At 71.9% G+C, this 57,671-nt stretch carries 47 protein-coding genes (2 of these 47 cut by a window edge); 26 read left to right on the top strand and 21 right to left on the bottom strand.

Features of this window, described 5'->3' with window-relative positions:
* Positions 1–1,280: the 3' portion of a MocR-like pyridoxine biosynthesis transcription factor PdxR gene (pdxR, locus tag ACZ64A_RS01120; RefSeq protein WP_469807384.1), read on the top strand. 175 nt of this gene lie to the left of the window's left edge; 1,280 of the gene's 1,455 nt are visible here — the last part of the coding sequence; its start codon lies beyond the left edge, outside the window; the stop codon is at positions 1,278–1,280.
* Positions 1,281–1,390: 110 nt separating this feature from the next.
* Here the strand turns inward: pdxR and ACZ64A_RS01115 are convergent, their stop codons facing one another.
* From ACZ64A_RS01115 to ACZ64A_RS01095, 5 genes are all read right to left on the bottom strand, one after another.
* Positions 1,391–2,128: a PP2C family protein-serine/threonine phosphatase gene (locus ACZ64A_RS01115; RefSeq protein WP_469807383.1), complete on the bottom strand. Its 738-nt coding sequence runs from the start codon at positions 2,126–2,128 to the stop codon at positions 1,391–1,393.
* A gap of 179 nt (positions 2,129–2,307) precedes the next feature.
* The gene (msrB, locus tag ACZ64A_RS01110) at positions 2,308–2,715 is read right to left on the bottom strand and encodes a peptide-methionine (R)-S-oxide reductase MsrB (RefSeq protein ID WP_469807381.1); all 408 of its coding nucleotides are present in this window, start codon (positions 2,713–2,715) and stop codon (positions 2,308–2,310) included.
* A 17-nt stretch (positions 2,716–2,732) separates the two neighbouring features.
* On the bottom strand, positions 2,733–4,118 hold the full coding sequence (gene murC / locus ACZ64A_RS01105; RefSeq protein WP_469807379.1) for a UDP-N-acetylmuramate--L-alanine ligase: 1,386 nt from the start codon (positions 4,116–4,118) through the stop codon (positions 2,733–2,735).
* Between the two features lie 216 nt (positions 4,119–4,334).
* A complete protein-coding gene (locus ACZ64A_RS01100) occupies positions 4,335–4,808 on the bottom strand; it encodes an indole-3-glycerol phosphate synthase (RefSeq protein ID WP_469807378.1) in 474 nt (157 codons plus the stop codon).
* A 214-nt stretch (positions 4,809–5,022) separates the two neighbouring features.
* Positions 5,023–5,970 (bottom strand): pyrimidine reductase family protein, encoded by a 948-nt coding sequence (locus tag ACZ64A_RS01095; protein ID WP_469807376.1) that lies wholly within the window; start codon positions 5,968–5,970, stop codon positions 5,023–5,025.
* Between the two features lie 37 nt (positions 5,971–6,007).
* Here ACZ64A_RS01095 and zapE point away from each other — a divergent pair, with 37 nt between their 5' ends.
* The 14 genes from zapE (at position 6,008) to ACZ64A_RS01025 (ending at position 20,959) form a co-directional block, all read left to right on the top strand.
* The gene (zapE, locus tag ACZ64A_RS01090) at positions 6,008–7,120 is read left to right on the top strand and encodes a cell division protein ZapE (RefSeq protein ID WP_469807374.1); all 1,113 of its coding nucleotides are present in this window, start codon (positions 6,008–6,010) and stop codon (positions 7,118–7,120) included.
* A 49-nt stretch (positions 7,121–7,169) separates the two neighbouring features.
* Positions 7,170–7,436 (top strand): hypothetical protein, encoded by a 267-nt coding sequence (locus ACZ64A_RS01085; RefSeq protein WP_469807372.1) that lies wholly within the window; start codon positions 7,170–7,172, stop codon positions 7,434–7,436.
* 172 nt (positions 7,437–7,608) lie between these two features.
* A complete protein-coding gene (locus ACZ64A_RS01080) occupies positions 7,609–8,004 on the top strand; it encodes a hypothetical protein (RefSeq protein ID WP_469807370.1) in 396 nt (131 codons plus the stop codon).
* 108 nt (positions 8,005–8,112) lie between these two features.
* A complete protein-coding gene (locus tag ACZ64A_RS01075; RefSeq protein ID WP_469807369.1) occupies positions 8,113–8,694 on the top strand; it encodes a carbonic anhydrase in 582 nt (193 codons plus the stop codon).
* 8 nt (positions 8,695–8,702) lie between these two features.
* The gene (locus ACZ64A_RS01070) at positions 8,703–10,169 is read left to right on the top strand and encodes a SulP family inorganic anion transporter (protein ID WP_469807367.1); all 1,467 of its coding nucleotides are present in this window, start codon (positions 8,703–8,705) and stop codon (positions 10,167–10,169) included.
* A 105-nt stretch (positions 10,170–10,274) separates the two neighbouring features.
* Complete coding sequence (locus tag ACZ64A_RS01065) at positions 10,275–11,237, top strand: slipin family protein (protein ID WP_469807365.1); 963 nt, start codon at positions 10,275–10,277, stop codon at positions 11,235–11,237.
* 131 nt (positions 11,238–11,368) lie between these two features.
* Positions 11,369–12,760 (top strand): PhoX family protein, encoded by a 1,392-nt coding sequence (locus ACZ64A_RS01060; protein WP_469807364.1) that lies wholly within the window; start codon positions 11,369–11,371, stop codon positions 12,758–12,760.
* A gap of 50 nt (positions 12,761–12,810) precedes the next feature.
* On the top strand, positions 12,811–14,331 hold the full coding sequence (locus ACZ64A_RS01055) for an FAD-dependent oxidoreductase (protein ID WP_469807363.1): 1,521 nt from the start codon (positions 12,811–12,813) through the stop codon (positions 14,329–14,331).
* 224 nt (positions 14,332–14,555) lie between these two features.
* A complete protein-coding gene (locus ACZ64A_RS01050; RefSeq protein ID WP_469807361.1) occupies positions 14,556–15,428 on the top strand; it encodes a polysaccharide deacetylase family protein in 873 nt (290 codons plus the stop codon).
* Positions 15,429–15,535: 107 nt separating this feature from the next.
* A complete protein-coding gene (locus tag ACZ64A_RS01045) occupies positions 15,536–15,727 on the top strand; it encodes a hypothetical protein (protein ID WP_469807360.1) in 192 nt (63 codons plus the stop codon).
* 45 nt (positions 15,728–15,772) lie between these two features.
* On the top strand, positions 15,773–16,489 hold the full coding sequence (locus ACZ64A_RS01040; RefSeq protein WP_469807358.1) for an aminoacyl-tRNA hydrolase: 717 nt from the start codon (positions 15,773–15,775) through the stop codon (positions 16,487–16,489).
* Between the two features lie 229 nt (positions 16,490–16,718).
* Complete coding sequence (locus tag ACZ64A_RS01035; RefSeq protein WP_469807357.1) at positions 16,719–18,065, top strand: MbnB/TglH/ChrH family RiPP precursor modification enzyme; 1,347 nt, start codon at positions 16,719–16,721, stop codon at positions 18,063–18,065.
* Between the two features lie 152 nt (positions 18,066–18,217).
* A complete protein-coding gene (locus tag ACZ64A_RS01030; RefSeq protein WP_469807356.1) occupies positions 18,218–19,009 on the top strand; it encodes a TIGR04222 domain-containing membrane protein in 792 nt (263 codons plus the stop codon).
* A gap of 297 nt (positions 19,010–19,306) precedes the next feature.
* Positions 19,307–20,959 (top strand): alpha/beta hydrolase, encoded by a 1,653-nt coding sequence (locus tag ACZ64A_RS01025; protein WP_469807355.1) that lies wholly within the window; start codon positions 19,307–19,309, stop codon positions 20,957–20,959.
* A gap of 7 nt (positions 20,960–20,966) precedes the next feature.
* Here the strand turns inward: ACZ64A_RS01025 and hemQ are convergent, their stop codons facing one another.
* Together hemQ and hemG are read right to left on the bottom strand one after the other, a co-directional pair.
* Positions 20,967–21,698, bottom strand: coding sequence for a hydrogen peroxide-dependent heme synthase (hemQ, locus tag ACZ64A_RS01020; RefSeq protein ID WP_469807354.1), 732 nt, complete (start codon positions 21,696–21,698; stop codon positions 20,967–20,969).
* A 4-nt stretch (positions 21,699–21,702) separates the two neighbouring features.
* Positions 21,703–23,151: a protoporphyrinogen oxidase gene (hemG, locus tag ACZ64A_RS01015; protein WP_469807353.1), complete on the bottom strand. Its 1,449-nt coding sequence runs from the start codon at positions 23,149–23,151 to the stop codon at positions 21,703–21,705.
* A gap of 147 nt (positions 23,152–23,298) precedes the next feature.
* Here hemG and ACZ64A_RS01010 point away from each other — a divergent pair, with 147 nt between their 5' ends.
* Complete coding sequence (locus tag ACZ64A_RS01010; RefSeq protein WP_469807352.1) at positions 23,299–24,228, top strand: DUF4349 domain-containing protein; 930 nt, start codon at positions 23,299–23,301, stop codon at positions 24,226–24,228.
* Between the two features lie 33 nt (positions 24,229–24,261).
* Positions 24,262–25,665, top strand: a complete 1,404-nt coding sequence (locus tag ACZ64A_RS01005) for an FAD-dependent oxidoreductase (RefSeq protein ID WP_469809018.1) — start codon at positions 24,262–24,264, stop codon at positions 25,663–25,665.
* Positions 25,666–25,756: 91 nt separating this feature from the next.
* Here ACZ64A_RS01005 and ACZ64A_RS01000 read toward each other — a convergent pair whose 3' ends face one another.
* Entirely contained in the window at positions 25,757–26,023 is a 267-nt protein-coding gene (locus ACZ64A_RS01000) for a hypothetical protein (protein WP_469807351.1), read from the bottom strand.
* Between the two features lie 125 nt (positions 26,024–26,148).
* On the opposite strand from ACZ64A_RS01000, the gene ACZ64A_RS00995 reads away from it, so the two are divergent.
* Positions 26,149–26,973, top strand: coding sequence for a rhomboid family intramembrane serine protease (locus tag ACZ64A_RS00995; protein ID WP_469807350.1), 825 nt, complete (start codon positions 26,149–26,151; stop codon positions 26,971–26,973).
* Positions 26,974–26,980: 7 nt separating this feature from the next.
* On the opposite strand, the gene hemE is transcribed toward ACZ64A_RS00995, so the two are convergent.
* Positions 26,981–28,048, bottom strand: a complete 1,068-nt coding sequence (hemE, locus tag ACZ64A_RS00990) for a uroporphyrinogen decarboxylase (protein ID WP_469807349.1) — start codon at positions 28,046–28,048, stop codon at positions 26,981–26,983.
* 118 nt (positions 28,049–28,166) lie between these two features.
* Here hemE and ACZ64A_RS00985 point away from each other — a divergent pair, with 118 nt between their 5' ends.
* From ACZ64A_RS00985 to ACZ64A_RS00965, 5 genes are all read left to right on the top strand, one after another.
* Complete coding sequence (locus ACZ64A_RS00985; RefSeq protein WP_469807348.1) at positions 28,167–28,838, top strand: DUF3000 domain-containing protein; 672 nt, start codon at positions 28,167–28,169, stop codon at positions 28,836–28,838.
* Between the two features lie 311 nt (positions 28,839–29,149).
* Positions 29,150–29,812: a helix-turn-helix transcriptional regulator gene (locus tag ACZ64A_RS00980; RefSeq protein ID WP_361624703.1), complete on the top strand. Its 663-nt coding sequence runs from the start codon at positions 29,150–29,152 to the stop codon at positions 29,810–29,812.
* 222 nt (positions 29,813–30,034) lie between these two features.
* Entirely contained in the window at positions 30,035–31,315 is a 1,281-nt protein-coding gene (locus ACZ64A_RS00975; protein WP_469807345.1) for a ribonuclease D, read from the top strand.
* 346 nt (positions 31,316–31,661) lie between these two features.
* A complete protein-coding gene (locus tag ACZ64A_RS00970; protein ID WP_469807343.1) occupies positions 31,662–32,882 on the top strand; it encodes a thiolase family protein in 1,221 nt (406 codons plus the stop codon).
* On the top strand, positions 32,879–35,008 hold the full coding sequence (locus tag ACZ64A_RS00965) for a 3-hydroxyacyl-CoA dehydrogenase NAD-binding domain-containing protein (RefSeq protein ID WP_469807342.1): 2,130 nt from the start codon (positions 32,879–32,881) through the stop codon (positions 35,006–35,008). Before ACZ64A_RS00970 ends, ACZ64A_RS00965 begins: the two co-directional genes overlap by 4 nt.
* A 70-nt stretch (positions 35,009–35,078) precedes the next feature.
* Here the strand turns inward: ACZ64A_RS00965 and ACZ64A_RS00960 are convergent, their stop codons facing one another.
* The 3 genes from ACZ64A_RS00960 to ACZ64A_RS00950 all read right to left on the bottom strand — a co-directional run bounded on the left by ACZ64A_RS00960 (position 35,079) and on the right by ACZ64A_RS00950 (position 39,859).
* A complete protein-coding gene (locus ACZ64A_RS00960) occupies positions 35,079–36,740 on the bottom strand; it encodes a phosphodiester glycosidase family protein (protein WP_469807340.1) in 1,662 nt (553 codons plus the stop codon).
* A 115-nt stretch (positions 36,741–36,855) separates the two neighbouring features.
* The gene (locus ACZ64A_RS00955; protein ID WP_469807338.1) at positions 36,856–38,373 is read right to left on the bottom strand and encodes a hypothetical protein; all 1,518 of its coding nucleotides are present in this window, start codon (positions 38,371–38,373) and stop codon (positions 36,856–36,858) included.
* Between the two features lie 55 nt (positions 38,374–38,428).
* Positions 38,429–39,859, bottom strand: a complete 1,431-nt coding sequence (locus ACZ64A_RS00950; RefSeq protein ID WP_469807337.1) for a hypothetical protein — start codon at positions 39,857–39,859, stop codon at positions 38,429–38,431.
* Positions 39,860–39,958: 99 nt separating this feature from the next.
* Here ACZ64A_RS00950 and ACZ64A_RS00945 point away from each other — a divergent pair, with 99 nt between their 5' ends.
* A complete protein-coding gene (locus ACZ64A_RS00945) occupies positions 39,959–40,867 on the top strand; it encodes an endonuclease/exonuclease/phosphatase family protein (RefSeq protein ID WP_469807335.1) in 909 nt (302 codons plus the stop codon).
* Positions 40,868–40,923: 56 nt separating this feature from the next.
* Here the strand turns inward: ACZ64A_RS00945 and ACZ64A_RS00940 are convergent, their stop codons facing one another.
* Positions 40,924–44,895 carry a bifunctional glycosyltransferase/CDP-glycerol:glycerophosphate glycerophosphotransferase gene (locus ACZ64A_RS00940; RefSeq protein ID WP_469807333.1) on the bottom strand — a complete coding sequence of 1,324 codons (3,972 nt, stop codon included), beginning with the start codon at positions 44,893–44,895 and terminating at the stop codon, positions 40,924–40,926.
* A 369-nt stretch (positions 44,896–45,264) separates the two neighbouring features.
* Here ACZ64A_RS00940 and ACZ64A_RS00935 point away from each other — a divergent pair, with 369 nt between their 5' ends.
* Positions 45,265–46,356, top strand: a complete 1,092-nt coding sequence (locus ACZ64A_RS00935) for an LCP family protein (protein ID WP_469807331.1) — start codon at positions 45,265–45,267, stop codon at positions 46,354–46,356.
* 49 nt (positions 46,357–46,405) lie between these two features.
* On the opposite strand, the gene ACZ64A_RS00930 is transcribed toward ACZ64A_RS00935, so the two are convergent.
* Positions 46,406–47,509 (bottom strand): DUF8189 domain-containing protein, encoded by a 1,104-nt coding sequence (locus ACZ64A_RS00930; protein WP_469807330.1) that lies wholly within the window; start codon positions 47,507–47,509, stop codon positions 46,406–46,408.
* Between the two features lie 207 nt (positions 47,510–47,716).
* Between ACZ64A_RS00930 and ACZ64A_RS00925 the strand changes: the two genes are divergently transcribed.
* A complete protein-coding gene (locus tag ACZ64A_RS00925) occupies positions 47,717–48,097 on the top strand; it encodes a PIN domain-containing protein (RefSeq protein WP_469807329.1) in 381 nt (126 codons plus the stop codon).
* Between the two features lie 7 nt (positions 48,098–48,104).
* Here ACZ64A_RS00925 and ACZ64A_RS00920 read toward each other — a convergent pair whose 3' ends face one another.
* The 7 genes from ACZ64A_RS00920 to ACZ64A_RS00890 form a co-directional block, all read right to left on the bottom strand.
* Entirely contained in the window at positions 48,105–49,628 is a 1,524-nt protein-coding gene (locus tag ACZ64A_RS00920) for an amino acid permease (RefSeq protein ID WP_469807327.1), read from the bottom strand.
* Positions 49,629–49,771: 143 nt separating this feature from the next.
* A complete protein-coding gene (dxs, locus tag ACZ64A_RS00915) occupies positions 49,772–51,691 on the bottom strand; it encodes a 1-deoxy-D-xylulose-5-phosphate synthase (RefSeq protein WP_469807326.1) in 1,920 nt (639 codons plus the stop codon).
* Positions 51,692–51,912: 221 nt separating this feature from the next.
* Positions 51,913–53,205 carry a sugar ABC transporter permease gene (locus ACZ64A_RS00910; protein WP_469807324.1) on the bottom strand — a complete coding sequence of 431 codons (1,293 nt, stop codon included), beginning with the start codon at positions 53,203–53,205 and terminating at the stop codon, positions 51,913–51,915.
* Positions 53,202–54,002, bottom strand: a complete 801-nt coding sequence (locus tag ACZ64A_RS00905; protein WP_469807322.1) for an ATP-binding cassette domain-containing protein — start codon at positions 54,000–54,002, stop codon at positions 53,202–53,204. The genes ACZ64A_RS00910 and ACZ64A_RS00905 overlap by 4 nt, the downstream gene beginning before the upstream one ends.
* A gap of 204 nt (positions 54,003–54,206) precedes the next feature.
* Entirely contained in the window at positions 54,207–55,313 is a 1,107-nt protein-coding gene (locus ACZ64A_RS00900; RefSeq protein WP_469809017.1) for a sugar ABC transporter substrate-binding protein, read from the bottom strand.
* Between the two features lie 133 nt (positions 55,314–55,446).
* Positions 55,447–56,646 (bottom strand): ROK family transcriptional regulator, encoded by a 1,200-nt coding sequence (locus ACZ64A_RS00895; protein WP_469807320.1) that lies wholly within the window; start codon positions 56,644–56,646, stop codon positions 55,447–55,449.
* Positions 56,647–56,978: 332 nt separating this feature from the next.
* Positions 56,979–57,671 carry the 3' portion of a carbohydrate ABC transporter permease gene (locus ACZ64A_RS00890; protein ID WP_469807318.1) on the bottom strand. The gene runs 231 nt beyond the window's last position, so the window shows 693 of its 924 coding nt (coding positions 232–924); its start codon lies beyond the right edge, outside the window — the gene reads right to left on this strand; its stop codon occupies positions 56,979–56,981.

The following is a 57,671-nucleotide window of genomic DNA, read 5'->3' as shown; positions in this document are numbered from 1 at the left end:
CCCGGGGCGTGGTGACGGAGGCGTACCGGCGGCTGGCCGAGGACGGCCATCTGGAGGGACGCCGGCGCGGGGGCACGGTGGTGGTCGCGGTCCCGCAGGAACGGGTACGCGGCGCCGCCCCCGGCACGGCCGGCCCGGGCACGGCCGCGTTCACCGGCGACCCGGGCCCGGAGGTCTTCGACGCGCTGCGCGCGGCCCCCGCCCGGTTCGACTTCACCCCGGGCCGCCCCGACCTGGCGGCGTTCCCGCGCGCCGCGTACCTGCGCGCCGAACGCGCGGTCCTCGCCGGGCTGTCGGCGGACGGCCTCGGCTACGGCGACCCGCGTGGCGCGCCGGTGCTGCGCCGGGCCGTGGCCGACTGGCTCGCCCGCAACAGGGGCGTGCGGGTGGCGCCCGACGACGTACTGATCGTGGCCGGCATCGCGCAGGCGCTCACCCTGCTGCACACCGTCCTGCTGGCCGACGGCATCGACGCCGTCGCGCTGGAGGACCCCGGTTCGCTGGGCTCTCGCCAGCATCTGCGCAACGGCGGGCTGGCCACCCCGCCCGTAGCGGTGGACGAGGCCGGGATCCGCGTCGACGCCCTGCGCGCCTCGGGCGCCCGCGCGGTCCTGCTCACGCCGGCCCACCAGTTCCCCACCGGGGTCGTCACGAGCGGCGAGCGCCGCCGTGAGCTGCTGCGCTGGGCGCGGGAGGGCGGGCTGATCCTGGAGGACGACTACGACGCCGAGCACCGCTACGACCGTCCGCCGGTACCGGCGCTGCGCGAGCTGCTGGCCGACCGCGTCTGCTACATGGGCAGCGTGTCGAAACTGCTCGCGCCGGCCCTGCGGATCGGCTGGCTGATCCCCCCGCCCGCCTACCGCGCCGCCCTCATCACCGCGAAACGCTTCGCCGATCTGGGCAACGCGGTGCTCCCGCAGCTCACGCTGGCCCGGCTCATGGACGGCGGCGACCTGGAACGCCACCTCCGGCTGCTGCGCGGCCGTCACCGCCGCCGCCGGGACGCCATGATCGAGGCTCTGGCCGCCCATCTGCCGGGCGCTGTGGTGCACGGCGCGGCAGCGGGCCTGCACCTGACGGTCACCTACGCCGCCGACGTCCCGGACACCGCCCTGGCCCGGGCCGCACTGGCCCACGGAGTCAAGTGCCATCCTCTCTCCTGGCACCGCCAGCGCCCCGGCCGGCCCGGCCTGGTCCTCGGCTACGCGGCGACACCGGCCGGAGTGATCACCGAGGGCGTGGCCCACCTGGGCAAGGCGCTACGGGAGAGCACCTGACCGGCCCCGGACGACGCGGCACCCGCGCACGGCGGCAACGGGACACGCCCCGCAGGTCGCCCCGACGACCCGCGGGCGCCTCAGCCGAAGCCGGACGTCGCCCGGACCCGTCAGAGGCCGACCCGCACCACCGCCAGCGTGATGTTGTCCGGCCCGCCGGCCTCGATGGCCGCGTGCCACAGCTCGTAGGCCGCGCGGCCGTCGTCGTTGTCGCGCAGCACCGCCTCGAGCACATCCTCGGTCACCGGGTCGGTCAGCCCGTCGGTGCACACGAGGTAGCGGTCGCCGGGGCGCAGGGGCACGGCCGTGACGTGCGGCCGGACGTCACGGTGGGCGACGGAGCCGCCCAGGCACTGCGTGACCAGGGAGGTGGTGCGCTGCCCGGGTTCGAGGGGCGGACTGTCGTCCACGCTCACCTGGCGCAGCCCGTCGGAGGAGGCGGCGAAGACCCGGCTGTCGCCGACGTTGAAGACGAGCACCGAGTCGTGCAGCAGCACCAGACCGGCGACGGTCGTGCCCATGGCGGTGAGGTCGCTGCCCTCGGCGGCCTCGTACACGGCGCGGTTGCAGTCGCCCAGCGCCTCCCGTACGGCGTCCTCGCCGTCCAGCACCGGTCCGGCCCGGGCGAGCAGGCGGGCGACGAGGGCGCTGGCCACGTCACCGCCGGGGTGACCGCCGAGCCCGTCGGCGACGGCGACCACGACGGGCGAGCGCAGCGGGAAGACCAGGGTCTGCGGGCTCTCGGTCACCGTGGCGCACAGCGTCCACGGTCCGGCGACGAGGCTGTCCTCGTTGCGTTCGCGCACCAGTCCCGGATGGCTCAGCGCACTCACGGCGACGTACGGCATGCAGGCCCACCGCCTTCCCGCTTCGGACCATGCCGGTCTGCGCCGGCCGCGGGCCGGGCCTCCCCTGTCAGTCTAGGTCGGCCCGGTGACCCGCTCAGCCTTCTCCGGACAGGCGCTCAGCGTTCCCCGGGGCGCGCTCAGCCCTCCTCGGGGCGCGCTCAGCCCTCCTCGGGGCGCGCTCAGCCCTCCTCGGGCTCCAGGCGCAGCGCGATGCTGTTGATGCAGTAGCGCTGGTCGGTCGGGGTCGGATAGCCCTCCCCCTCGAAGACGTGCCCGAGGTGGGAACCGCAGCGGGCGCAGCGCACCTCGGTGCGGACCATGCCGTGGGAGCGGTCCTGCACCAGCTCCACCGCGTCCGTGTCCTTCGGGTCGTAGAAGGACGGCCAGCCGCAGTGCGACTCGAACTTGGTCTGCGAGGTGAACAGTTCGGCACCGCAGGCCCGGCAGGAGTACACGCCCTTGGTCCTGGTGTCCGTGTACTCACCGACGAACGCGGGCTCGGTGCCGGCCTGGCGCAGCACCGCGTACTCCGCCGGGGTCAGCTCCGCGCGCCACTGCTCGTCCGGCTTCTCGACGTCGTACGACATGTCGGCCAACCCCTTCACTACTGCGCGAGACGGTCCAGGATGCGCGGTCCGAGGTCCGTGACGTCGCCCGCGCCCATGGTGAGAACGAGATCACCGGCCCGTGCCATTCCCGCGACCACGTCCGGCACCTCCGCCTTGTCGTGGACGGCCGTGACCTCGGCGCCCGCGGCGCGCGCGGCCTCGATGATCAGCTCGCTGGTGATGCCGGGGATCGGGTCCTCGCGGGCCGGGTAGATGTCGAGGACGACGGAGGCGTCGGCCAGGGCCAGCGACTGGCCCATCTCCTTGCCGAGCTCCTGCGTGCGGGAGAACAGGTGCGGCTGGAAGACGACGAGGATGCGCGCGTCGCCCGCGGCGGCCCGCATGGCCTCCAGGTCGGCGGTCATCTCGGTGGGGTGGTGGGCGTAGGAGTCGATGACCTGGACGCCGGCCGCCTCGCCCTTGAGCTGCAGGCGCCGCTTGACGCCCGTGTACGCGGCGATGGCCGGGGCCAGCTCGGCGGCCGGGATGCCGAGGGCGGCGCCCGCGGTGAGCGCGGCGACCGCGTTGAGGGCGTAGTGGCGGCCGGGGACGGAGACCTCGAAAGTCAGCTCCTGGCCGTCGAGGACGACGGTGACCTGGCTCTTGAGGCCCTGCGGCACGATCGACAGCACCCGCACGCCGGCGTCCTCGGCCTCGCCGTACGTCACCACGCGCACGTCCTTGACGCGCCGGGTCAGCTCGCGCGCACCCTCGTGGTCGGCGGAGATCACCAGCGTGCCGCCGGGGACGATCTTCCCGGCGAAGGTCTCGAAGGACTCGTAGATCTCGTCCATCGAGGCGTAGTTGGCGTGGTGGTCGAGCTCGACGTTGAGGACGATGGCGACCTCGGGGGCGTACTTGTGGAAGCTGCGGTCGCTTTCGTCGGCCTCGGCGACGAAGATCTCGCCGTCGCCGTGCAGGGCGTTGGAGCCGGGCGCGTCGAGGTCGCCGCCGATGGCGTACGACGGGTTCAGGCCCAGGGCGGTCAGGGAGACCGCGAGCATCGACGTGGTGGTGGTCTTGCCGTGGGTGCCGGCGACGGCGATCGGACGCAGGCCCTCCATCAGCGCGGCGAGCGCGTCGGAGCGGTGCACGACCGGGATGCCCAGCTCGGCGGCGCGCACCAGCTCCGGGTTGTCCTTGCGGATCGCGGAGGAGACGACCACACAGCTCGCGTCGTCGGCGAGGTGCTCGGCGGCGTGCCCGATGTGCACGGTCGCGCCCAGCGCGCGCAGCGCCTCGGCGGTGGCGGACTCCTTGGCGTCGCTGCCGGCCACCTTGGCGCCGCGCTGCGCGAGGATCTTGGCGATGCCCGACATCCCGGCGCCCCCGATGCCGATGAAGTGCGGTCGGTCCATGGCGGTAGGAAGGCCGGGTGCCATGCGTTCTTCTCCCATACGGTGCGGACGGAGCGTGCCTAGCCTATGCGGTCGAGCGCCGGGCTCCTTGCAACGCAGGGCACTGGTCCGACGCAAGGGGCGCGGGGAACTGCGCGACCTGCCACGACGGCGCCGCACCCGCCCACGCACCGCGCAGAACGCACCGCACCGCACCGAACGCCCCGCACCGAACGCACCGGACCGCACCGCCCCTGGCGATCAGGCTTTGCTGTGGGAGAACAGCTTCAGCACCGGCACCCCCACCTTGTGCCGCGCCCGCGAGGCCCAGTCACGGTGGAAGAACTCCTCCACGTAGTGCGGATCGGTCAGCACGATCACCTCGTCCGCGCCGACCTCGTCCACCAGGGTCCGCAGAGCATCCAGCGGATGGTCCTCGACGAGCCGGCCCTCGGCCGCGCTGCCGGACGAGCGCAGGGCGGTCAGGGAGACGTCCAGGGCCTGCCGGCCGACGCTCTTGGCCTCGTCGCCCTCGGGCGTCTCCCCCTCTCGCGCGGCCTCGTCGATCTCGCCGAGCGCGATGTCGTCGATGGCTCTCAGCAGCCGGTCGGCCTGGTCGCCGCGGGGCTGGAGCAGGACGTGGAAGGCGACCGGCTCGTCCCCGTGCAAGCTGGTGACGAACTCCACGTCGGCGGACGTCAGGGCCTTCTCGATCATCAAAACGCTTGTGAACACCAGGCGCCCCTTCTGCTGCGGGGGTCCGGGCCCCCTGTCCTGCGTGGGCCGTGCCAGGCCCTGCGGAAACCATCCTGCCCCGTGATCGCACGGGTACTGCCGGATTTAGTGTGCCCGCCCGAAGCGAAACGGAACGGCAGATTCCGCTGATGTCGGTGCTCCGGGCACCCGCCCGCCCGCCAGGGGGCCGACGAGCGGGTGCCGGGCACCGCACTCAGGGCTGCGACCTGCAATAACGGCTGTAGAGGAAGCCGTCCTCCTCCAGTAGGGACACCAGTGCGAAGCGGTGCGGAACGGTGACGGAGGGCCCTCCGGCGATGCGCTGGGCGTCCCCGGCGGTGAGCATCGGGGAGACCGTCAGACACAGCTCGTCGAGCACCTCGGAGGCCACCATCTGTCCGAGCAGCCGGGGGCCGCCCTCGGTCAGCAGACGGGTGTGGCCCAGCTCGGCGAGGGCCTGCACGACGCGGACCGGGTCCACGCCGACGCCGTCGCCGGCGATGACGACCTTCGCGCCCGCCTTCTCGGCCGCGGCCCGGCGCTCCGGGGAGGACGCGGCGCCGGTGAGCACGAGCGTCGGCACCACGGGCGAGGTGAACAGGGGCAGCGAGAAGTCGAGGTCCAGACTCGCGGTGACCACGGCGACCGCCGGCACCGGGTCCTGCCCGGCGGCCTCGCGCATCCCGGCGAACTCGGCACGCACGCGTGCCGGGCGGTAGCCCTCCTGGCGCACCGTCTCCGCCCCGACGACCACCACGTCGGCCAGGGCCCGCAGGGTGCCGAAGATCCGCATGTCGGTGGCGTTGGAGATGGGCTGGGAGCGGCCCTCGTGCTGGGCGGCGCCGTCGAGGCTGGAGACCATGTTGGCCCGCAGCCACGGCCGGCGCTGCCCGGCGGGCGGCTCGGGGTAGGCGTACGCGGCGGCCAGCTCGGCGAGGCCCCACTCACGGCCGTCGGCCCCGCGGGCGAACGTCGGCAGCCCGACGGGCCCCCCGCCGGACGCGGTGCCGTCACCGGACGCGGTGCCCCGACCCGCCACGGGACCCGCAGCGCCACCGCCAAGGGTCCCCTCGTCCGATCCGTCCGCCGCCGCGCCCTCCTCGGAAGCCCCCCGCAGGGTCTGGGCTGCTGTTTCTTCGGTCACAGGGAACAGGCGTCGCATGTCGTGCAGTCTGGCACGCCCCGTAAGCTGGGGAACCGTGTCGTCCTCCACCTCCGCCTCCAGCCTCGCCCCGATAGCCGACGCGGCCCCGCTGTCCCTGTGCGCCCGTGAGCCGCATGTCCCCGCGGACCGGCTGGTGGCCGAGATGGTGCCGCCGCCGCGGTTCGACTCGGTCCGTTTCAGCACGTACATCCCGGACCCGAACCAGCCCAGCCAGACCGAGGCCGTGCAGGTCCTGGAGAGCTTCGCGGCCGGACTCGACGGGGCGGGTGCGGGCGGCGGCGCCAAGCGCGGCCTCTTCGGCTTCGGCAAGGCGAAGGCCAAGGCGGCGAAGGCCCCGGCCGGCCCCCGCGGCGTCTACCTCGACGGCGGCTACGGCGTCGGCAAGACCCACCTGCTCGCCTCCCTGTGGCACGCCACCCCGGCCGAGCCGGCGAAGAAGGCGTTCGGCACCTTCGTGGAGCTGACCAACCTCGTCGGCGCCCTGGGCTTCCAGCAGACCGTGCAGACCCTCTCCGGCCACCGCCTGCTGTGCATCGACGAGTTCGAGCTGGACGACCCGGGCGACACCGTTCTCGTCTCCACGCTGCTCGGCAAACTGGTCGACGCCGGTGTCGCGCTCGCCGCCACCTCCAACACGCTGCCCGGCAAGCTCGGCGAGGGCCGTTTCGCCGCCGCCGACTTCCTGCGCGAGATCCAGGGGCTGTCGGCCCACTTCCGCACTCTGCGCATCGACGGCGAGGACTACCGCCACCGCGGTCTGCCTCAGGCGCCCGCGCCGTTCACCGCCGAGCAGGTCAGGCGCGCCGCGCACGCCACCGCGGGTGCCTCGCTGGACGCCTTCCCGCAGCTCCTGGAGCACCTGGCCAAGGTGCACCCCAGCCGCTACGGCGCGCTGACCGACGGGCTCGCGGCGGTGTGCCTGACGGACGTGCGTCCGGTGCCGGACCAGTCCACCGCGCTGCGGCTCGTCGTCCTCGCCGACCGGCTCTACGACCGCGAGGTGCCCGTCCTTGCCTCGGGGCTGCCGTTCGACCAGCTGTTCAGCGAGGAGATGCTGAACGGCGGCTACCGCAAGAAGTACTTCCGGGCCATCTCCCGCCTCACGGCCCTGGCCCGCGACGCCAAGGGCCTCGTCGAGAAGCCGTAGGGCCCGGCCGGCCTTGCCGCACCCCTGGCCGGGCGGCGATGCTGGGCCGATGCCAGGTCAGCGCAAGAGGAAGCGGCGGCAGCAGGCCGAGAGCCGGCGGGCCGCCGCGCGCTTCGCGCCCGAGGCGGGGCACTGGGAGGTGCTCCTGGAGACCCGGGACGAGTCCGAGCTGCACGCCCGCCTCGACCTCATCCGCGCGAGCGAGCCGCACCTCGACTGGTCGACGACGCGTGTCGACCTGCTGTGCGGGCGGCTGACGCAGCCGACGACGTACCGGCTGAGCCGCTTCGTGCCGCCCGCTCCCGCGACGCCCTGACCTCGGGTCAGGAGCCGGTTCGCGCCAAACCACCCTCTGTTTTCAGGCTCTCTTCAGCTTGTAACGCGTAGTTAACCTTGCAAACGCCCTTTCACCGCTACCGTGTTTCTTGACCATCTATTGACCAAGCATTGGTCTGCATATGACGCGCGAGTCGAGCGGGGGGAGGGACATGTTCCGTGGTACGACGGGCCGGACGGCCCTCACCATGCTCATCACGATCCTGCTCGCCCTCCCCTTCTTCACCGGTATCGATTCCTTCGCACTCGCGCACACGACCGGTCATGCAGAGGCCAAGGCTCGCCCCGGCGCGGCGCTCCCCGTCGCGGTTCTGCGCGAGGAGACCGTCTCCTCCCGGGACTGCGGACACCTCCCCGGGCCGGCCGACCCGCTGCGCCCCCGCGACCGTCAGCGCACGGCCGACTCGGCGCCCCAGGCATCCGAACGCCCGCTGTCGGCCCCGGACCCCGCCGCCCCGCGCACTTCCGCGGCCGGCAGAGCCCCGCGGCACTCCCCCAGACCCTCCCCGGCCCCCTCTCCGGCCGCACTCCAGGTCTTCCGCTGCTGAGAACAGAGCCGTACCCGGCACCTCCGCCGCGCGCGGAGGCAGTACACCCCACCTCTGTCCTTGAAGCCCGACGCGCCCCCCACGGCGCGCCAGGAGGAGTCACCACACATGCAACCCCTCATCGACCACGCCCGTGCCTTCGGCCAGCGCCCTGAGGAGTTCGCCCCGCTGGCCCAGGGCCAGTCGCCGCAGGTCCTGTTCATCACCTGCTCCGATTCCCGGGTCGTCCCGGCCCTGATCACGGGCGCCGGCCCCGGTCAGCTCTTCGAGCTGCGCACCGCCGGCAACATCGTCCCGCCGTACAGCCCCGGCCGGCCCACCTCGGAGGCGGCCACCATCGAGTACGCGGTGAACGTCCTCGGCGTGCGGGACGTCGTCGTCTGCGGCCACTCGCACTGCGGCGCCGTCGGCGCCCTGGTACGCGGCGACGACCTCGACGCCGTACCTGCCGTACGGGACTGGCTCGCGCATGCCGCCGAGGGCCCCGAGGCGGCCGATCCGCAGGACCCCACCGTGGCCGGGGCGGTGCAGCACCATGTGCTCGCCCAGCTGCTGCGGCTGCGCTCCTACCCGTGTGTGCAGGAGCGCCTGACGGACGGCCGGCTGAATCTGCACGGCTGGTACTACGAGGTGCACACCGGTGCCGTGCGCGAACACCGCGCGGCCACCGACTCCTTCGAGGCACTGTGAGGTCCGGCATGCGCGCGTTTCCTCATCTGCGGCAGGACTTCCTCGCCTCCATAGTCGTGTTCCTGGTCGCGGTGCCCCTGTGCGTGGGCGTCGCGGTCGCCTCGGGCGTCCCGGCCGAACTGGGCCTCGTCACCGGCATCGTGGGCGGTCTGGTCACCGGGCTCATGCCCGGCAGCAGCCTCCAGGTGTCGGGGCCGGCCGCCGGCCTGACGGTGATCGTCTTCGAGGCCGTCAGCGAGTTCGGGGTGGGCACCCTCGGGGTGATCGTGCTGCTCGCCGGTCTGTTCCAGCTCGCCATGGGCTTCTTCGGGATCGGCCGCTGGTTCCGGGCGATATCCGTCTCGGTCGTCGAGGGCATGCTCTGCGGCATCGGCCTGGTGATCATCGCCGGGCAGATCTACGCGGCCGCGGGGCTGACCGCCCCGAAGACCGGCATCGGCAAGGTCACGGGCCTGCCCGGGGCGTTCGCCGACGTGCTCGGCAGCACGGCGGCCCTCGCCTCGCTCGCGATCGGCGCCGGCACCGTCGCCGTCATCGTGCTGTGGAAGAAGCTGCCGAAGGCGGTGCGGTCCGTGCCCGGCGCGCTGGCCGCGGTCGTCCTGGCCACGGTCGCCACCCTCCTCCTCGACCTGCCGGTCGCCACGGTGAAGGTGGAGGGCCTGCTCGGGGTCGTCCAGCTGCCCGGTGCCGCCGCCTTCGGTGACCTGGCCCAGCCGGCCCTGTGGGGCACCGTCGTCGCGTTCGCGCTGATCGCCTCGGCCGAGAGCCTGTTCAGCGCGGCGGCGGTCGACCGGCTGCACGACGGTCCGCGCACCCAGTACGACAAGGAGATGATCGCCCAGGGCGCCGGCAACACGGTGTGCGGTCTGCTGGGCGCGCTGCCCATGACGGCCGTGATCGTGCGCAGCTCCGCCAACGTCCAGGCGGGCGCCAGGACCAAGGCGTCGCGCGTGCTGCACGGCGTATGGCTGCTGCTGTTCGCCGCCGCGCTGCCCGCCGCCCTGGCACTGATCCCGATCCCCGCGCTGGCCGGAATCCTCGTCCACGCGGGCTGGAAGCTGATCCCGTTCCGCCAGATCTCCGACCTGTGGCGCGGCCACCGGGGCGAGGCGCTGATCCTCGTGGTCACGGCCGTGTCGATCGTCGCGGTGAACATGTTCGAGGGCGTGCTGATCGGCCTGGCCCTGTCCGTGGTCAAGACTGCCTGGGAGGCCTCGCACGTCCGGCTGGAGATCGTCGACAAGGGCGCCGGGCCCGTCCAGGCGCATCTGTCGGGCAACGCGACCTTCCTGCGGCTGCCGAAGATCCTCGACAGCCTGGAGGCGCTCCCCCAGGACCGGCCCGTCGAGCTGGACCTCTCGGGGCTGCACCACCTGGACCACGCCTGCCGTACGGCGCTCGAGTCGTGGGCCGAGCGGCACAGCGCGGTCGGTACGGAACCGGTGAAGCTGGTGAAGGTGACGACGGCGGCGTAGCACGTGCCGCCGCCCGCCCTCCGGTCCCGGGCGTGGCCCGGGACCGGAGGGCGGGCATATCGTTGCAGGAGTAGACGGAACGGACCTCTCGGTGAGGGGGTCGGCATGGTCGAGGAGCTGGTGGGGGCGATCGTGGCGGGCGGCGTGGCAGGGCTGGTGTACCTGTCCGCCGCGGCGCGGGTGGTCAAGCAGTACGAGCGCGGAGTGGTCTTCCGGCTCGGCCGGCTGCGCGGTGACGTGCGGCCCCCGGGGCTGGCCCTGATCCTTCCCGGGGTCGACCGGCTGCGGAAGGTCAACATGCAGATCGTGACCATGCCGGTGCCGGGCCAGGAGGGCATCACCCGGGACAACGTCACGGTGCGGGTGGACGCCGTCGTGTACTTCAAGGTCGTGGACCCCACCGCGGCGGTCGTCAACGTGGAGGACTACCGCTTCGCGGTCTCCCAGATGGCGCAGACCTCGCTGCGGTCGATCATCGGCAAGAGCGAGCTGGACGACCTGCTCTCCGACCGCGAGAAGCTGAACCAGGGCCTGGAGCTGATGATCGACAGCCCGGCCGTCGGCTGGGGCGTGCAGATCGACCGGGTCGAGATCAAGGACGTCTCGCTGCCCGACACGATGAAGCGGTCGATGGCCCGGCAGGCCGAGGCCGACCGCGAGCGGCGGGCGCGGATCATCAACGCCGATGCCGAGCTGCAGGCCTCGAAGAAGCTGGCCCAGGCCGCCCAGGCCATGGAGGACACGCCCTCCGCGCTCCAGCTGCGGCTGCTGCAGACGGTGATGGCGGTGGCGGCGGAGAAGAACTCCACGCTGGTGCTGCCCATTCCGGTTGAGCTGCTGCGCTTCCTGGAGAGGGGCGCCGAGCGGACCGAGCAGACGCCGAAGGACCACGTCGCCGAGGAGGCACCGAGGAGTCTCACCGACGAACAGGTACCGAAGAGTCTCGCCGAAGAACAGGTACCGAAGGGTCTCCCCGAAGAACAGGTGCCGATGGGCCTCGACGGCCGGCCGTCGCCGAACGGCGTCGTCGACGAGCAGGCACCGGAGGGCCACGTCATCGAGCAGTGAGGCGGCGGCGTCACGCCCGGTGACACGTGCTACACGCGTGGTTCCCGCGCACGGCGGCAGATGGTAGACACGGCGGGGTCAGTAGGAGTTCCTGTGCATTTCCTGTCCGCCAGCAGGAAGGTTGCTGCCGCATGTCTGCAACTCGACGTCAGGTTCTGGCCCGTGCGAGTGCCCTGGGAGCGGGCATCGCCTTCACCGGGGCCCTGTCCGAGCTCTTCGCGGGCACCGCCGCCGCGCAGAACCCGGGCCGCACCGGCTACGGCCCCCTCGTCCCCGACCCGAACGGACTGCTCGACCTGCCGGAAGGTTTCCGCTACACCGTGCTCTCCCGCGAGGGCGACCCGCTGCGCTCCGGTGAGGGGCCGGTCCCCTCCCACCACGACGGCATGGCCGCGTTCGCCGGCCGGGCGGGCCGCACCCATCTCGTGCGCAACCACGAGAACCGGGTCACCGCGGCCGTCCCCGTGCCCACGATCGAGGGCCTCACCTACGACCCGGCGGGAAAGGGCGGCTGTACGGCCCTGACGCTGGACCCCCGGGGCCGCGTCCTGTCCGAGCATGTCGCCATCGCCGGCACGGCCGTGAACTGCGCCGGCGGCCACACCCCTTGGGGCACCTGGCTGACCTGCGAGGAGACCGAGGACAAGGCCGGCACCAACGGCTACGCCAAGGACCACGGGTTCGTCTTCGAGGTCCACCCGAGCGACCCGCACCGCACCGGCGCCGTCCCGCTGACCGCGATGGGGCGCTTCCAGCACGAGGCGATCGCGGTCGACCCGCGCAACGGTGTCGTCTACGAGACGGAGGACGCCTTCCTCAAGCCGTTCGGCCTGTTCTACCGCTTCCTGCCGGACAAACCGCTGGGCGGCGTCGGTTCGCTGCGCGCGGGCGGCCGGCTGCAGGCGATGCGCGTGCCGGGCGTACCGGATCTGTCCCCGATCCAGGAGACCGGCGCGCACTTCGACGGCGTGGAGTGGGTCGACGTACCCGACCCGCTCGCCGCGTCCACCCCGACCCGGCTGCAGGACTACGGCCGCGGGGGCATCACCCACGCGCAGAAGCTGGAGGGCTGCTACTGGGGCGGCTCGTGCGTGTACTTCGTGTCCTCCTTCGCCCGCAGCGCGGACGGCTCGGGCGCCGACCACTACGGCCAGATCTGGCGCTACGACCCGAAGCGGCGCCGTCTGACGCTGGTGATCGTCTTCGGCCCGGACACCGACGTGCAGTTGCCCGGCGAGTCCCCGGACAACATCTGTCTGGCGCCCAGCGGCGGGCTGATGGTGTGCGAGGACGGCAACGGCGCCCAGTACGTCTTCGGGGTCACGCGCCAGGGCGAGGTGTACGCCATGGCACGCGGCCGCCAGGCCATCACACCAGCCGCCACCGCGGCGGGCGGCACCCCCGGGCAGCCCGAATGGGGCGAGTTCGCCGGGGTCACCTTCTCCCCCGACGGCGACACCATGTACGTCAACTGCTACACACCGGGAACGACGTTCGCGGTGACCGGCCCCTGGCGCCGATAGCGGGACGGTCGCCGGCCGTGATCATGCCGGGACGGGGTACCCGCCCCGGCATGACGCGGAAAGAGCAGGTCAGCGGCTCGTACTGGCTGCAGACGGAACCCGGCGGCACCCCTCGGCCCACCCTGACGGAGGACCTGACGGTCGACGTCGCCGTGATCGGCGGCGGGATGGCCGGGCTGAGCACGGCGTGGGAGCTGACCCGCGCCGGGCTCGGGGTGGCCGTTCTGGAGGCGGACCGGGTCGCCGCCGGGGTGACCGGCCACACGACCGCCAAGGTCACCGCCCTGCACACCCTGATCTACGACAAGCTGCGGCGCACCCGTGGCGAGGAGGCCGCGCGGCTGTACGCCCGCTCGCAGTCCGAGGCGATCGAGCGGGCCGCCGGGATCGTGGCCGAGCTGGGCATCGACTGCGACTGGGAGGAACGCAGCGCCTACACCTATGTGCACGACGCCGGCCGGGTCGAGGAGCTGCGCGCGGAGGCGCGGGCGGCGAAGGAGGCGGGGCTCCCGGCGTCGTTCGTGACGGAGACCGGGCTGCCGTTCCCGGTCGCGGGCGCGGTGAAGGTGACCGGGCAGGCGCAGTTCCATCCGCGCAAGTACCTGCTCGCCCTGGCCGGGGACCTGGAGGCGCGCGGCGGACGGATCCACGAGTACACGCGCGTGACCGGGCTGACCGAGGGCGAGCCGTGCCGGCTGACGACGGACGCGGGGGTCACGGTGACCGCGCGGAAGGTGGTCGTCGCCACGCACTACCCGGTGTTCGACCGGGCGCTGCTGTTCACCCGGCTCTCCCCGCGCCGCGAGCTGGTCGTGGCCGGGACGATCCCCGCCGACCGGGACCCGGACGGCATGTACATCACCCCGGACGAGAACACACGGTCGGTACGGACCGCGCCGTACGGCGACGGGCAGCGGTTCCTGGTGGTCACCGGCCAGCACTTCACGCCCGGCACCGGCGACACCCCGGCGCTCTTCGAGGAGCTGACGGACTGGGCGGCCACGCACTTCCCCGGCGTGTACGTCACCCATCGCTGGGCCACGCAGGACAACGACCCCACGGACACCGTGCCGATGGTCGGGCTGATGCACCCCGGCGCGAAGCACACCTACGTGGCGACCGGCTTCGGCGGCTGGGGGCTGAGCGGCGGGATGATGGCCGGGCGGCTGCTGACGGCGCTGATCCGGGACGAGGGGTGCGCGTGGAGCGGGCTGTACGACCCGCGCCGGCTGGGCACGGTGGTGCGTGAGGCGCCGACGTTCCTGAAGACGCAGGCCAAGGTGGGGCGGCACTTCGTCGGCGACCGGCTGCGTCCGGCGAAGTCCCTGGAAGACGTCGCCCCCGGTGAGGGCGCGGTGGTCCGCGCGGGCGGCGACCGGGTCGCGGCGTACCGGGACGAGGACGGCGAGCTGCACGCCCTGTCCGCCCGCTGCACCCACCTGGGCTGTCTGGTGAACTTCAACGCCGCCGAGCGGTCGTGGGACTGCCCCTGCCACGGGTCCCGGTTCGGGATCGACGGGGAGATCCTCCAGGGCCCGGCACTGCGGCCGCTGAAGCGGCACAAGGGGTGACGCCGGGGTGCGTCGGGGGTTCGGGCTTGTGCGTGTCAGCGGCTGCGGGTGAGTGGGGGCTGGTCGCGCAGTTCCCCGCGCCCCTCTCGGTCCGCCGACTCGGCCTGTGCCTTTGACGCCGGTCGGCCGTCTCGCTCGGTGCCGTTGACGCCGGGTGGGTGATGTGGTGTCGCGTCGGGGGCGGGCGGGGCGGGGCGGGTCGCTCGCAGTCATATCGTCGTACCGTGATCGTTCCCCTTCGCCGTCTCACCGCGCTGTGCGCCCTCGGCGCCGCCCTCGCCGCCTGCGGCACCGCACGGACCCCCGCGCCGCACGCCGCGGCCCCGCACACCGCCCGGCCGGCGCCGAGCACGGCGTCCCCGTCGGCCGCGGTGTCCCGGCCGCCGACGCTGGCCCCCGGCCCGGCCGGGCTGACGCCCGTCTTCAAGAACGGCCCGCGCACCGGGCACGGCAAGGTCGTCGCGCTGACCTTCGACGCCGACATGACCGCCGACCAGGGACCGCGCGCTGCGGCGGGCGAGCACTTCGACAACCCGGGGCTGATCGACGCCCTGCGCACCCTGAAGGTCCCGGCGACGGTCTTCATGACGGGCCGGTGGGCGCAGCAGTACCCGGCCGAGGCCCGGGCCATCGACCGTGACCCGCTGTTCGAGATCGCCAACCACTCCTACAGCCACTACGCCTTCACCGGCGACTGCTACGGACTGCCCAGGGTCGACCCGGGCCGGATGCGCGAGGACGTCGAGCGGGCCTACACCGCCTTCCGCGCGGCCGGGGTGAAGGACGCGCGGCCGTACTTCCGCTTCCCGGGCGGCTGCTACGACCGGGACGCGCTGAAGGCGCTCAGCGGCACCGGTGTGACGGCCGTGCAGTGGGACGTGGTCAGCGGCGACGCGTTCGCGACGGACGCGGACGCGGTCGTGCAGCAGGTGCTGGACGGTGTGAAGCCGGGGTCCGTGGTGGTCATGCACTGCACCCGCAGCGCCGCCCCGACCACCGAGCGGGTCGTGCGCGCCGTGGTGCCGGAGCTGCGCAAGCGCGGCTACACCTTCGTGAAGGTGTCCGAGCTGATCGGCGAGGCGAACGGCCGGCCCTGACCCCCGGCCGCCCGCTCGCCCCGTCCCACGCCCTCGTACGACCGCTCGCATCCGATCCGCTCGCATCCGAACCGCTCGCATCGGGACCGCTCTCGTACGCTGGACGCATGAGCGACGACGACGCGGCTGTCGACTACTGCCTCATCGACGCGGCCCGGCCCCCGAAGGCCGACGGCCCGCCGTACGCCGAGTGCGTGCTGTGCCGCGAGCCCACGGAGTACCCGGAGTCGTACAAGGGCATCACGCTGTGCCCCGTCTGCGAATGGCAGGAGGCGCAGCGCACCGCCTGCTCGGGCTGAGACGCACGGGCGGGCGTTCCGCGGCGGCTTGGCAGACTGGACGGCGTGAACACTGAACCCACCCCCGTGCAGGACAGCCCCTTCCGCTCCGAACCCGGTGACCGCGACCTCGCCCCGCAGTACGTGCTGCCGCTGGTCGTGCGGCTGGAGAAGGCCGCGCCGCCCGCCCGCACCGACGCCCTGGAGACGGCGGCCCGCGCGGTGCTGGTGATGCTGAGCGACGAGCGTTCGCTCGGGGACGGCGAGTGGGCGCAGGCGATGCGGGACTGGCAGGACGCGCGCATCCGCAAGGTGGTGCGCCGGGCGCGCGGAGCGGAGTGGCGGCGCGCCCAGGAGCTGCCCGGTATCACGGTCACCGGGAAGTCGGCCGAGGTGCGGGTGTTCCCGCCGGTGCCGCTGGACGGCTGGCCGAAGGAGCTGGCCAAGTTGCAGGTCTCCGGCACCGAGCTGGACGACCCGGAACCGCCCGCCGAGGCGGACCCGGCGGGGCCGGTCCTGTGGATGAGCCCCGAGGTGGAGATGTCGGCCGGCAAGGCGATGGCACAGGCCGGGCACGGCGCCCAACTGGCCTGGTGGGAGCTGTCGGACGAGGAGCGGGCCGCCTGGCGGGACGCCGGTTTCCCGCTGGCCGTGCGCACCGCCGCGCCCGCGCACTGGCGTGAACTGACCCGGGCCGGCCTGCCGTTGGTGCGGGACGCGGGCTTCACCGAGATCGCGCCGGGCAGCTGCACCGTGGTCGCGGAGCACCCGGCGCTGCGTTGATCACACGCTGGATGCGCAGGCGCCCCACCCGGCCCCGTGCCGGACACGGATCCGCCCCGCCCGGCTCCGTTCCGCCGTGGAACCGCCCAGGCGTCCCGGCGGCTCGCGACAGCGCCGTCCAACCTCAAATGTTGCTCTGAACCCCCGGCCCGCGCGGTTCGCCGCCCGCTGCCGGGGCCATACCCCCGTCACATCGACCGCCCGCGGTGAGCGACGAGGAGGGGGACCCATGGAGCGACTGGGCACGGGCATCGGCTGGCGGCCCGAGATCGCCGAGGCCGTCGAGCGCATGCCGGGCATCGACTGGGTCGAGGTGGTGGCGGAGAACGTCTGCCCCGGTCACCTGCCCGACTCGCTGCGCCGGCTGCGCGAGCGCGGCGTCACCGTCGTGCCGCACGGCGTCTCGCTGGGCCTCGGCGGCGCCGACCGCCCCGACCCGCACCGGCTCACCGCGCTCGCCGAACGCGCCGAGGCGCTCGGCTCGCCGCTGGTCACCGAGCACATCGCGTTCGTGCGGGCGGGCGGCGAGCTGACTGCCTCGCCCCGGCTGGAGGCCGGCCATCTGCTGCCGGTGCCACGTACCCGGGACGCCCTGGACGTGCTGTGCGAGAACATCCGCGTCGCCCAGGACGCGCTGCCCGTGCCGCTCGCCGTGGAGAACATCGCCGCGCTGATCGGCTGGCCCGGCGAGGAGCTGACGGAGGGCCAGTTCCTGTACGAGCTGGCCGACCGCACCGGGGTGCGGCTGCTCGTCGACGTGGCGAACCTGCACACCAACCACGTCAACCGCGGCGAGGACCCGGCCAAGGCGCTGGCCGAGCTGCCCGTGGAGGCCCTGGCGTACGTCCATGTCGCGGGCGGCGTCGAGCGGGACGGCGTATGGCACGACAGCCACGCGCACCCGGTGCCGCAGCCGGTTCTGGACATCCTCGCCGACCTGGCCTCCCGCACCAGCCCGCCGGGCGTCCTGCTGGAACGGGACGACGACTTCCCCGCGCCGTCCGAACTGGAGCGTGAGCTGACCTCGATACGCGCGGCGGTGGAGCGGGGCCGGGCGTCGGCGAGCACGCCGGACGTCTCGCCCACCGGGCCCCAGCCACATCCACAGCCCCAGCCGCAGCCGCAGCCCGTCGCCCTTCCCGGCCTGCCGGCCGTCCCCGACGCCACCCGGGCGCGGCTCGCACTGGCCGAGACCGCGCTGCTGTCGGCGCTGGTCGCGGGCACACCCGTGCCGGAGGGTTTCGACCGGGCGCGGCTGACCGTGCAGGCACGGGCGCTGGCCGCCAAACGGGCGGACGTGGTGGCCAAGGTCGCCCCGGAGCTGCCGGGCATTCTCGGCGCCGTCTACCGTCCGGCGTTCCTGGCCTACGCCCAGCACCACCCGATGAGCGGCGGCTACCGCCTGGACGCGCTGGAGTTCGCCGGGTCGCTGCTGCGCACCGGCGCGGTGGCGGACGAGCGTGCGCGGGGCGAGCTGCACCGGTGGTGGCGGGAGCGGTCCGGGCCCCGGCCGCCTGCGCAACGCCCGGCGGCCCGGCTGGCCCGCGCCACCCGGCGGGTGCTGCTGCGCCGGTGAGATCCCCGGACCGGCGGCCGGGTGGTCCGGTCATCCGCTGTCGTGGCGTCGCTCGCCGGCGCCGGAAACGGAACGTCAGATACCCACACCACAGTGTCCGGATGGTGAACAACCCGTGGCGGACCGTGGAGTCCGTGGCATAGAAACACGGCATGGTCTGGGTCCTCCTCCTGCTGCTCGCCTGGGTCGTCACCGCCGTGGCGTGCACGCGGCTGTGCCTGGCCGCCGTCCGCGCGGCCGCCGTCGAGGCGCAGGAGACCACCGGGGTACGCGCATACGATCTGACGCTGTACGAGGCCGCGTTCCTGTCCGGAGGCCCCGGCCGGGTCGCCGATCTCACCCTTGTGTCGATGGCCCGCCAGCGCCGGCTGCTGCTCGCGCACACCGGCTGGGCGACGGTCGTCGACCCGTGCGGGCGGGACGAGATGGAGCGGTCGGTGATAGGGGCGATAGGGCCCGAGGGCCAGTCGAGGATCGCGCCGGTCCGCGCCGCCGCGTCCGCCGCCGACGCGGTGCGCCACCTCGCCGACCGGCTCGTGCGGGCGGGTCTGGCCGTACCGGACGGGGGGCGCACCTCGGTCGCGGCCGGAGTGCGCCGGGTGCGGCTGGCCGCGCTGGCCGTGGCGGCCCTGGGTGCGGCCGCGTTGCTGACGCCGGGGCCGACCGGTGTGCCGCGGACCCTGGTCGCGATGTGGTTCGGGCTGCCGCTCGCTCTGGCCCTCGGCTGCCTGGTCCTCGCCCGGATCGAGGCGCACCCCTACTCCCGCTGGGCCTCACCGGCCGGTCAACGGCTACTGAGCGCCCTGACGCGGGGAGCCGGCGGCGCCGGTGACGACCTGGGCCACCTGATCGCCGTCGCCGTACGCGGCATCCGTGCCGTCGGCGAACCGGATCTGCGCGCCGCGCTCGCCCACCGCGACCGGCCCGGCCCGGACCGGGTCTAGGGCCTGTCGTTTGGATCATCCCGGCGTCGCGGGGTCTGGCACGCACTCCCCCTAGCTCTTCGAGCAGGGGGGACCCCCACCGCGTTGGCGCCCTCCTCCGCCTTGCAGCTGCACGCACCAGACCCCGCTCGGGTCGGCCGAGACGCACCGCAACTCGAGGCCGGCCTGATCCAAACGACAGACCCTAGGGGGGCGCACTGGGGGCATTGGCGCCGACACCAGCCGGGCGGTGCTTGCCTTCACCATCAGGCGGACGAACATCCCTTGTGTTGCAGACGCGCACGAAAGGGATACGCCATGAGAGCCGCCGCCCTCTGCTCGGCCGCCGGGTCACTGCTGCTGACCGCCCTGGCCGCCGCCCCGGCCGGCAGCGCGCCGGGCGCGCCCCCGGCCGTGCCGCCCGCACTGACCGGGACCGCCGCCCGGGCCGCCGATTCCCGGGGCGCCGTGGCCGCGCGGGCGGAACGCGCCGCCGAGACCCGCGGAGTGGTGGTGGCGGCCGCCCGGGCCGCCGCGCGCGGCATCGAGTTCGGCGCCTGCTCGGACGCGTCCGACATGCCGGGCAGCATGCAGTGCGGCACCGTGACGGTCCCGCTCGACTACGCCCACCCCGAGGGCCTGCAGATCAAGCTGGCCGTCAGCCGGGTCCTGGCCACCCACCGCGACCCGCTCAACAGCAAGCGGCGCGTGCCCCGCCAGGGGTCCCTGGTCTACAACCCGGGCGGTCCCGGCGGCGACGGCCTGTACTTCCCGCTGGTCGGCCTCACCCCGCAGTGGAAGCGCATCGCCGCCGCCTACGATCTGATCGGTTACTCGCCGCGCGGGGTGGGCCGCTCCGCTCCCCTGTCCTGCCAGGACCCGGGGCACTTCCTCAAGGCTCCGTCGCAGGCGCCGACGTACCCTTCGGCCGCGTACAAGCAGGAGCGGATCGCGCAGGCGAAGGCGTACGCGCGCGGATGCGCCCAGCGGGCCGGCGGCGCGCTGGCGCACTACACCTCGCTGAACAACGCCCGCGACCTCGACGTCATCCGCGCCGCGCTGGGCGAGAACCGGCTGACGTTCCTGGGCGCCTCGTACGGCACCTACTTCGGCGCGCTGTACGCGACGCTGTTCCCCTCGCATGTGCGCCGGATGGTGTTCGACTCGGCGGTGAATCCCGACCCGGCGAAGATCTGGTACCGCGACAACCTCGACCAGTCGGCGGCGTTCGAGGGCCGCTGGGCGGACCTGCGGGAGTGGATCGCCCGGCACGACGACGTCTACCGGCTCGGCGACACCCCCGAGAAGGTGCGCGCCAGCTACGAGCGGGCCGCGGCGAAGCTGGCCGCGGCACCGGCCGGCGGGAAGGTCGGCCCGGCGCAGTTGCAGAACGCGTTCCTGCAGGCCGGGTACTTCGACGACTACTGGCCGCAGCGGGCGCACGCGCTGTCGGCGTACCTCAGGGGCGATGCCGGGCCGCTGATCGAGCAGGCGGCACCGGTCGCGGAGGCGGCGGCCGAGGCGGAGAACGCGAACGCCGTCTACACGGCCGTGGAGTGCAACGACGCGCCCTGGCCGACCGACTTCCGCGTCTGGGACCGGGACAACACGCGGCTGGCGCGGGTGGCGCCGTTCGAGACGTGGGACAACGTGTGGGCGAACCTGCCCTGTGCGTACTGGCTCGCCCCGCGTCAGCGGGTCCTCGATGTACGGACGGGGCCCGGTGAGTTGCCGCCCGTGCTGATCCTGGCCGCCGAGCGGGACGCGGCGGCGCCCTACGAGGGGGCGCTGGAACTGCAGCGGCGGCTGTCGGGGTCGGTGCTGGTGACCGAGCGGGACGCCGGGACGCACGGGGTGGCCGGGGGCCCGAACCGGTGCGTCAACGGCTACCTGGAGGCGTATCTGCTCGACGGGCGGCTTCCCGTGCGGCGCGCGTCGTGCGCGCCGCACGCGGAGCCGAAACCCCGGTAGGCGGCCCTTACGCCAGGCCCGCGATCAGTTCGCCGACGTCCTTGCGGCGGCCCGTGAAGAACGGGACTTCCTCGCGGACGTGCATACGGGCCTCCGAGGCGCGCAGGTGGCGCATGAGGTCGACGATCCGGTACAGCTCGTCGGCCTCGAAGGCGAGGATCCACTCGTAGTCGCCCAGCGAGAACGAGGCGACCGTGTTCGCGCGCACGTCCGGGAAGCCGCGGGCCATCTTGCCGTGGTCGGCGAGCATGCGGCGCCGGTCCTCGTCGGGGAGCAGGTACCAGTCGTAGGAGCGCACGAACGGGTAGACGCTCACGTAGTTGCGGGGCGTCTCGTCGGCGAGGAAGGCCGGGATGTGCGCGCGGTTGAACTCGGCGGGACGGTGCAGCGCCATGTTCGACCACACCGGCTCCAGCGCGCGGCCGAGCTTGGTGCGGCGGAAGAGGTTGTACGCCTCCTGGAGCTGGTCGCTGGTCTCGGCGTGCCACCAGATCATGAGGTCGGCGTCGGCGCGCAGACCGGACACGTCGTACGTGCCGCGGATCGTCACGTCCTTCGCGGCGAGCTGGTCGAACAGCTCCTGGACCTCTTCGGCGTAGCCGGTGCGGTCCTCGGGCAGCACGTCCTTCAGCTTGAAGACGGACCACAGCGTGTAGCGGATGACCTCGTTGAGGTCCTTGGCCAGCTTGCCCTTGTTCGGAATCCGGTCCGGGGCAGTGGTGGGGGCGTCGTCACTCATGACCCTATTCTCCCGCTCCGCCGTGCAGGCTCTGCACCGGGTGGGCGGTGAGCTCCTGCACAGCGCGAAGATCGCCGCCGAGCTGGTCGACGGCGGCGTACGCGCTCGCGATGCACGCGGGGATGCCGACACCGTCGTACTGCGCGCCGCACACCGCGAGGCCGGGCAGGCGGGACACGTGCTCGCGGACGCGGGCCACGCGCGCGTGATGGCCGACGGGGTACTGGGGCAGGCCGTCGTCCCAGCGGGTGACGCGGGTGGCGAGGGGGGTGGCGTCGAGCCCGGTGGCCTCCTTCAGGTCCTGCCGGGAGACCTCGACCAGCTCGGCGTCGTCCCGCTGGAGGATCTCCGTCTCGCCGTGCCGGCCGACCGAGGTGCGCAGCACGAGCACGTCGGGATCCTCGTCGGCGATCCAGCCCCATTTGTTCGAGGCGAAGGTGGACGCCTTGATCGTGCGGCCGTCGACCGGCGGGACGAGGAAGCCGCTGCCGTCGGGCAGCCGGGTCCCGGCGCGCCGGTAGGCGAGGGTGATCAGGGCCATGGAGGCGTACTCCATCGTGCGCAGCTCGGCCGCGGCCTGCGGGGACTCGGCGGCCAGCAGACGGGCGGCGGCGGGCGCCGGGACGGCGAGGACCACGGCGTCCGCGGGCAGGGTCCGCTCGCCGGCCGTGACGCGCCAGCTGCCGCCCGGCTCCCGGCGCAGCCCGGTCACGGGCGCGCCGGTGGTGATCTCGCCGCCGCGCGCCCGTACGGCGTCCGCGACCGCGAGGGGCAGGGAGCCGATGCCGCCGGCGATGCCCATGAAGACCGGCCCGGTCTGCTGGTTCGCGGCGGCCCTGGCCTGGATCTCGCGGACCGCCTCGGTCAGTGAGGTGTGGGTCTGCGCGGCCTGGAACAGCTGGGGGACGGCCGAGCGCAGGGAGATGCGGTAGGCGTCGCCCGCGTAGACCCCGCCGAGCAGGGGCTCGACGAGGCGGTCGACGACCTCGCGGCCCAGGCGCCGCGCCACGTACTCCCCCACCGCCACGTCGTCGCCGACCTCGGTGCGCGGCAGCTCGGCGTCCCGCTCGATGCGGGCCAGTCCCTCGTCGGACAGGACGCCCGCGAGGGCGGAGGCGGTGCCGGGGACGCCCATGACGTGGCCCTTGGGCATGGGGCGCAGGGCGCCGCGGGTCCAGATCGAGGCCGTCGCGGTGGACGGGGGCTGGAGGCGGTCTGCGAGGCCGACCTCGCGGGCGAGGCCCACCGCCTCGGGGCGGCGGGCGAGCATCGACTCGGCGCCGAGGTCGACGCGGACACCGGCGATCTCGCCGGGCAGCAGCTTGCCGCCGATCCGGCCGGAGGCCTCCAGGACGGTCACGCGCACGCCGCGGTCCAGCAGCCGGTGGGCCGCGGCCAGCCCGGCGATCCCGGCCCCGATGACGACGACGTGCTGCGTACCCGTTGCGCTCATGTCCCCACTCTCTCAAACACCACTGACAGCGCCGGTGTCCGGGCCGAGTCCGGACCGTGACCGCTTCGGAACCGCCCGCCGCAAACGCCGGACCCCGCCCGGGCGTCGAAGGAGCGTTCCGTTTCCGACCCGGGGGGTTCGACCCTGATGCGCTCACCACACTTCGTACGACGGCCCGTGCCCGTTCTGACCGGGCTGCTGCTGGCCGCCGCCCTCGCCCTGACGGGGTGCGGCGCCGCCGGTGACTCGGGCGGCGCGAAGAGCGACACCGCCGCCGCTCCCGCCGCCGGACCGGAGGGCGCGGCGGCCGGTTCGGCGCAGGCCGCGGACGGCGCCGCTGGGGACGCCCGGAAGGCCGGGGACGAGGCCCGCAAGGCCGGCCCGCCGCCGCTGCCCGCCGCGGACCGGATCATCCGCACGGCGACCCTGACCGTGCAGGTCAAGGACGTGCCCAGGGCCCTGGACGGCGCGCGGGCCGTTACCGAGAACGCGGGCGGTTACGTCGGCGACGAGACGACGACCCGGGACGAGGACGGGGGCGAGCAGACGCGCGTGGTGCTGCGCGTGCCCGTGGAGAAGTACGACACGGTGCTCACCGCGCTGCAGGGCGCGGGCCGGCTGATGGAACGCCAGTCCAAGGCGCAGGACGTCACCGACCAGGTCGTCGACGTGGAGAGCCGGATCAGGTCGCAGCGGGCCAGCGTGGCGCGGGTGCGGGAGCTGATGGACCGGGCGACGAAGCTCAGCGACGTGGTGGAACTGGAGGGCGAGCTGAGCCGCCGGCAGGCCGATCTGGAGGCGCTGCTGGCCCGGCAGGCGTCGCTGAAGGACCGCACGAGCCTCGTGACAATCACGCTGTCGCTGCACGGGAAGCCCGTATCGACGGCTGCGCGGGACGACGACTCTCCCGGCTTCGTGGACGCGCTGGCCGGCGGCTGGGGCGCGTTCGTGACGATGCTGCGCTGGATCGCCGTGGCGCTGGGCGCGGCGCTGCCCTTCCTCGCGGTGGCGGCGCTGCTCCTTGCGGCCTGGCTGCGGCTGGTGCGGCCCCGGCTGAGGAGCCGTGGGCAGGACTGAAATGCCGTGTGCGTCTAGCGTGTTCGCATGACCATGACGGATGCGGCACGCGGTGCGCGAGAACGACTGGTGGTGATCGGCGGCGACGCCGCGGGGATGTCCGCGGCGTCGCAGGCCCGCCGGCTCAAGGGGCCGGACGAGCTGGAGATCGTGGCGTTCGAACGCGGTCACTTCACTTCCTACTCGGCGTGCGGCATCCCGTACTGGGTCGGCGGTGACGTGGCCGAGCCCGACGAACTGATCGCCCGCTCCCCCGAGGAGCACCGGGCGCGCGGCATCGATCTGCGCATGCGCACCGAGGTCGTGGAGATCGACGTGGCGGGGCGGCGGGTACGCGCGCGTGACGTGGACTCGGGGGCCGAGTCGTGGACGTCGTACGACAAGCTGGTGATCGCGACCGGGGCGCGACCGATCCGGCCGGAGATGCCGGGGATGGACGCGCCGGGGGTGCACGGTGTGCAGACCCTCGACGACGGGCAGGCGCTGCTCGACACGCTGGCACGCACGCGTGGGCGGCGCGCGGTGGTGGTCGGCGCCGGGTACATCGGCGTGGAGATGGCCGAGGCGCTGATCAACCGCGGCTACGAGGTGACCGTCGTCAACCGGGGCAGTGAGCCGATGTCGACGCTCGATGCGGACATGGGCCGGCTGGTGCACGAGGCGATGGTGGGCCTGGGCATCACCATGGTCGACGACGCCGAGGTCGCCAAGGTGCTCACCGGGGACGACGGCCGGGTGCGCGCGGTGGCCACCGGGGCCGAGGAGTTCCCGGCGGACGTGGTGGTGCTCGGCATCGGTGTGCGCCCCGAGACGACGCTGGCGCGTGCGGCGGGCCTGCCGCTGGGCCGGCACGGGGGGCTGCTGACCGATCTGTCGATGCGGGTGCGCGGGCACGAGGACATCTGGGCCGGCGGCGACTGCGTCGAGGTGCTCGACCTGGTCTCGGGGCAGGAGCGGCACATCGCGCTCGGCACGCACGCCAACAAGCACGGGCAGGTCATCGGCACCAATGTGGGCGGCGGGTACGCCACGTTCCCCGGGGTGGTCGGCACGGCGGTCAGCAAGGTGTGCGATCTGGAGATCGCGCGGACCGGGCTGCGGGAGAAGGACGCCCGCAGGGCCGGCCTGCAGTTCGAGACGGTGACGATCGAGTCGACGAGCCGTGCGGGCTACTACCCCGGCGCCTCCCCCATGACGGTGAAGATGCTCGCCGAGCGCCGCACCGGCCGTCTCCTGGGGGTGCAGATCGTCGGCCGCGAGGGCGCCGCCAAGCGGGTGGACATCGCGGCGGTGGCCCTCACGGCCGGGCTGACGGTGGAGCAGATGACGGCGCTGGACCTCGGTTACGCGCCGCCGTTCTCCCCGGTCTGGGACCCGGTGCTGGTGGCGGCGCGCAAGGCGGCGGCGAAGGTGCGCTCCGGCCCGTCGGCCGACTGATCGCGGCCGGACCGCCGTCCCACCGCCCCCGGCCGCCCGCCGTCCGTCCGGCCCCATCCGGACCGCCGTCCCACGTCTTCGGCGCGGTGCGCTACGCCGTCCCGCTGATCCTCGGCAGCGCCGACACCGCCGCGGCCGGCTGTTCCCCGGCCGGCTTGGCGTGCGCGGCGACCGGCCGGGAGCGCAGCCGGTGGCTCACCGCCTCGTCCAGGGTCACCGGCCGCTGCGCCTGGGCCGCCAGCCGCCCCGCCTCCTGGCCCAGCCGGGCGACGTCCTCCCAGGGCAGCCGGAGCACCACGGCCAGTTCCGCCTCGCCGTCGGGCAGCGCGTGCATCGCGGGAGTGACTCGGTCGTTCATCTGTGTGTCCCCTCGTCGGCCCCGCGGCGTGCCTTCCCCGCGCCGCGGGCGGTTGAGCAGACATACGCGGGACGCACCGCGCACGTTCACCGATTCGCCCGCCGCTGGGCGGGCAGTAGTGTCACGTGGTCATCCCCGTCCATGACGTGAACCCCGTGCGCCGCACCCCCTGGGTGACATACGCGCTGATCGCCGCCAACGTCCTCGTGTTCCTGTTCACCCCCGGCCTCGCCGGGTCGGTGGCGGGCGAGAGCAGCCAGGCACAGCTGTGCCATCTGCACGCGTTCCTGGATCACTGGGCGGCCGTGCCCCGCGAGCTGATCCACCACCGGATGCCGCAGCTGGTGCCCACCGGGGAGGTGGGCATCGGCCCGCACGGTCCGGGCTGTGTGATCGCTCCTCCGGCCTACGGCAAGTCGCCCGTGCTGAGCGTGTTCACGGCGATGTTCCTGCACGGCAGCTGGCTGCACCTGCTGGGCAACATGCTGTTCCTGCTGATCTTCGGCAACAACGTCGAGGACCGCATGGGACACGTGCGCTTCGCGCTCTTCTACGTGGTATGCGGCTACGCGGCCGGCTACGGCTTCGCCCTGCTCAACTCCGGCTCCGGGGAACCGCTGATCGGCGCGTCCGGGGCGATCGCCGGAGTGCTCGGGGCGTATCTGGTGCTGTATCCGAAGGCCAGGGTGTGGGTCCTCGTACCCTTCCTGATCTTCCTGCCGCTCAGGCTGCCCGCCTGGCTGGTGCTGGGCTTCTGGTTCGTGCTCCAGGCGGTGTACTCCGCCGGCGAGGGCGTCTCGGCGGCCGGCACCGTGGCGTACGCGGCGCATGTCGTCGGCTTCATCGCGGGCATGCTCATCGCCCTGCCGCTGCGCCCGGGCACCCCACCACCACCGGAGCCGCGCGGCCTGCTCTTCGGCAGGAACGCGCGGCCCCGTCAGACGTGGTGAGCGCCCGTCAGCGGGCGGTGTGCGTGTGGACGTACTCCACGAGCCGGGTCAGGGCGTCGGGGTCGGTGGACGGCATGACGCCGTGACCGAGATTGAACACGTGGCCCTCGAGGGAGGCGGCCGCCTCCAGCACCTCGCGGGTCTTGGCCTCGACGGCGGACTGCGAGGCGAACAGGACCGTCGGGTCGAGGTTGCCCTGGAGCGCCTTGCCGGGGCCGACACGGCGGGCGGCCTCGTCGAGCGGGACGCGCCAGTCGACGCCGACGACGTCCGCGCCGGCCTCGCCCATCAGGCCGAGCAGCTCACCGGTGCCGACGCCGAAGTGGATGCGCGGCACGCCGTAGGACGCGACGGCGTCGAAGACCTTGGCGGAGGCGGGCAGCACCGAGCGGCGGTAGTCCACGGGGGCGAGGGCGCCGGCCCAGGAGTCGAAGAGCTGCACGGCGGAGGCGCCGGCCTCGATCTGCACCTTCAGGAAGGCGGACGTGATCTCCGCGAGCCGGTCCAGCAGGTCGGCCCACAGCTCGGGGTCGCCGTACATCATCGCCTTGGCGTTCTCGTACGTGCGCGACGGACCGCCCTCGACGAGGTAGCTCGCGAGGGTGAACGGGGCGCCCGCGAAACCGATCAGCGGGGTGGCGCCGAGCTCCGCGGTGAGCATCCCGATCGCCTCGGTGATGTAGGGGACGTCCTCGGGGGTGAGGTCGCGCAGCTGCGCGAGGTCGGCGCGGGTGCGGATCGGCTGCTGCACGACCGGGCCGACGCCGGGCTTGATGTCGAGGTCGACGCCGATGGCCTTCAGCGGTACGACGATGTCGCTGAAGTAGATCGCGGCATCCACGCCGTGCCGGCGCACCGGCTGCAGGGTGATCTCGGTGACCAGGTCGGGCCGCATGCAGGAGTCGAGCATGCCGACGCCCTCGCGCACCTTGCGGTACTCCGGCAGGGAGCGCCCGGCCTGCCGCATGAACCACACCGGCGTGTGCGGCACGGGCTCGCGCCTGCACGCCTTCAGGAAGGCGCTGTCGTACGTCGCTGTCGGCTGCTTGCCCGAGGGGCTTCCGTTGGCACTCACGACGGCAAGTCTCGCATGGCGCACATGGCCCGCCGCCCGCACCCGCCCGGCAACCGGGTCGGCCGACGGGGGGTGTCTTGCCCTGCGCGAGGGCCCGCTTCCCCTTACTCTTCCCCGCATGGCTGCGGCTCAGGGACGACTGTCGGACGGCGCTGACGGAATGGACGACGCGAGGGACACGGGGGAGGCACGAGGGGGGCCGGCGGTTCCGCTGCCCTTCCGGGCCGCCGTCGACGCGCTGCGCACGGCGCGGCTGCGCCCCCAGGTGGAGATCGAGCCGACCCCTGCCCCGCAGCGGCTCGCGCCGTTCGCGTACGCGCTGGAGGCCGCGGTGGTCGACGGCGAGCAGGACCTGGCCGACGGGCGGCTGGTGCTGCTGCACGATCCGGCCGGGCACGACGCCTGGCGCGGCACGTTCCGGCTGGTGACGCTGGTGCGGGCGGAGCTGGAGGCGGAGATGGCCGCCGATCCGCTGCTGCCCGAGGTGTGCTGGTCCTGGCTGACCGGGGCGCTGGCGGCGCGCGGGCTGGCGTACGGCGAGCCGAGCGGCACCGTCACCCGGGCGGGCTCCCACTACTTCGGGGGGCTGTCGAGCCGTCCGCCCGCCTCGCAGATCGAGATCCGCGCGTCCTGGACGCCCCGCGAGGGGCTCGGCGGGGTGCCGGACACGGCGGCGCATCTGGCCGCCTGGTGCGATCTGCTGGCCCAGGTCGGGGGTCTGCCGCCGGCCGGTCCCGGCGACGCGTCGGTGGTCACGCTGCCGCAGCGGCGGGGGCCGCAGTCGCGCTAGCGAGTCCGCTCTCCCCCGCCGGCACGCCGGCCTCTTTGCGGTTCAGCCACGGGCCGACGGCACTCCGGCCTCTCTCCGGTTCACCCACGGAACGGGTTTGTGGCGGCCGCTTGACCGTCACTTTGTCGATACGGCCACTTTCAGTCACGAGCGCCACTCGAACGAACCGATTCGTGCACCGAACGATCGACCGCATGTCCGAATTGCACAGATTGTTACTCACTAAATCGTGATCTTTCTCTAAAGGGCCCGGGCTTCGCTGCCGAAGACGACTGTGACCTTGAAAGCCGTCCCGCCCCTCAGGAGGCCTGGTGTCCGTTCTCCTCGAGCAGCCCTCAAGCCTGGTCGCCTACCGTCCGAACAAACCCACCGCCATGGTCGTCGTCGCCGACCCGCGCGTGCGCTCCACCGTCACCCGCCACCTGTGGGCGCTCGGCGTCCGCGACGTCATCGAAGCCTCGTCCATCGCCGAGGCCCGCCCCCGAGTCGGCAACCCCAGAGACATCTGCGTCGCCGACGTCCACCTGCCGGACGGCTCCGGCCTCACCCTGCTGTCCGAGACCCGAGCGGCCGGCTGGCCCAACGGACTCGCCCTCTCCGCCGCCGACGACATCGGCGCCGTGCGCAACGCCCTCGCGGGCGGCGTCAAGGGCTACGTCGTCACCGGCACCCGCACCGCCGTCGGGCTCCCCACCCGGCCCGGTGCCGCCCCGATCGGCGCGGCCGCCGCCCGCCTCCACCGCCGCCCCCCGGGTGCCCCGAGCCACCCGGGCGGCTACCGCGAGCTGTCCGGCCGCGAGGTGGAGGTGCTGCGGCTGGTGGCGGAGGGCCAGTCGAACAAGGCCATCGGCGTCTCCATGGGCCTGTCCGCGCTGACCGTCAAGAGCCACCTCGCCCGCATCGCCCGCAAGCTGGGCACGGGCGACCGCGCCGGGATGGTCGCCGTGGCCCTGCGCACCGGCATCATCCACTGACCGGCCCCGCCGATCGTGCACCGCTCCCGCCGCACCGATCCCCCTCCCCCGCCGCACCGATCGTTCACCGGCGTGAACGGGACCGCTCCCCGCTCCCGGCCCACGCCCCCAGCGGATCGTGAACCCGGCATGACAGCCGGCTGACCGGTTTACGACCCTTCGGCGCCCGTCGACGGAACGTTCCGTCGACGGGCGCCGTCCATGCATGGATACCCTTGACACGTGACCGACGCCCACGACACCGCAGCAGACACTTCACTGCGAACCACCGGAGGCGCCCCTCCGGACGACGGCGGATCTTCTGCTACGGAGGCGCCGATCCCGTTGCTGGAGCCCCGCGAGGGCATTCCGCCCGTCGTCGCGGACCAGGCGGCGCTGGCCGAGGTGGTCGCCGCCTTCGCGGCCGGCTCCGGACCGGTCGCCGTCGACGCCGAGCGCGCCTCCGGCTACCGCTACGGCCAGCGCGCCTACCTCGTGCAGCTGCGCCGCGAGGGCGCGGGGACGGCCCTGATCGACCCCGTCGCCTGCGGCGACCTGTCGGAGCTGGGTGCGGTGCTGGCCGGCACCGAGTGGGTGCTGCACGCCGCCACCCAGGACCTGCCGTGCCTGCGCGAGATAGGCATGGTGCCGACCAGCCTGTTCGACACCGAGCTGGCCGGCCGGCTCGCCGGCTTCCCGCGCGTCGGTCTCGGCGCGATGGTCGAGACCGTCCTCGGCTTCAGCCTGGAGAAGGGCCACTCCGCCGTCGACTGGTCCACCCGCCCGCTGCCCGAGCCCTGGCTGCGCTACGCCGCCCTCGACGTCGAGCTGCTGGTCGACCTGCGCGACGCGCTGGAGAAGGAGCTGGAGCGGCAGGGCAAGCTGGAGTGGGCCCGCCAGGAGTTCGACGCGATCGCCTCCGCCCCGCCGGCCGAACCGCGCAAGGACCCCTGGCGGCGCACGTCCGGCATGCACAAGGTCCGCCGCCGCCGGCAGCTGGCCGTGGTGCGCGAGCTGTGGCAGACCCGGGACCGGATCGCGCAGCGCCGTGACGTCTCGCCCGGCAAGGTGCTGTCCGACGCGGCCATCGTGGAGGCGGCACTGGCCCTGCCGTCCCATGTGCACGCGCTCGCCGCGCTCGGCGGCTTCGGGCACCGCGTGGGGCGGCGCCAGCTCGAGCAGTGGCAGGCGGCCGTCGACCGTGCCAAGGCGCTGCCGGAGGCGGAGCTGCCGCAGCAGGGGCAGCCCGTGACCGGTCCGCCGCCGCCGCGGGCGTGGGCGGAGAAGGACCCGGCGGCCGCGGCGCGGCTGTCCGCCGCGAAGGCCGGGATCTCGGCGCTGGCCGAGCGGCTGAACCTGCCGCAGGAGAACCTGATCACGCCGGACACCGTGCGACGGGTCTGCTGGGAGCCGCCGAAACCGGCCGACACGGCGTCCGTCGAGGCCGCCCTCGCCGGACGCGGGGCGCGGGCCTGGCAGATCGAGCTCGTGACGCCGGTGCTGGTGGAGGCCTTGTCCGCGTAGGCGCGTAGGCGGCTAGGCGCGGGGCGTGGGGCGTGGGGGTCGTAGGGCGGGTGCCGGTGCGTTCCGGTTGCTCGCGCGGTTCCCCGCGCCCCTTTCGGGGACGCCGGTGCCCGGCACGCACAGAGGGAGCCGTCCGGATCGCAGCAGGGGAGCCGTCAATCGCCCAGCGGGAGCCGTTCGGATCTCGCCAAGATCCCGTGTCCCGCACACGATCCCGGTGTGACCTTCGCCGCTCCGGTCGTGGGGACTGGGCAGCTACGTTACTCATAAGTAGCATGGGGCTGAGCGCGCGCTCAGTGCATGCGTGCCGCAGCAGTGCCACCCCGCACCCTGGAGGAGAGCCATCGTGCCTCGTACCGTCAGGGACGTCGTCTTCGTCGACGGCGTCCGCACCCCGTTCGGCAAGGCGGGCCCGAAGGGCATCTACCACGAGACCCGTGCCGACGACCTCGTCGTGAAGGCGATCCGGGAGCTGCTGCGCCGCAACCCCGGCCTGGACCCGAAGACGATCGACGAGGTCGCCATCGCCGCGACGACGCAGATCGGTGACCAGGGCCTGACCCTCGGCCGCACGGCCGGCATCCTCGCGGGCCTGCCGCAGTCCGTGCCCGGTTACTCCATCGACCGCATGTGTGCCGGTGCCCTGACGGCCGTCACCTCGGTCGCCGGCTCCGTGGCCTTCGGCGCGTACGACGTCGCCATCGCCGGCGGTGTCGAGCACATGGGCCGCCACCCGATGGGCGAGGGCGTGGACCCGAACCCGCGCTTCGTGAGCGAGAAGCTGGTCGACGAGTCCGCCCTGTTCATGGGCATGACCGCGGAGAACCTGCACGACCGCTACCCCTCGATCACCAAGCTGCGTGCCGACGAGTACGCGGTGCGCTCGCAGGAGAAGGCCGCCAAGGCGTACGCCAACGGCAAGATCCAGGCCGACCTGGTGCCGATCTCGGTGCGCCGCACCAGCCCCGAGGGCGGCGAGACGGGCTGGGGCCTGGTCACCGCCGACGAGCCGATGCGCCCGGGTACCACGCTGGAGAGCCTCGCGGGCCTGAAGACGCCGTTCCGGGTGCACGGCCGGGTCACCGCGGGCAACGCGGCCGGTCTGAACGACGGTGCCACCGCGTCGGTCATCGCGAGCGAGGAGTTCGCCCGCGAGCACGGCCTGCCGGTCAAGATGCGCCTGGTCTCCTACGCCTTCGCGGGCGTGGAGCCGGAGGTCATGGGCTACGGCCCGATCCCGGCCACCGAGAAGGCCCTCGCCAAGGCGGGCCTGTCCATCTCGGACATCGGCCTGTTCGAGATCAACGAGGCCTTCGCCGTGCAGGTGCTGGCCTTCCTCGAGCACTACGGCATCGCCGACGACGACGCCCGCGTCAACCAGTACGGCGGCGCCATCGCGTTCGGCCACCCGCTGGCCTCCTCCGGCGTCCGTCTGATGACGCAGCTGGCCCGCCAGTTCGAGGAGCAGCCGCACGTCCGCTACGGCCTGACCACCATGTGCGTCGGCTTCGGCATGGGCGCGACGGTCATCTGGGAGAACCCGCACTTCGACGGAGGCGACAAGTGAGCACCACCGCTGAACTGCTGAAGGGCGCGGCCGAGCTGTTCCCGGACGAGGTCGTCACGCAGGCGCACGTACGCCACTTCGACCTGCCGCTGGGCGCCGGGCGCTTCGCGCTCATCACCCTGGACAACGGTCACGACCACACCAAGCCGACCACTTTCGGCCCCCAGTCGCTGGCGAACCTGAACACCGCCATCGACCAGGTCGAGAAGGAAGCGGCCGAGGGCGCCATCGTCGGCGTCGGCATCACCGGCAAGCCGTTCATCTTCGCCGTCGGCGCCGACCTCAAGGGCGTCGAGCTGCTGAAGGAGCACAAGGACGCGCTCGCCATCGGCAAGGGCGGCCACGACGTCTTCAAGCGCCTCGCGGGCCTCGCGGTCCCGACCTTCGCGTACTACAACGGCGCGGCCATGGGCGGCGGAGTCGAGGTCGGCCTGCACTGCACCTACCGCACGGTGTCCGCGGCGCTGCCGGCGTTCTCGCTGCCCGAGGTCTTCCTCGGCCTGGTCCCGGGCTGGGGCGGCTGCACGCTGCTGCCGAACCTGATCGGCGCCGAGAAGGCCGTCACGGTCATCATCGAGAACAGCCTCAACCAGAACAAGCAGCTCAAGGGCAAGCAGGTCTACGAACTCGGCATCGCGGACGCGCTGTTCGAGGGCGCGGACTTCCTGGAGCAGTCGCTGATCTGGACGGCGGCCGTCCTCAAGGGCGAGATCGTCGTCGAGCGTCCGGCCATCGACCGCGGTGAGGGCTGGGACCAGGCCGTCGCCAAGGGCCGGTTCATCGCCGACTCCAAGGTGCACGGCGCGGCCCCGGCCGCCTACCGCGCCCTGGACATCATCGCCGCCGCCAAGAACGGCGACCTGGAGCAGGGATACGACGCCGAGGACCAGGCGCTCGCCGACCTGATCATGGGCGGTGAACTGCGCTCCGGCATCTACGCCTTCAACCTGGTGCAGAAGCGCGGCAAGCGCCCGGCCGGCGCGCCGGACAAGTCGCTGGCCCGCCCGGTGACGAAGGTCGGCGTGGTGGGCGCGGGCCTGATGGCCTCGCAGCTCGCGCTGCTGTTCCTGCGCCGCCTGGAGGTCCCGGTCGTCCTCACGGACATCGACCAGGAGCGCGTCGACAAGGGTGTGGGCTACGTCCACGCCGAGATCGACAAGCTGCTCGGCAAGGGCCGCATCAACCAGGACAAGGCCAACCGCCTCAAGGCGCTGGTGACCGGTGTCCTGGACAAGGCCGAGGGCTTCGCGGACGCGGACTTCGTCATCGAGGCCGTGTTCGAGGAGATGGGCGTCAAGCAGAAGGTGTTCGCGGAGGTCGAGGCGGTCGCCCCGGCGCACGCGATCCTCGCCACCAACACCTCCTCGCTGTCGGTGTCGGAGATGGCGTCGAAGCTGAAGCACCCCGAGCGGGTCGTCGGTTTCCACTTCTTCAACCCGGTCGCCATCCTGCCGCTGCTGGAGATCGTCCGCGGCGAGCAGACGGACGACGCCTCGCTCGCGACCGCGTTCGCCGTGGCCAAGAAGCTGAAGAAGACCGCGGTCCTCACCAAGGACGCCCCGGCGTTCGTCGTGAACCGCATCCTGACCCGCTTCATGGGCGAGATCCAGAACGTCATCGACGAGGGCACCCCGGTCGAGACCGCCGAGAAGGCGATCGAGCCGCTCGGCCTGCCGATGTCCCCGCTGGTGCTGCTGGAGCTGGTCGGCCCGGCGATCGGCCTGCACGTCTCCGAGACGCTGCACGGCGCATTCCCGGACCGCTTCAAGGTCTCCCCGAACCTGAAGGCGGTCGTCGAGGCGGGCAAGCGCGGCTTCTACGTCTACGACAGCGGCAAGCCCGAGCTGGACCCGGAGGTCGCCGCGCTGCTGAAGCAGGGCGATGTCGTCCTGACGGAGGAGCAGGTGCGCGCCCGCGTCCTGGACGCCGTGGCGCAGGAGATCGGCCTGATGCTCGAGGAAGGCGTCGTCGCCGAGGCCCAGGACATCGACCTGTGCCTGATCACCGGCGCCGGCTGGCCCTTCCACCTGGGCGGCATCACGCCGTACCTGGACCGCGAGGGCGTCTCGGAGCGGGTCAACGGCAAGAAGTTCCTGGCCCCGGGTCTCGCGTCGGTCCCTGCGTGACCCCGAACAGCTGAGGAGGGCCCCCGCGTCGAGCGGGGGCCCTCCTGTTTTTTGCGTACCCGCGCCGCGGTCAGGACTTGGGGACGACGACCACGGCGTTGCTCAATTTCCGCTCGACCGGGGCCTTGCCCCAGTCGTCCATCGGCCTGTTCACCAGGGAGCCGCCCACCACCATGGTGGCGTCGCCCCCGCTGCCCAGTCCGACCGCTTCCGTGGCTCCCAGCCACTTCATGACCGCGGCCGCCTCCGGCCAGGTCACACCGACGCTCGTGCCGGGGTCACGGCCGTCGACCGTGACCAGCAGCAGTTCGCCGGTGGCGGTGACGCCGGCCATGCTGCGCGGATGGCGCTGCACCAATGTGTTGTTCGGACTGCCGTCGAAGCCGGTCATGCCGTTGGCCTTCGTGTTGAGATACACGTTGCCGTCGCGGACCAGTGCGGGGCCACCGCCCGCGACGGCGGAGAGCGTCGGAGACGTCACCGAGGCGCCGGTCGCGTCCTTGATCGACGCTCCGGGCTTGAAGACGGCGCCCACCGAGGCGTGCCGCCGGAGCCAGTCGGCGCCCTCTCCGATGCCCTGGAGAATGCGGCTGCCTGCCGGAATCGGCCCGCCGGCCGGGGAGCGGAGCTCCTGGACGACCCAGTTGCCGTTCATGACGACATCGACGCTGTCGGTGACGCCGGCGAACGGCCCCGGTGTCGAACTCCCCCACTCCGGGCGGAAGATGACGATCTCGTTGTCGTCCAGGCACAGCTGGTTGCGCCAGGGCGCGAGCATCGGCGTCGGCTTCTTGTCGATGGTGATCCAGTCGCCGCCCACGCCGCCGCAGCCGAGGACGCGGCCCGGCACCCGGTTGACGCCGTCCAGGACGCGTACGTCCCCGTTGGGTGCGGTGACCTGGAGGGTGGAGGTGACCTCGGCGATCCGTGCCCGCGCTCCGGCACCCTCCAGGAGCAGGGCGGTCCGGCCGTTGTTGGCGCCACCGAGCAGTACGTTGTTCTGGACGTACAGGCCCTGCGGAACGCCCTCGTAGCCGGAGAAGCCGGGGAAGGTGTGGATGTCGAACTCCGAGCCGTTCACCGCCGCCAGCGCGCCGCTCGCCGTCGCCATGTCCCGTACGGTCTCCGACGTGCTCACGTCCTTGCCGTGCATGGCCTTGAACGTCACCGCGGCCGTGGGGGCCACCCGCACGACGTGCACGGACCAGGGGCCGGTGCTCGGCTTGCCGTCCTGGGCGGTGTAGACGACACGCGCCCCGAACCCGGCCGTGCGCACCCACTGGGCGAGCCGGTCCGCGTCCGCCTTCCGGTCGGTGGAGAACCGCCCGACCCGCACGCCGTACCCGACCACATCCCCGGGGGAGTCGGCGGAGGGCGGGGCCGTGAAGGTGTCGACGGCGCCGCTGAACCCCTCGGCGGCGAGCTGCTGCACGAAGGCCGCCGCAGCGTTCGGGTTGCCGAACGTCTCGGTGCCGTTGGACTGGGCCCACACGGTCCACTGGTCCGACGCCTTGCCCTGGGTGTACGTCTGATAGGTGACGCCGGCCGCCAAGGTCCTCGGCTCTCCCGCCGCCATGACGAGATCGTCCGGCCCCAGCGGCATGCGGCCCTCCGCGGCGGCCTGCGCCGGGGCCGAGGACGTCTGCGGCAGCAGCAGGCCGCCCAGACACAGCACGGCGACACCCAGACCGCGCGAGATGCGGCCCGCCTTCCGGAACATCGCTCCGGGCATTCCGCCTCATTCTCTCGTGTGCTTCGTCTCATCCCCGGGGCGGTCCGGCACGGCCCGTGCCGTGAGCACCCCGCAGGCCGTTTCCAGGGCATCCGTGATCGCCCCTGAAGGGTGCTCAGTAGCCGGGCGAGCCCGCCCCGGTCGACACTGCGACGGTGGTGAAGGGGATACGGGTGATCGAGGTTTCGCCACCCGTGGGGTCCACGCCGAAGACGTCGACAACATGCGTGCCGGCGCTCCAGGCCCAGCCGCTGTCCCACGACCACATGCCGTCCGGACCTACGGCAGCGGCGCCGAGCAGGGCTCCGTTCTCCCGGAACCCCACCTGTACCGCTCCCGGCGCGGAGCCGGTGAAGAGGACGCGGGCGTCGAACAGCTGCTCGTGCGCCATGGGGGCGAACACCACGGGAGCGCCCCCCTCCGCGGCCGTGGCCGGCGCCATCGACAGGGCGTCGCCCATCGGGTGCCCGGCGAACCCGGCCGGCAAGGCGCCGTGCACCGGGCCGTCGACCGCCGTGAACTGCACCTCGGTCCGCTGCGACTGGTAGCCCACCCGGTCGATCCCGTACACCTTGACGGGGTGCTGCCCCTTGCTCCAGGCCCGGCCCAGCTCCCAGGACCAGGTGCCGTCAGGGGCCACATCCGCCTGCCCCAGGTATCTGCCGTGCTCCCAGATGCTCACGCGCACGGCCCCGGGCGCGAACCCGCTGAACCGTACGGCGCTCCTCGCCACTTCGGAGCGGGCAGCCGGCGCGGTCACGACGGGCGGCGGGAACTCGGCCCCCCTGACCACCGCGGTGGCCTTGAGGTACGAGCCGATGGGCGTCCGGTCGCGGTCGGGTTCCTCGTAGCCGTTGCGGACATGACCCAGTCGGGGCGGCAGTCCGTCGACCAGGAGGTTGAGGATGCCCAGCAGCGCGGGCACGTTGCGCCGGGTGACCTGGGTGTGGTCGGTGATGAACGGCGACTCGCTGTAGATGAAGTTGAAGTTGTCGTAACCGTGGAACAGGTCGAGGAAGGGCTCGACCTGCTCGGGGTACTGCTCGTCCTGCGGCGAGGACAGCAGGTAGATGTTCGCCGTGCGGTTGACCTGCGAGCGCACCAGGTCGGGCAGGATCGCGTCAACGATCCGCACGTTCTCCTCCGGTACCGTCTCGCCCAGCATGAACCGGGCCACCTTCGGATGCACCCGCTGCACGTACGACCCGACCAGGAACTGCGGCACGATCGAGACGATGTTGCGGAAGCCGTAGCGCAGGCCGAAGTACAGCGCCGCGCTGCCGCCCTTGGAGCCGCCCCACAGGGTGACGTCCTGCGGGGTCAGCTCGAGCGCGTTCATCACGTTGAAGATGAGCGCGGCCACGGACTGCTCCAGCGAGAAGTCCATGTCCTTGCAGAGGTAGTAGCTGTTCATTCCGTCGAACCGGTCACGGATCCACAGAATGTTGGCGCGCACGTTGTCGAGTACGCCGTTCGACCATCCGTAGTCGTCCGGGGCCGAGAAGTTGGCGAACACCACGACCAGGTGCCGGTTGCCGCCCTTGGCGTGGGTGAACCTGTACGGGACGGGGAAGGCTCCCGAGGCCTCGATCCCGGTGAGCAGCTGCCGCCCGTTCGCGGGTGCTGTGGACATGTGCGGTATCACTCTCTGCTGTGCGTCGGAAACGGGCGATGGCGGAGCCAGGCGCTCAGTAGGCGGAGGTGCCGGAGCCCACCGGGGTGTTCATGACGGTGAAGGGCACGACCGCTGCCGGGGACTCCACTCCCCTCTCGTCCACCGTGAACACCTCGACCGCGTAGGGGCCGTGCGGCCAGATCCGGCCGGCGTCCCAGACCCAGTTGCCGTCGGGGCCGACGGCGCTCGCCCCGAGCAGGACGCCGTTGAGCCGGAATCCCACCTGAGTGGCCCCGGGGGCCGCGCCGGCGAAACCGACCGCGTCGGCCTGCACCTGATCGTGCGCGCGGGGGGCGTGCACCAGCGGTGCCGGCGCCGGCTCGTGGCCGCTGTGCGCGGGCAGCACGTGCTCCGACACGGTGAACTGCACGTCGGTGCGCTCGGACTGGTAGCCGTCGGGGTCGACGGCGAAGAGCCGCACCCGGTGCTCGCCCGGGCTCCACGGCTGGTCCCGTTCCCAGGTCCAGGCGCCGTCCGCGCCGACCGGGGCGGACGCCAGGTACTTGCCGTGCTCCCAGATGCTGACGCGGACCGCGCCGGGGGCCCAGCCCGTCAGCCGCACGGCGCCCGCGGGCAGCAGATCGTGCGCCGCCGGGGCCGTGACGACCGGCGCGGCGAACGAGCTCTGCACCACGGACGTGGACTTGAGGAACATCTCGATCCCGGTCCGGTCGGCGTCGGGCTGCTCGTACCCGTGGCCGGTGACGCCCAGACGCGGAGCGATCCCCTCGACGAGCAGATAGGCGATCCCCAGCAGCGGCGGTGTGTTGCGCTGGGTCACCTTGCCGTGACCGGTGATGAAGGGGGACTCGCTGAAGAGGAAGTTGAAGTGGGGGTACCGCTCGAACAGTCCCAGGAACGGTTCGACCTGGGTGCTGTACTGCTCGTCCTGCGGTGAGGACACCAGATACAGGTGGGCGTCCGGGTTCGCTCCGGCGGCGAGCAGGTCGGGCAGGATCGCGTCCAGGGCGGCGACGTTCTCGTCCGGCATGGTCTCGCCCAGCATGTGGCGGCCCACGTCCGGGTAGACCTCGCGCACGAAGGTCCCGATGCGCAGCTGCGGGACGCTGGCGACGATGTTGCGGAAGCCGTAGCGCAGGCCGAAGTACAGGGCCGCACTGCCTCCCTTGGAGCTGCCCCACAGGGTCACGTCCTGCGGGGTGAGCCCGAGGGACGTCATCACCTGGGAGATGAGCCCGATCACGGACCGCTCGACACCGAAGTCCATCTCGTGGCACAGGTAATAGGTGTTCCGGCCCTCGAACCGGTCACGTATCCACAGGACGTTCGCCCGCAGGCTGTCGAAGACTCCCGTGGCCCAGCCGTAGTCGTCGGGTGCGTAGATGTTGGCGAAGACGACGACGAGGTGCCGGTTGCCGTTGCGGGCGTGGGCGAACCGGTACTCGACGGGACGACCGCCCGAGGTGTCGATCCCCTTGATCACCTGGCGTGCAGATCCTTTTGACATCTACGCTTACACTCCCCAACGGGTTGACACGCCAGGCCTGTGGCGCTTTTGCAGCAGGTCAGCCATCATGTCCTGATGCTTCCGACCGTCCTGCGGGCCGTGTCCCGGCGCCCCGGACGACGCGGCCGGCGCATGCTTGCCGCACTGGCGGCACTCCTGGGGCTCGCCACCGCCACGGCCCTGGTGCAGGTCGGCCAAACCCCCTCCGCGGCGTCGGGCCGCACCCTCACGGTGGCGACCTGGAACATGTGCGGGGTCCGGCAGTGGGGCTGCGCCGGCACCGGCAGCCGTCACACCAAGAAGTCCCGGGTGGAGCTGCTCGTCCGCGCCAAGGGGGCGCAGGTGGTCTTCCTGCAGGAGGCCTGCGCCGCCGACGTGGAGGCGGTGCGCGCGGATCTCGGCGACGACTGGCACACCGCCTTCCACTCCTACACCTGGCGTGACCGGGCCGGCCGCGTCAGCACCGTGCACTGCGCCGAGCCGGACCAGGGGGCCGCCGGGCTGGCCATCCTCTCCGCGTTCCCGCTCTCCGGCGTCGGCACGGTCAGGGCCCAGCAGCCTTCCGTGGGTCTGCGGCGAGGCATCCTGTGCGCGTCGCTCGCCGCGCAGGCCGTCCGGCTGTGCACCGCACATCTCAGCCCGGCGGGCAGCGATCGCGCCCACCCGCACTGGGAATTCCGCGACGACCAGCTGAAAGCGCTGGTGTCCGCGGTGCCCGAGCGGCGCACGGTCTACGGCGGCGACCTGAACGTCCGTCCGCCGGGCTCCGGCAACCCGTCCACCTGGGTGTGGCCGCGCGGCCCCTACACCGTGCAGCGGGAGTGTGACCAGCGTTCCGCCACCGCGCGGTCGGCGCGGCCGACGCATCGCTCCGGGCACAAGCTCGACTACCTGTTCACCGGACTTCCCAGGGCCGGGTGCCAGGTGTACGACACCGGCGCCTCGGACCACTCGGCCCTGCTCGTCGAGGTGCGCACCGCCTGAGACCGTGCGGGCCGAGCGGACAGGTCGCCGCCAGCCCGTGGGACCGGTCGTGGGCCTCACACGATCACGCCCTCGACGGCCCTGCCGTCGGACGGCAGCGTCGCGGGGTAGTGCTCGCCGAGCCGCTCGAGATCGGCGCGCTCCGGGTATCCGGCCTGCATCTCCTGCCGACGTGCCTGCTGCGGTGGTGCGGGGATGAACACCGCCGCCGACTCGCCGCGGCTGGGCTGGCCCGGCAGCGCGTCCATCAGCCGGTGACGGCCGTCCCCGTGGCCGTCCAGGGTGGACCGCTGCGGGGAGGACCACTGCCGAGGGGCCCGCGCGAGCGGCGTCAGCGGGCGGACGGCGTGCCGGGTGTCGACGGTTCCGACAGCCGGGGCCCGGGCGGCCTCGGGAGCGAGGTCACCGCCGGCGACCAGCATCCGGTCGGCGAGGCGTGCCGAGGCGTAGCCGTCGTCCAGGTCGCAGAACTCGCCCTGGAACCAGGCGTAGCGCTCGGCGTAGGTCTCCTGGATGCGGTCGACCTCGCGAATGGCGGACACCAGTTCCTGCGAGGTGTACACCAGGGGGCCGGGGGCGCTCTCCGCGAAGTCGAAGTAGAAACCGCGCAGGGTGTCGCGGTAGTGGTCCAGGTCGTAGGTGAAGAAGAGGATGGGACGCCCGGTGTTGACGTAGTCGAACATCAGCGACGAGTAGTCCGTGATCATCACGTCGGTGATCAGGGACAGGTCGGCCATGTCCGGGTAGTCGGAGACGTCGAAGACGAATCCGTCGCCGGCGCCCGGCACCGGGTCGACCACATTGGGGTGCCGGCGCACCAGGAGCACGTGGTCGGCTCCCAGACGGGCGCGCGCGTCGTCGAGGTCGATACGGAAGTCCAGCTTGTACTTGCCGGGCGCGTAGAACTGGTCGTCGCGCCAGGTGGGCGCGTACATCACGACGCGCTTGCCCTGCGGCAGGCCGATGCGCCGCCGGACGGCCTCTTCCCGCTCGGCCGTGCCGGACCGGCGCAGGATGTCGTTGCGGGGGTAGCCGGACTCGACCATCTCACCCGGGAAGCCGAAGGCGCGTCGCAGGATCGGCGTGGAGAAGCTGTTGGGCGAGACCAGCATGTCCCAGTTCTGCACCTCCTTCTCGACCCGTTCCAGATAGCGCTGGTCGGCGAAGTGGATCGCCTCGATGTCGTGGCCGATCTTCTTCAGCGGGGTGCCGTGCCAGGTCTGCACGACGATCTGGCCGTCCCGCTTCTGGAACCAGTCGGGCAGGTGGTTGTTGGCGACGACATACCGGCTGGTGGCGAGGGCGTCGTACCACTCCGGCGACCACATGCGCACCGGCGTGGCCGTGGGCGGCACCTGGACCTGGTCGTCACGCACGACCCACAGGTGTTCGAGCTCGGCGCCGCGCCGCACGAGTTCCTCGTGCAGGGCCCGCGGGCTGTCGGAGTACTGGGTGCCCTTGAAGGCGTCGAAGAGCACGGCGGGGTGCACCTTCTTGCGGCGGGCCGCGGGGTACGCCTTGGTGCGCAGCAGCTTCTGCCGGTAGGGGCCACGGGCGTGGTCGGGCATGGCCGAGTGGACCAGCAGGGAGAGCCTGTCCCAGGCCTCCGCCTGGAGTTCGTACCGGCGCTCGTCGTGCGCGTACTCCTGCGGGAAGGAGCCGATGAGGTCCTGGTCGAGCTTGACCATCAGATCGTCCAGGCGGTCCTCGCGTGCGACCGCCGAGAGGTCCTGGCGGCGCAGGAAGAAGTCCCAGCGGCCGGCGGCGAGCGGGATGTCCCCGGCGAGCGTCCGCATGGCCGCGGGGGCCAGGACGCCGTGGAACTGGTTGCCGTCCCAGGTCAGCGGCACGTTGCGCTCCGCGCCGTGGGCACGTGAGCGCACCACGAGGTGCGCGGCGCGGTACTGCTCGGGAGTGAGACGGTCGGCCGCCCGGTACCGTCCGTGGATCTCCAGGGAGCCGTCCTCCCCCCAGTTCACCTGTGCGGCGGTCGGCAGGGTCGCGCGCTCGAAGAGCACCAGGTAGCCGGAGCCGTTGCGGTGGACCACGACCTCCCGGTCGCCGTCACGGGTCTGGAGCGTCGCGGGCACCCGGTAGTAGCCGTCCGGGGTGTCCTCGGCCATGACCGGATAGATGGCCGCCTTGCGGCCCTCGACATGGAAGGTGGTCTTCCAGCCGTTGCTGCCCATGTTCCAGGACTGCGGTATCTCCACCCCGTCCTTGGCCGCCGCCCGGAACTTGGGGACGAGCACACGCACGGGGACCTTCGCCGTGAAGGTGCACCAGCCCTCGCCGCCGGGCTTGAAGTGCACGCGGGCGTCGTGGCGTCCGGCGCCGACCATGCTGGTCACCCGGAGCTTTCCCCACTCCGGCACCTTGGGGCCGAGGTACACACCGCGCATCTCCACGTGGTCGCCGACGAGGCGGTGGCCGGTGATCCGGCAGCGCACGATCTCCACGCGCAGCTTGAGGGATCCCTGCAGGAAGACGGGGAGGATGCGGGTGTTCTTGTCGACGTACCGGTACGGCGGGTTGGCGGCGCTCCCGGCGCCTCCCCGGCCGATGCCCTTGTACCGGAACAGTCCGCGGCTGAGGACGCCCGCCGCGACGTCCCAGGTGCCCTCGGCCCACTGCCCCTTCTTCTTCAGCCGCGTCGTGTCGATCCGGACCTCGAAGCCGGCCCAGTCGTAGCAGTAGCGGCTCTGGTTCGAGTGCTCCGTGGCCTGCGGCGCGTAGGTGGTCTTCGCCGGGACGACGACCATGCGGCCCTGCTTCTTGTTGCGCAGGGCGATCGCCTTGACCGACATGTGTCGCTTGTGCACGTTGATGAACCGGACGTAGGCGGTTCCGGTGAGGGTCAGCAGGTCCGAGTCGGTGTTCCACCTGGCTCCCGTCAGGGAGCCGTGCAGGGAGAGTTCCTTGTCCAGGCGGAAGGCCTTCTTCTCGAGACCGACCTCCCGGTCGCCGAGGTAGGGGTAGTTGAGGTAGCGGCGGAAGCGGCGCTGGACGGGTATGGGGCCGCCACGCCGTTCGAACTCGATGACGTCGATGAGCTCCGGCAGCCGGCCCTCACGCACCAGGAGCCACTTCACCCGCGAGTCGGCGGGCAGTTCGTCGATGATGCTGACGTCGGCCTCGTCGAGGAAGAGGTTGGACCACTGCATGAAGGCCCGCTGGTACTCCTCGTCGGCGTCGGGCAGCACCTTCAGATGCTGCATCAGGTCCGACTTCAGGCAGGCGAGGTCGTACTTGCGCTTGGCGTCCTGATACTGGCGGGAACGGTGTTCGGCGAGGAAGCGGCTGACGGTCTGTACGGCGACGACGCGGTCATGGAGGTTGGACAGTTCCGTGTAGCGCTGGGTGATGGAGGGGGCGGCGCCACCCTCGCGCCGACGCCAGTAATAGATCACGTCGGTGATGACGTCGACCTTGGTTGCACGGTGGTGCGCGTACATGTTGACCCAGGAGTCCTCGTACATGACTCCCTCGGGGAACCGGATGAAGTTCCGGTCCCAGAAGGACCGCCGGAACATCTTGTTCCACACCGTGCGGTCGTAGATCAGCGCGTCGAACTTCGTGATGTGGGTACCGCGCCGGTTCTTCTGCATCGGACCCTTGTGCAGCGGTGACTGCCACTTCTTCTCGGAGTTCATCATCTGCACGTTGCCGGAGACGAAGTCCGCGTCGGACTCCTCCAGGGTGCGCACCAGAAGCTCGTAGGCGTATTCGGGGATGACGTCGTCGCCGTCCACGAAGGCGAGGAACTCACCCCTCGGATGCAGCGAGCGCAGACCGGTGTTGCGGGCATGGCCGGGACCGTGCGCGTGCTGGCGGATGAGCTTGAAGCGGGGGTCGGCGGCGCAGTAGTCGGCCGCGATGCGGATCGACCCGTCGGTGGAGCCGTCGTCGACCAGGATCACCTCGAAGTCCCCGAAGGACTGGCGGGCGACCGATTCCAGGCACTCGGCGAGATACGCCTCGACGTTCTGGAAGGGAACGACAACGCTAAGACGCGGCTGAACCGCCAACTTCAACTCCTGCCCAAATCCCGCCCACGGGGACATCAACCGATACCCATGCGGACGCCCGCCCCCGCATGGCGGCCCGCCCTCGCGGCCTCCCGGCCGGATCGGCGGTACCGCCGCCGTGACCTGGGCAAATCCCCCTCTACCAAGATTCACAGCTTCGCTACATCTTATGTCACACTTACGAGTGGTCAAGGACTCTTAATGTGACGTTCATTTCGATCTCGCAGTATGGTCACCCGCTCCCCAAGACGGTGCTTCCCGTTGCCTATAGTTCTGACACTGCTTGACAGGAACAGTGGGCCGGCCTCCCCCCACCCGGGCCCGAACCCTCCGCCGAGGCGGAGCCCGTGAGGAGAGGAACGCAAGGCAATGACGCAACGCGCCACCAGCGAGCCCCGGCGTGCCCGCCGGTCCCCGGCGAACGGCAGCCGGCGGCGGCAACAGGGCGGCAAGCGACGCTGGGGCCGCATCGTGCTGCTGTCCCTCGTCGTCCTCCTGCTAGCCGCGGGCGGTACCGGCTACTGGCTCTACCGGGACCTCGACGGGAACATCAAGGGCGTCGACATCGACCGGGCGATCGGTGACGACCGGCCCGCCAAGCTGCCGACGTCCGGTCAGAACATCCTGATCCTGGGCTCCGACTCACGCGCCGGCGCCAACGCCTCCCTCGGCACGGGCAACGTGGCCGGGGCCCGTTCCGACACCGCCCTGGTGATGCACATACCGCAGGGCCGCACGCGAGCCGTCGCCGTGAGCATCCCGCGCGACACCCTCGTCACCCGGCCCACGTGCACGAAGAAGGACGGCACCGAGGTGGCCTCCGCCAGGCGCGTGATGTTCAACTCCATTTACTCGCAGGTGGGTCCGGCCTGCGTGGTCAAGACGGTGGAAGCTGTTTCCGGGGTCCGCATGGACCACTACGTCGAGATCGACTTCGCCGGTTTCAAGGGCCTGGTGGACGCCATCGGCGGCGTGACCGTCACCGTCGACCAGGACATCCACGACTCCTCCAGCGGCCTGAACCTGACCGCGGGGACCCACCGGTTGGACGGGACGCAGTCGCTGCAGTTCGTCCGCACGCGCCACGGCATCGGCGACGGCAGCGACCTGGGACGTATCGGTCTCCAGCAGAAGTTCATGCTCGCCCTGCTGTCCGAGATAAAGAAGCAGGACCTGCTGGGCAGCCCCACCAAGACGTACAAGATCGCGGACGAGCTCACCGCGGCGCTCACCACCGACTCCGACCTGGCCTCGCTCACCAAGCTGGCGGAGTTCGGCCGCAGCATGAACGGCGTCGACCCGGCCGACATGGAGACGATCATGCTGCCGGTGGCGTACGACAAGGTCGACCCGAACCGGGTGGTGGCCGCCGAGCCCCAGGCGTCGCAGCTGTGGAAGGCGGTCCGCGCCGACGACGACATTCCCGAGAGCGCGAAGAAGTCGCCCGCCAAGGGCGGTTGAGCCGCTCCTCCCCCGCGGGCTCAGCGCTCCCCGCTGCCGGTCCGGCGCATCACAGCCGGGACCACCGGGTGAGACTGAGCCCCGGGCCCTCCTCCTGGCGGGCCACCTTCGGTACACCATCGGTGCCGATCAGCGCCATCACCACGTGTCCGCGGCCGTCGCGTGCCAGGGCGGGCGCGCCCTGGCACGACTCTCCCAGCGCGTACCACCAGAACCCGCCGGCTTCGTTCTCCGTGGCACCCATGCCGAACACGGCGGAGCCGTCCGGGTCCGCATAGGCGAGCACGACCCAGTCGTGACCATCGAGCGGGGTGCGCAGCGCGGCATAGGGGCGCCGGGCCCAGGACGCGCCGAGCGTGGCCGGCCACTGACCGATCCGCCAGGCCGCAGCGGCGCCGCTGTCGGCGTCCGACCAGAAGAACGTGGCGCGCTCCGGTCCGGTCTCCAGGGCGGTGACCGTGCCCGGCGCCGGGCGCAGCGAGAAGCCGCGTGGTCCCGTGAAGTCGCCGCCCGGAGTCGCCTGACGCCAGATCAGAAGCCCTGTCTCCGCGGCGGCGCACACCTCCAGCCGCCCACCGCTCAGGGCGATCGGCACCGGCAGCGCGTCGATGCCGTTGCCCCCGAGGTCCTCCCAGGCCCGCCACTTGCCGTTCGGGGCTTCCCGACGCAGCATCAGCGCGCCGAACGCCCCGCGCGCGAAGACGTGCACGATGCCGTCCGCGGCGACCGCGCCCACCGGTGGGCCCAGCTCACGTCCCTGTTCCCGGTCCGCGTGGGGGTTGCCGAGCGAACGCCAGTCGGTGACGGCGAAGCCGGTCTGGTACTGGATGGCGTGCACGAGGTCCACGGTCCGCGCGCCGTCGGCTCCGGCCCGCTCCCTGCGGCCGAGCAGGTGGACATAGGTGTCCGCACCCTGCACCACGGTCAGATCGGTGAGCCCCGGCGCGGCGATGAAGTGCGGGTCGCCCCAGTCGGGGCCGCCGACCGCCGTCTCGGTCCATCTCAGGAGTCCGCCGTCCGCGGGGGCGTACAGCGTGAGCCGGCCGTCCTTGCCCCGGGTGAGCCAGTTTCCATGGGCCGCGCCGGACGCACGGCGCGTCCGCTCCTCGACCGAGCCGGCGGCGCCCGTGGGACCGGTCGGCTTTCTCCGCATGGCCTGGTGCACCTTCCTGAATCCCGCCGCATCCGGCACCGGGGAACCTGAGACGGGGACATCATATGCAGTTCGCTCAGACGTTCCCCCAAGGCTGCCGGCCGTAGGCCCCGCGGCCCCGCCGTGCTCATGAGAGCCACGTGGGCGCGCGCCGCGCCCCCCCGCCCGTCCCGCCCCTGCTCCGGCCCCGCGTGCGAGGCTGGGCTCATGGACGACAGCGCTCCCCTGCTCGTGATCGTCGACGGTGCCAACGTCGTCGGGTCGGTGCCCGACGGGTGGTGGCGTGACCGGCGCGGGGCCGCCGAGCGGCTGCGGGACCGGCTGGCGGCGCGGGGGCTGCCCGGGTACGGCGGTGACGGCGGCGCCGTGGACATCGTCCTCGTCGTCGAGGGCGCCGCCCGCGGTGTGGCCTCCGTGCCCGGCGTCCATGTCGAGGACGCCCCCGGCAGCGGCGACGACCACATGGTCGACCTGGTCGCCCGCGCCGCGGGCAGGCGCTGTCTGGTCGTCACCGCCGACCGCGAACTGCGCCGCCGGGTCACGGAACTGGGCGCGGAGGTCACCGGGCCACGGTCGGTACGCGACTGAGCCGCGCTCAGGTCCGGCTGCCGGGCCCGGCCCCGGGGGCGTGCTCCGCAGGGGCCCGTTCGCCCCGGGCCAGACGGCTGTGGCTGCGGCCGTACAGGAAGTAGACGACGAAGCCGATCGCCATCCAGATGCCGAAGCGGACCCAGGTCTCGGCCGGCAGGTTGAGCATCAGCCACAGCGAGGCCAGCACCGACAGGATCGGGATCACGGGCACCCACGGGGTGCGGAAGGCGCGGGGCAGCTCGGGGCGGGAGCGCCGCAGGATGATCACACCGATGGCGACCACCACGAACGCGAACAGCGTGCCGATGTTCACCAGCTCGGCCAGCTCGCTCAGCGGGGTGAAGCCGGCGAGGATCGCGATGAGCACACCGAGCAGGATCGTCGGCCGGTGCGGGGTCCTGAACCGCGGGTGGACGTGCGAGAAGAAGCGCGGCAGCAGTCCGTCGCGGCTCATCGCGAAGAAGACCCGGGTCTGGCCCAGCAGCAGGATCATGCAGACGGTGGTCAGGCCGACCGCGGCGCCGAAGCTGATCAGGCCCGCGAACCACGGGTGCCCGGTGGACTTGAAGGCGTCGGCGAGCGGCGCGGTGATGGACAGCTTGGTGTAGTGCTCCATGCCGGTCACGACGATCGACACGGCGACGTAGAGCGCCGTGCAGATGAACAGCGAGCCGAGGATGCCGCGCGGCATGTCGCGCTGCGGGTTCCTGGTCTCCTCGGCGGCCGTGGCGACGACGTCGAAACCGATGAAGGCGAAGAAGACGACGGACGCCGCGGTGAAGATGCCCATCACACCGAAGTTGGACGGCGCCCAGCCGAAGATGAGCTGGATCAGCGGCGCCTTGAGGTCGCCGCCCGCCTCCACCGGCTTCTGCGGCGGGATGAAGGGGTGGTAGTTGTTGCCGTTGACCAGGAAGGCACCCGCGATGATGACGATCAGGACGACCGTCACCTTGATCGCGACGACGACCGAGGTCACCCGCGCGGAGAGCTTGGTGCCGACCACGAGGATGCCGGTGAGGACGAGGACGAGCGCGGCCGCGAGGATGTCGAAGCCGAAGCCGTGGGCGCCGTCGCGTGTGCCCAGCGCCGCGGGCAGGTGCCAGCCGGCGTTGTCCAGCAGCGAGGCAATGTAACCGGACCAGCCGACGGCCACCACCGCCGTGCCGAGCGCGAACTCCAGCACGAGGTCCCAGCCGATGATCCAGGCGGGGAACTCGCCCAGGGAGGCGTAGGAGAAGGTGTACGCGGACCCGGCGACCGGGACGGTGGAGGCGAACTCGGCGTAGCACAGCGCGGCCAGGGCGCAGACCACGCCCGCCACGACGAAGGCGAGCGCCGTCGCCGGACCCGCGTTGTTCTTGGCGACCGTACCGGTGAGCACGAAGATGCCGGTGCCGATGATCACACCGACGCCGAAGACGGTCAGGTCCAGCGCCGACAGGGACTTCTTGAGCGCATGCTCGGGTTCCTCGGTGTCGGCGATCGACTGTTCGACCCTTTTCGTCCGGAAGAGGGTGCTGCTCACGGTGACCTCCCACGCTGTGTCGTCCTCGACAGGGTCGAGAGGGGGTGTGGTGCGTATGCCCCACCGTGGGCCTCATCACGCAAACGGGCCGGTCGCACCACTCTTCACAGTGGCGCAACCGGCCCATTCCGGCACGTCGGCGGTCAGTCGCGGACCGGCTCCACCTCGGCGGCGGCCCGTTCGAACCGGCCGTCGAGCTTGGCCACGAGGCCCGTGACCTGGCGTGCGATGTCCGGCGCGGTCAGCCCGATCTCGGCCAGCACCTCGGCGCGGGAGGCGTGGTCGAGGAAGCGCGGCGGGATGCCGAAGTCGCGCAGCGGCACGTCCACCCCGGCGTCGCGCAGGGCCTGCGCGATCGCGGAGCCGACGCCGCCGACGCGGCTGTTGTCCTCGACGGTGACGACGACCCGGTGGCGCTCGGCGAGGGGGGCCATCGCCTCGTCCACGGGCTTGACCCAGCGCGGGTCGACGACGGTGGTGGAGATGCCCTGCTTGTCCAGCAGGGCGGCGATCTCCAGGCACATCGGGGCGAGGGCGCCGACCGAGACCAGCAGCACGTCGGGCCGGTCCGTGCCCGGCTCGCGCAGCACGTCCATGCCGCCGACCCGGCCCACGGCCGGTACGGCGGGGCCGACGGCGCCCTTGGAGAAGCGCACGACGGTCGGCGCGTCCTTGACCTCGACGGCCTCCCGCAGCTGGGCGCGGACCTGGTCGGCGTCGCGCGGCGCGGCGAGCCGCAGGCCGGGCACGACCTGGAGGATCGACATGTCCCACATGCCGTTGTGCGAGGCGCCGTCGGTTCCGGTGACGCCGGCCCGGTCCAGCACGAACGTCACCCCGCACTTGTGCAGGGCCACGTCCATGAGGACCTGGTCGAAGGCGCGGTTGAGGAAGGTGGCGTACACCGCGAAGACGGGGTGCAGCCCGCCGTGGGCGAGGCCGGCCGCGGAGACGGCGCCGTGCTGCTCGGCGATGCCGACGTCGTAGACCCGCTCCGGGAACGCCTTGGCGAACCGGTCCAGGCCGACGGGCTGGAGCATCGCGGCCGTGATGGCGACGATGTCCTTGCGCTCCTTGCCGAGCTTGACCATCTCGTCGCCGAAGACGCTCGTCCAGTCGGCGCCGGAGGTGGCGATCGGCAGGCCCGTGTCGGGGTGGATCTTGCCGACGGCGTGGAAGCGGTCGGCCTCGTCCTGCAGGGCGGGCTGGTAGCCGCGGCCCTTCTCGGTGAGGCAGTGCACGATCACCGGGCCGCCGAAGCGCTTGGCGCGGGCCAGCGCGGACTCCAGGGCCTCGATGTCGTGGCCGTCGATCGGGCCGACGTACTTCAGGCCGAGGTCCTCGAACATGCCCTGCGGGGTGATGAAGTCCTTCAGCCCCTTCTTCGCGCCGTGCAGCGTGTCGTAGAGGGGGCGGCCGACGACCGGGGTGCGCTCGAGGAGGTCCTTGGTGCGGGCCAGGAAGCGCTCGTAGCCGTCGGTGGTGCGCAGGGTCGCCAGGTGGTTCGCGAGGCCGCCGATGGTCGGCGCGTAGGAGCGCTCGTTGTCGTTGACGACGATGACGAGCGGGCGGTCCTTGGCGTCGGCGATGTTGTTCAGCGCCTCCCAGGCCATACCGCCGGTCAGCGCGCCGTCACCGATGACGGCGGCGACGTGGGCGTCCCGCTTGAGCAGCTGGTTGGCCTTGGCGATGCCGTCGGCCCAGCCGAGCACCGTGGAGGCGTGGCTGTTCTCGATGACGTCGTGCTCGGACTCCGCCTGCGAGGGGTAGCCGGACAGGCCGCCCTTCATCTTCAGCTTCGAGAAGTCCTGCCGGCCGGTGAGCAGCTTGTGCACGTAGGACTGGTGGCCGGTGTCCCACAGCACCTTGTCCTTGGGCGACTCGAAGACGCGGTGCAGGGCGATGGTCAGCTCCACCACGCCGAGGTTCGGACCGAGGTGGCCGCCGGTCTTGGAGACCGCCTCGACGAGGAAGGTCCGGATCTCCCCGGCCAGCTGGTCCAGCTCCTCCAGGCTGAGCCGGTCCAGATCGCGCGGTCCCGTGATGCGGGTCAGCAGCGGCACCCGTGCCTCCTTGCAGTAGAGCTGATCGAGCAATTGCCGGGCTTGTCGAGTCTAATGTTCCGCCCGCGGAAACGATGTCCGCCCCCATGACACGGCAGTCGCCCGGTGCCTGACAGGCACCGGGCGACTTGACCCTCTCAGGGGCGCGGGGAACTGCGCGACCAGCCACGGACTACCCGCACCCGGCGTACCTCCGCACCCCTACGGCTCCCCGGGGAACGCTATGCGCGACCCGCGGTCTTCTGCGTCTTACGGGTGATGGAGTCGATGACCACCGTGGTCAGCAGCACAGCCGCCGTGATCATGTACTTCACCGGCTCCGCGATGGACTCCAGCTGCAGCCCGTACTGGATGGACACGATCACCAGCACACCGAGCAGCGCGTTCCACGTCCGCCCACGGCCGCCGAACAGCGATGTACCGCCGATGACGGCCGCGGCGATCGCGTTCATCAGCAGGTCACCGGTGCCGGCGCTCTGGTTGGCGGAGGCGATCTTCGAGGCCAGGAACAGGCCGCCGATCGCCGCGAACCCACCGGAGATCGCGAACACGGAGATCCGCACGGCGGTGACGTTGATACCCGCACGCCGGGAGGCCTCGACGCTGCCGCCGAGCGCGAACACCTTGCGGCCGTAGGTGGTACGGCGCAGCAAAAAGTCCGTGGCGATCAGGAACACGAGGAAGATAACCGTGGCCAGCGGCAGGCCCTTGTACTGGTTGTACATGTACGCCGCGGCGAAGGAGATCACCCCGAGCAGCACCGTCCGCAGCACGGTGTCGCTCAGCGGCCGGGACGGGATGCCCGCGGCCTCGCGGCGCCGGTTGCCGAGGAAGGAGGAGAGGAAGAACACGACCACGATCACCGCGGCCAGCCCGTAGGCGGCGGCCACGTCCGTGAAGAAGTACGTGGTCAGCTTGCCGATGAAGCCCTCGCTGTCGAGGTTGATCGTGCCGTTCTCGCCGAGGATCTTCAGCATGAAGCCGAGCCAGAACAGCAGACCGGCCAGGGTGACGGCGAAGGCCGGGGCGCCGAGGACGGCGAAGAAGAAGCCGTGTGCGGCGCCGATGGCGCAGCCGGCGACGACGGCGAGGACCACGGCCGCCCATTCGGGCCAGCCCTGGTTGACGGCGAGGACCGCGGCGATGGCACTGGCCGCGCCGCTGACCGAGCCGACCGCCAGGTCGATCTCGCCGAGCAGCAGCACGAACACGATGCCGACGGAGATCATGCCCGTGCCGACCATCGTGACGGTGATGTCGCTGATGTTCTGCGAGGACAGGAACTCGGAGTTCAGGCTCTGGAAGACGACACAGATGATGATCAGGCCGAGGATGACGGGCATGGAGCCCAGCTCGCCCGCCTTCAGCTTGCGCTTGAACTCACCCAGGTAGCCCGCGAGACCCTGCTCACGGACGAGGAGGCGGGGGTCGACGGCGACGTCGGCGCCGGCGGCCGCCTCGGGGTTCACGACCTGCTCGTCCTGCGTGGTCGCGGAGGTCTTGTCGATACTCACTTGGAAACCTCCCCGGTCGCGCTGGTCGTGCGGGCCGCACGGCGGGTCACTGCGTTGTCGGTGGCGCCGGTGATGGCGGAGATGATCTCTTCCTGCGAGGTCGTCTTGACCTCGAAGACACCGTTGTTACGGCCGAGACGCAGCACCGCGACCTTGTCGGCGACGGCCTTGACGTCGGCCATGTTGTGGCTGATGAGGATGACGGCGTGCCCGCGCTCGCGCAGCCGCTCCACCAGGTCGAGCACCTGTGCGGTCTGCTCGACGCCGAGGGCGGCGGTGGGCTCGTCGAGGATGACCAGCTTGGGCTCGCCGAGCATGGAACGCGCGATGGCCACGGTCTGGCGCTGACCGCCGGAGAGCGAGGCGATCGGGATCCGGACGCTGGGTATGCGGATCGAGAGGGTGCGCAGCAGTTCCTGCGAGCGCCGCTCCATCTCGACCTCGTCGAGGACGCCCCACTTCCTCAGCTCACGGCCGAGGAAGAGGTTGCCGACGACATCGATGTTGTCGCAGAGCGCGAGGTCCTGGTAGACCGTCGCGATGCCCAGGGCCTGGGCGTCGTGCGGCCTGCCGATCGAGACCTTCTTGCCCTCCCATTCGATGGCGCCCTCATCGATGGGGTGCACGCCGGCGATCGTCTTGACCAGCGTGGACTTTCCGGCGCCGTTGTCGCCCACCAGGGCGACCACTTCACCGGCGTGGACCTCAAGCTCTACGTCGGTGAGCGCCTGAACGGCACCGAACCGCTTGGAGACCCCGCGCAACGCCAGCACGGGCGTAGCGGACACGTGAACCATCTCCTTCGCCGCCTGACCCGGCGGAAGGGTTGTGCAGAAGAGTTATGGGGGGTGTTCCGTCCGGCGCCCCGCCACTGAGCTTGCGGGGCTGTCCGATGCGCGGGGCGCCGGAGGAGCGGGGAAGCAGCGTGTGCTGCTTGTGGGGGGCCGGTCCGCGTGCGCCGGGCTGCTCGGGGCGGCTCGGCGGGCGCGGACGGCCGCGGCTTACTTCAGACCGATCTTGTCGCAGGCCGCCTTGTACTTGGCGGTGCAGATCTCGTCGACGGTGTAGATGCCGTCCTTGACGACGGTGTCCTTGATGTTGGCCTGGGTCAGCGAGGTGACCGGGACCAGGACGGACGGGACGTCCTTGGCGCTGGCGCTGTTGACCTTGTCCTTGGCGATGGAGTCGAGCGACTTGCCCTGGGCGAGCGCGACGGCCATCTCGGCGGCGGCGTCGGCCTCCGGCGCGTACGGCTTGTAGACGCTCATGTACTGGTCGCCGGCGACGATGCGCTGCACGCCCGCGAGCTCGGCGTCCTGACCGGTGACCGGGACCTGGAGACCGGCGGCCTTGAGGGCGGTGATGATACCGCCGGCCATGCCGTCGTTGGCGGAGTAGACGCCCGCGATGTTGTTCTTGCCGACCGCGGAGATCGCGGCCTCCATCTCGGAGTTGGCGTTGTCCGGCGACCACTCCTTGGTGTCGTACTCCTTGGCGATGGTGACCTTGGGGTCGAGGACCGAGTGGGCGCCCTGCTTGAACTGGGCCGCGTTCGGGTCGGTGACCGAGCCGTTGATCATGACGATCTTGGAGGCCTTGGTGGCCTTGTTGCCCAGGGCCTTCAGCAGGGCGTTGCCCTGGGTCTTGCCGACCTCGACGTTGTCGAACGAGGTGTAGCCGCTGATCGGGCCCTCGGCGAGGCGGTCGTAGGCGACGACCTTGATGCCGGCGTCGACGGCCTTCTTGACGGAGTTCTGGATGGCCTTGGCGTCGACCGCGTCCAGGATCAGCACGTCCACCTTGTTGGTGATCATGGTGTCGACCTGCTGCGCCTGGAGGTTGGCGTCCTGGCGGGCGTTGTTGTACTGGATGGTCGCCTTGCCGCCGGTCAGCTCCTTGATCTTCTTCTCGATCAGGGGCCGGTCGAACTTCTCGTAGCGGGCGGTCTTGTTCTCCGGCAGGAGCAGACCGACCTTGATGTTGCCGCCCTTGGCGGCGGCGGAGCCGGACGACTCGGTCTTGCTGCCGCCGGACTCCTTGGCGCTGCCACAGGCGGCGAGCGAAACAGCCATTGCACCAGCGGCCACGGCCACGGCGGCACGACGCATACGCGTGTTCACTTCAAAAACCTCCCTGACGAGGCCGCGTCGTTGCGGCCGAGGTGGCTGGAAGTCAACTCGGCCACACGTACGACGTCAAGAAGTAAATCCTTAACGAGATGGCAACGGTGCCATCCGTTCTCTAAGTGAAGGCAGGCACTGCCGCAGTCGGCGTGCCGTCCAAAAGTGTCGAATCGCCCATCTCGCTGAGTGCGAGCGCGAGCGCTCCGAGCACCTCCGCACGGCCCCCAAGTGCCCCCGGGAGAACGGACAGTTGGCGCGCCGCGCTGGGGATCGCGTAGCGGCCGACGGACTCCCTGATCGGCCCGAGCACAAGCTCACCGGCCTCGGCGAGATCACCGCCCAGGACCACCCGGCTCGGGTTCAGCAAGTTGCAGAGATTGGCCACTCCACTGCCGATGTGGCGGCCGACGTCGGCGATCACCCGACGGCAGCCCGGGTCCCCGTCCCTGGCCAGCCGTACGACGCCCTCCATGGTGAGGTCGGTGCCGTGGCTGGACTGGAGCAGCGGCAGCACATAGCGCGCGGCCGCGAAGGTCTCCAGGCAGCCGCGGTTCCCGCAGCGGCAGACCGGTCCGGATTCATCAAGAGTAATATGTCCGATTTCTCCCGCAGTGCCACCCGGGCCGCGGTAGATCTTGCCGTCGATCACCAGACCGGCGCCCACGCCGCTGGCGACCTTGATGTACGCGAGGTCGCGCACGCCCCTGCCACTGCCCCAGACCAGCTCGCCGAGGGCACCGAGGTTGGCGTCGTTGTCCACGTACACGGGCACGCCCAGGCGGCCCTTGAGCTCCTCGGCGGGCTTGGTGCCGGTCCAGCCGGGCAGGATCGCGGTGGACCCCAGGGTGCCGGACTCGACGTCGATCGGCCCCGGTACGCCGAGGCCCACGCCGGCGACTTTGGACCGGTCGACCCCCGTTGCTGCGATCAGGCGATTCACCAGCTCCTCGGCCCGGTCCAGGCCCTGCGCGGAGGAGGCGTCGACGTCCAGCGGCTCGGACTCCTCGGCGAGCACCTGGTGGGCGAGGTTGCCCACGGCGACCCGCAGGTGGGTGTGCCCGAAGTCGACGCCGACGACGATGCCCGCGTCGCCGCTGAGGCTGACGCTGCGGGCCCTGCGCCCGCCCGCCGAGGTGGGCGTGACCTCGACCGTTCCGCCGTCCTTGAGTTCCCGGACGATGTTGGAGACCGTTGCCGCGGACAGGCCCGTGGTCCTCGCGATCTCCGCCTGGGTGAGCGATCCCGCCAGCCGAACGGCGCGTACGACCCGCTCCAGGTTGGCTCGGTGCAGCGACGACTGCGACCCCGGAGTCTCCACGACGACCTCCTGCGCACGGGACCGCTTCGATGAGGCCCCGCTCTATGTCCAACTAGTGAACTCTAAGCTGAGCTGTTCGGGGTGACTCCCGTCAAGAGGTTGAACACTTTCCACCTCCGTGCACAACCCCTCACGGGGAGTCTCCGACGGCGGAACGGCACGCGTCCACACGGTCGCACAGGGCTACGGAGAGCGTGGGGGCGGGGGCGCCGTCCGGGCCGGTGATTTCGGCACCGGAGTACCCCGAAACGCCCCGGAGCACCCCTCGCACGCGTACGCCGCCCCCTGAGGAGCGGCGTACGTCGTCCGGTGCGGCCCGCCGGCCGCCGGGGCTACTTCAGCGCCCCCGCGGTCAGCCCCTGGACCACCTGGCGCTGGAAGACGATGTACGCCGCCAGGACCGGCAGCATCGCCATCACCAGGCCCGCGAAGAGACCCGACCAGTCGCCCTTGTAGCCCTGGCTCACGGCCAGCTGGACCAGGCCCTGGGTGAGGACCCGCTTGTCGGGGTCGGTGTTCAGGACCGTCGGGAGCATGTACTGGTTCCACTGGCCCAGGAAGTTGAAGATGCCCACGCTGATCAGGCCCGGCTTGGCCATCGGGAGCATGATCTGGAAGAACGTCCGGCTGTGCGAGGCGCCGTCCACGAACGCCGCCTCCGCCACCGACGACGGCAGCGTGCGGAAGAACGCGGTCAGGAAGAACACCGTGAACGGCAGCGAGTACGCGATGTACACGAGGATCAGGCCGTGGATGGTGTTCAGCAGCCCCATGTTGTTCACGACGTAGAACAGCGGGACCAGCGCCAGCATGATCGGGAAGCTCATGCCGCCGACGAACAGGTAGTAGATGAAGCGGTTGCCGGGGAAGTCGAACCGGGCCAGCACGTACGCCGCCATCGAGCCCAGCACCAGCGTGCCGATGAGCGAGCCCCCGACCACCAGGACGGTGTTCAGGAAGTAGTCGCTCATATGGGCGTCGGTCCAGGCCCGCGCCCAGTTGTCGAAGTGCAGCTTGTCCGGCAG

Source organism: Streptomyces sp. NPDC104814 (assembly GCF_055583185.1).
The sequence above is the reverse complement of the archived record's forward strand: the minus strand, read 5'-3'. Positions and strand labels throughout refer to the sequence as shown.

Coding starts and splice junctions, on each gene's coding strand:
- ACZ64A_RS00955 (WP_469807338.1), bottom strand. CDS start 38,373: ATGTCCACAGCACCCGCGAACGGGCGGCAGCTGCTCACCGGGATCGAG.
- ACZ64A_RS01000 (WP_469807351.1), bottom strand. CDS start 26,023: ATGAACGACCGAGTCACTCCCGCGATGCACGCGCTGCCCGACGGCGAG.
- ACZ64A_RS01080 (WP_469807370.1), top strand. CDS start 7,609: ATGTTCCGTGGTACGACGGGCCGGACGGCCCTCACCATGCTCATCACG.
- ACZ64A_RS01030 (WP_469807356.1), top strand. CDS start 18,218: ATGGTCTGGGTCCTCCTCCTGCTGCTCGCCTGGGTCGTCACCGCCGTG.
- ACZ64A_RS01070 (WP_469807367.1), top strand. CDS start 8,703: ATGCGCGCGTTTCCTCATCTGCGGCAGGACTTCCTCGCCTCCATAGTC.
- ACZ64A_RS01055 (WP_469807363.1), top strand. CDS start 12,811: ATGACGCGGAAAGAGCAGGTCAGCGGCTCGTACTGGCTGCAGACGGAA.
- ACZ64A_RS00960 (WP_469807340.1), bottom strand. CDS start 36,740: ATGCCCGGAGCGATGTTCCGGAAGGCGGGCCGCATCTCGCGCGGTCTG.
- hemG (WP_469807353.1), bottom strand. CDS start 23,151: ATGAGCGCAACGGGTACGCAGCACGTCGTCGTCATCGGGGCCGGGATC.
- ACZ64A_RS01045 (WP_469807360.1), top strand. CDS start 15,536: ATGAGCGACGACGACGCGGCTGTCGACTACTGCCTCATCGACGCGGCC.
- ACZ64A_RS00925 (WP_469807329.1), top strand. CDS start 47,717: ATGGACGACAGCGCTCCCCTGCTCGTGATCGTCGACGGTGCCAACGTC.
- ACZ64A_RS00930 (WP_469807330.1), bottom strand. CDS start 47,509: ATGCGGAGAAAGCCGACCGGTCCCACGGGCGCCGCCGGCTCGGTCGAG.
- ACZ64A_RS00905 (WP_469807322.1), bottom strand. CDS start 54,002: ATGGTTCACGTGTCCGCTACGCCCGTGCTGGCGTTGCGCGGGGTCTCC.
- murC (WP_469807379.1), bottom strand. CDS start 4,118: ATGGCACCCGGCCTTCCTACCGCCATGGACCGACCGCACTTCATCGGC.
- ACZ64A_RS01025 (WP_469807355.1), top strand. CDS start 19,307: ATGAGAGCCGCCGCCCTCTGCTCGGCCGCCGGGTCACTGCTGCTGACC.
- ACZ64A_RS01085 (WP_469807372.1), top strand. CDS start 7,170: ATGCCAGGTCAGCGCAAGAGGAAGCGGCGGCAGCAGGCCGAGAGCCGG.
- ACZ64A_RS00935 (WP_469807331.1), top strand. CDS start 45,265: ATGACGCAACGCGCCACCAGCGAGCCCCGGCGTGCCCGCCGGTCCCCG.
- ACZ64A_RS01115 (WP_469807383.1), bottom strand. CDS start 2,128: ATGCCGTACGTCGCCGTGAGTGCGCTGAGCCATCCGGGACTGGTGCGC.
- msrB (WP_469807381.1), bottom strand. CDS start 2,715: ATGTCGTACGACGTCGAGAAGCCGGACGAGCAGTGGCGCGCGGAGCTG.
- ACZ64A_RS00900 (WP_469809017.1), bottom strand. CDS start 55,313: ATGCGTCGTGCCGCCGTGGCCGTGGCCGCTGGTGCAATGGCTGTTTCG.
- ACZ64A_RS01060 (WP_469807364.1), top strand. CDS start 11,369: ATGTCTGCAACTCGACGTCAGGTTCTGGCCCGTGCGAGTGCCCTGGGA.
- hemQ (WP_469807354.1), bottom strand. CDS start 21,698: ATGAGTGACGACGCCCCCACCACTGCCCCGGACCGGATTCCGAACAAG.
- ACZ64A_RS01035 (WP_469807357.1), top strand. CDS start 16,719: ATGGAGCGACTGGGCACGGGCATCGGCTGGCGGCCCGAGATCGCCGAG.
- ACZ64A_RS01065 (WP_469807365.1), top strand. CDS start 10,275: ATGGTCGAGGAGCTGGTGGGGGCGATCGTGGCGGGCGGCGTGGCAGGG.
- ACZ64A_RS00985 (WP_469807348.1), top strand. CDS start 28,167: ATGGCTGCGGCTCAGGGACGACTGTCGGACGGCGCTGACGGAATGGAC.
- ACZ64A_RS00945 (WP_469807335.1), top strand. CDS start 39,959: ATGCTTCCGACCGTCCTGCGGGCCGTGTCCCGGCGCCCCGGACGACGC.
- ACZ64A_RS01010 (WP_469807352.1), top strand. CDS start 23,299: ATGCGCTCACCACACTTCGTACGACGGCCCGTGCCCGTTCTGACCGGG.
- ACZ64A_RS01075 (WP_469807369.1), top strand. CDS start 8,113: ATGCAACCCCTCATCGACCACGCCCGTGCCTTCGGCCAGCGCCCTGAG.
- ACZ64A_RS01095 (WP_469807376.1), bottom strand. CDS start 5,970: ATGCGACGCCTGTTCCCTGTGACCGAAGAAACAGCAGCCCAGACCCTG.
- ACZ64A_RS01005 (WP_469809018.1), top strand. CDS start 24,262: ATGACGGATGCGGCACGCGGTGCGCGAGAACGACTGGTGGTGATCGGC.